Here is a 57,671-nt window from a genome sequence, read left to right on the forward strand (position 1 = left end):
CGTACTTGTTACCGGTCTCTCGATAGAGGAGCCATCATTTAATCGAACTACCAGATAGAAGAACTTTAGTTGCAGCTAAAGTCTGGGTCTCACCTTACCCGATTGGAGTGCTTATTATCCATACAAACATTTAAGAGTGATTCCTAACGCTTGGCGTTTTTGGTGCTAAATTTGAGTGCCGTTTTTACGGTGGTCTGGTTGAGTTTCGTGGTAGTGTTACTCACACCTTAATTGGGCGTTAGGTACCTAGAATTTTCTCCACTAAATAGACAGGTTATCAAGTTAGTTCTATCGTAGTTTTATGAGTTTCTATGGAAATAATGTTATGACGTTAGCGCAAGAACTATTTAATGCAATAATTGGCCAAATACCTGTTTTGAAGTATTTTAAAGGAAGCTTATGGGATTTGATACGCAACGGAAGAGAGAAAAATGAGACACTTACAAGAGTCACAAAAGAGGTTGAGGAATACTGCAATCATCTAAAACACTCTTCAAACTATGACCGTTTAAACCCAGGAGCTGCACGAAGTGCCGTATATGATTTAAAAGCAATAATCACACAAGTTGAAATAACTCCGGCCTTAATCGTTAGTTTGAATTTTAGCCATGATGCTCTTTCGAAATACTATCTTGATATCGGAAAAGACGTATTAGGGTCTGCAAGTGCGATTAGACGGAATTTAATTGAGCAAGGGCTAAGGTTGGTAGCAAAGTCGGTAATAATAGCTGTTGTAGATGAGCCAGAGTATAAGGCTTGTGTTTACAATGAACTACTCACTCGCACCTAACAAACTGTTCAAGAGGGATTCGCAACACATGGCATTTTTACTATGAGTTGGCTTTAGTGATTAAGGTGGTTTGCGGCGACTTCGGTATTGTGTTGCTCACCCCTTAACAGGGCGTTAGGGTCCCAAGTGTGGACTGTCAATAAAATGGAGCAATAAAGTGTATGACAGTTTATGAATTTTTCGCGTCATTACCAGCAATATTAGCGATTCTCGGTTTTGTGGTTTTTCAGTTTATGAAAAACCACAGTAAAGGTGACCCAGCAACAATTAAAATTGTTGAAAAACTTCGTACGGATTCGCCTGAACGATTTGAAGAGCACTCTGCTTTAAATTCTCAGCAACTTCATAGCTTGCTTTCTGAAGATAACTCCCTGAGAGCTAGAGTATCCGAGCAAGACTTTTTGTTGCTTCAACAGACATTGAAACAGCAATATATATCAACTCTCGTTGTTTATTCATTATGCGCAATCCTTTTTGTTGTGGGCGTTGGGTTGTTTACTCATCAAGTAACTAAACCTAAATCATTGTTAATAAACAACGTGCACATATCAAGCGCTCATCCTGATGCTAAAGGCCTGCCTGTCGATCTAGATAACCTCATTGTTCAATGGAGCGCTGCTGGAACCACTGAAGATGTTAAGGTTTATATTGAAAATATAGAGACAAGAGACCGCTCTCGTGAGTTGCGTGTTAGGTCTAATACTGGTTCAGTGGAGTTTATGCGCGCCGACTATTCAAATCTATTAATAAATAGGCAATTTCCTGGATGGAATCGAGTGCGTGCTGTATTCCAGTCGGGTGATAATTATTTTTACTCTAGTGAGTATAAGCTGCACGTAGGGCTGACCATTTTAGCTATAAATTTTGGAGAAAAAGTTAAAATCGGCGCCATGATCGATAACTCTGTTGTTCAACGATACAACTTCGAAGCACGCATTGTAGCTTGGAATAGAAGCAAACCAGATGCTATTTCGCTTGGAGGGTCAATCACAAACGGACAGCAGGACTACCCTATTGATAACTCAGAACAGTATAACTGGGGTAACGCTGAAATTGCATATCTTGGACCTGACGATACAAGATTAATAAGAAAAAAAGTGGTATCTGACTAATAACCCTAACAAACGGTTCAAGTTGATTTGTAACGCTTGGCACTTTTGGTGTTAATTTGAGGTTGTGTGATTACGGTGGTTTAAATTTGGTTCGGTGGAGCGTTTCTCACCACTTAACGCGGCGTTATGCTTGAATTTATTCCCACTTTATATAGGAATGCTATTGAGGTATCTAGTATGAAAAAGTGTAAGATTTTAGCGATGTTTAGCTTTGTTTTTATTAGCAATATTGTCTATGCAAAGGATGTTCAAATCGGCCCTGTAATGTTAGACAGTGTTGCTGTACTGAATGTGAGCTCATTCGGTCACAAAGCGGGGAACCTTGAAATCAAAATAACAAATGGCATTGCTGATCTCAAAGGATTAAATTGTAATACTAACTATTTGACGACTCGTAACGATGGGACTGGATTTAAAGATATGCTAGCCGTTCTGTTAGCGGCACACGCAGCCCAAAGACCGTTAAATCTAGGGATTACAGACAATCCTGCTTATAGTGCATTTCCTGGTCGCTGTAGCCTACTATATGCTTCAATATTGAAATAGCACTCACATAACAAACTGTTCAAGAGGGATTCGCAACGCGTGGCATTTTCATAATGCGTTGGTTTTAGTGTTTAAGGTGGTATGCGGCGGCATTGGTATTGCGTTGCTCATCCCTTAACAGGGCGTTATATGCCAACAATGGAATAGAGTATGATATTACCAATAGATAAAATGCCTGAAGCAGAAGTAACATTAAGGCTTGCTATTACATTGCTTGAAAATCAGCTGGTTATAAGTGATGTTGTAACTGCCATTGATGGCGCTCAGGTAAAAACTGGGAAAAATATCCACTTTGCAATCGAAGAATTCTTGATTGCTTCAGGTTGGTCAAAATTAGACGAAGATGGCCGCTGGCAAGGTACTTACAGCAAACACGATGTAGAGAACAGTCTAGTAATACACTCAAGTTCTGGTGAAGGTGACTTGGTCGCTACACTTACTAATGGCAATAGACTTCGAGTAGAGTCCAAAAAAGGTCCTTTGGTTAAAGTGCCTGGTTCAAAAGAGTACCCGCTCATACGGGAAGCGATTGGACAACTAATGACAATCGAAAAGGCGGAGCAAAGCGACATACTTGCTGTTGCCGTACCAAGTTCACCAAAATTCAATGACCTTGCTTTTCAGTGGAGAGATCGCCCCTTAATGAAACTTTCAGGTATTCATATTGTTACTGTTGGTCGTGATGGAGTTCTTCGAGGGTTAGAATCACAGGGCATATAACAAACTGTTCAAGAGGGATTCGCAACGCGTGGCACTTTCACTATGAGTTGGTTTTAGTGTTTAAGGTGGTCTGCGGCGGCTTTGGTATTGCGTTGTTCACCCTTTAACAGGGCGTTATATTCAAGGAATGGAGGTCAATTGAATTATCCTATTTTATACATATTTTCGGGTCTCCCAGCTTCAGGTAAATCGACTCTTGCTAAGCTGTTAGCGGCTAAAGCGGGTGCTACGTATGTTCGCATTGATACAGTAGAACAAGGGCTTCGAGATCTTTGTAACTTCAAAGTTGAAGGTGAAGGGTATCGTTTAAGCTACCGTATAATCAGAGACAACTTAGAGCTTGGGGTTAGCTGTATCTCAGACTCTTGTAATCCTATCGAGCTTACGCGACGTGAGTGGCAGGAGGTCGCAGAAAGTGTGGGGGCTAAATTCATCAATATTGAAATTAGTTGCTCAGACAGCAGTGAACACGAACAAAGAGTCATCACTCGTAGAAGTGAAGTAACAAACCTAAAATTACCAGACTGGAAACAAGTACAGAACCGCCATTACGAAGCTTGGAAATCCGATGTAATCAAAATAGATACGGCAGGCAAAAGTATTGAAATGGCTTTCGCAGAACTAACTGAAAAGCTAGGTGTGTGAAGTTGCATATAACAAGCCTCCTAAGGCAGATCCCCAACGTATAGCATTTTTCATTCAATAGTTGGGTTTTGTGTTTAGGGTGGGTTCAGTGGCGGCGTTGCTCACACTTAAATGCGGCGTTATATTTCAGGAGGAAACGTGGAGTATCGAAAACTAGAGGAAAGTGACTGGCAGCAGTACAAAGAGTTGAGGTTATTAAGTCTGTTCAGTCTTCAGAATCGTTTGAGAACAACGTTGAAGATGAATCTACGTTAAGTAACAAGCAGTGGATTAGTCGAGTAACTGCTAATCAAAGTGCCTTTATTATAGGCGCCTTTGAGGGTGATGAATTAATTGGAGTTGCGGGTTTTGCTCAAGCGCTGAAAGAGAAAATCAAACATAAATCCTACCTATGGGGTGTTTTTGTAAAACAAGAATATCGCGGTAAATATATTGCCAATGACATGTTAAGTAAGCTTGTTTATATCGCCTTCCAAAATAATGATATCTCACAGATTCAACTCACCGTCGCTTCTGAAAACGAGGCGGCCATCTCGCTGTATGAAAAGTTAGGTTTTCGCAGATATGGTACTGAGGTTGACTCTCTTAGAGTCAGCGGGAATTCGTATGATGAAATATTAATGGCATACGTTACAGCTGAAAGATAGTAAGCATTTAATTTTGAACCACAATGTGTGGCATTTTTACTATACGTTGGTTTTCGGTGGGGAGGTGCTTTGGCATTTCGTTGCTCATTACTTAAATAATTTACTTAGGGGATTTGAATGTGAAAATGGTTTTTGTTGGCTTGAGCTTGTTGTTTATTTCTTTATCCACTTATGCAGTTAACGATCCTGCCTTTGAAGGGCATTATGAGCGTTATGACAATGGTCAATTGGACACTAACACTGCTTATATTGATCTAATTAAGCTGGAATCAAATAAATACAATCTCTCTGGGACATCAGTTTGGATTGGAAACTCCTCACATGGTCTTGTAAACATTGGAGAAATTGACGGTGTGGTAACTTCTGATGGCAATCAAATGAATTATGATGTCGACGGCTGTACGCTTCAAATTTTATTGAACCCGAATTCACTTGTAATTAGCAAGGATAATGGGTGTGGTGGACTAAATGTCTCCTTCAATGGGAGGTACGTGAAGACGCCAGACATTCAATAACCTAATAGCAAAGAATTTGTGACTTTCCAAGCTAGTGAACACTTCAATCGCAGTTGGAGGTGACTCTGTCAACTTATTAATTAGGCGACAAAACTCAGTGATATCTCATGGAGGAGATAATGAAAGATCCAGATATTGAACTTTCCAAGTGGAAATTAGAACGGAGAAAGGGAAGTCTAAGTTTTGTTGCCCGTACCTGTTCCCCTGCTATTTTCGGTGTGATGGTAGGGAGAGCGATTGAACCAATGTTTATGTCGGAAGAGGCTTGGGGTTGGGCTCAGGCTAGCGACATATTCATAAGTGGTTTCTGGGCATCGCTTGGTGCTATTCCACTAAGTTTCGTCATTTGGTGGTGGCGAGAAAGAAAGTACAAACGTCATATCGCTAGGTTTGAGTCTCATACATAGTAGGAATAATTTACGATGGATAACTTCCGCAGAAGGTTAAAAATGGATGTTAATGATTACATAGAGAATACGGAGTTTACGGAGCTTTCTAATAACTTATTGGATATCAGCGAAGTACCTGATGATGTTGCAGGTATATGTAAATTTGTTCAGGGGAACCTTATTCATTCGTATTGGCTTGAACACTATGATGTTGAAGTAGAGCATTCGAACAAATTGTCAGAAATGCAGATTCGTCATGCTAAAGATTTAGTATCTTTGGCAATGTCTAAGTCGGGCGAAGCTTCTCATGTATTTAAACAGCCAAGACATAGAGTTGTAAGCATCTGTAGAGATTTTTCATTATTGGTTTGTTCTATTTTGAGGTTGAAAGGAGTACCTGCAAGGCTACGTAGTGGGTTTGCCACTTATTTATCTCAGAATCAATTCGAAGACCATTGGGTATGTGAATATTGGGACAACAGAAAAGGCTGGGTCGCCATCGATGCTCAACTTGACCAAGTTCATCATCAAATACTGAAGTTTGATTTTGATCCTTGTGACGTCCCGTCTTCGCATTTCATCGTGGCAGGGCAGGCTTGGAAGAAGTGCCGCAACAACCTAGAGCTTGCAGAGGATTTTGGCTTTCGGGATTTCAACGGGCTTCCGTTTATCAAAGGTAGCCTTATTCGAGACTTGTTTGCATTATCAAAATTTGAAATGCATACATGGGACACAGGGTGGGGAATATTACCTAACTTCATAAGCCCTATTTCGGGCGAATCTGAGCTAGTGTTGCTAGATGAACTTGCAGAAGTTAGTTGTTCTTCAGATAGCTCAAAGGCTCGTAAGCTCGTAGAGTCTCGCTCGGAAATAATGCTGCCAGATGATTGGAATTGTTCTAAGTTTCCAACATTACGTGAACTCTATGCAGCATTGTAGATGTTATACCTTACAGGAAGTGCTTTAACCTGAATCCCAATATTTGGTACTTAGTTGGGCGGGTGTGGGAGTACTTCGCTAAATTATTTGTTATCGAGTATTGCTCAATATAGAGAAGCTGAAATGGATTTTACGATTACACGAATTCATACCCAAGTTGGAATATTCAAGTTGAAAGGCGATATTTCGGTTTCGTGTGAAGTTTGTTACTCAAGCGCCGAGTTCATGGGATCCGATGGCTGGGTTGAGATCGATCTTAAATCTGAATATGGGAAGTCTGTCTTGAGCAAAATTGAAAGCGATGTGGTTCGACATTTACGTGGTTAGTATTCCCGGCGGATTCTCGATAAGTTTTTGGACGGGATGGAAGGCGTAAATCAAGGGAGCCTAGTATGCAAGATGGTGGATTGGTTCCATTGTTGGAGCATCAGCCCCTTTAGTTGGGCATAAAAGATAGGGAGAAAGCTCAGGATGAGTGAAAGATTTCACGGTTCGTGTTTGTGCGGGAACGTTCAATTTTCTGTGGTGGGATTCAGCGAGAAAGTGGCGAATTGCCATTGCTCTATGTGTCGTAAATTTCATGGCGCAGCTTTTGGAACACTGGTTGGGGTTAAAGACTTAAATTGGCATTCGGGGAAGGCATCCCTTAAAGAGTTTGTTGCGAAGAATGGAACGATTCGGACATTCTGCTCGAATTGTGGTTCGAGTTTAGGATTCAGAGTAAAAGGGGAGCCCCTTGCCAACATTGAGTTGGCAATATCGACGTTTGATGTCGATATTCCGGTGCATGTCGATGCGCAAATTTATATAGGTTATAAGGCTAACTGGTGTGACTTACAGCCGGATCTCCCTGCTTATGATGAGGGACGAACAAACCAGTAAATTGTCTTGATATTCACTAGGCAACTAGCTAAGCCCATTTTAGTTTTTAAGTGGTTCGTTTCATCATTCGCTCATTAAAGTATGCTGTGCGTCTGTGAGTCAGAATTATAGCGTGCTACCCTAAGCGCGACATTCACAGTACTAAAGAAAATATAATGATGAACCTAAAACTTGCGCTTGCTGCGTCTATTTTATCTTTCTCAAGTAGCGTATTTGCTAACCCTGTAGAGTTTCAAAAAATCCCAGAGATCATGGTTAAATTCGAGCATGCTCAGGAGTTTGCGAAAAAAGCAAAAACGTTGGGCCGTTTACCTACAGAAAACGAAGTGGGGTCAGACTTCCCAACCTATGTCGCTGATGGAAAGGGCGGTTACATTGTCGAAACGCGTAACCTCGTCACAGGTGATGTTGTGATTGCGAGTAAGGAAGAACCAATCGTTGAAGGTATTTTTAACCAGTGGTTAGTACCTAAAACGAAATGGGTTGAAACGTACGGCGAATTACCAGTATCGACAGACTTTGAATCGTTCAAACGTATTAAAACGATCAAAGCGATTAAGATTGATGAAGAAATGCTTAAGCTAATGGGAAGTGAAGACGGCCTGACCGCTACAATCAAAGTGAGTTGGAGCGATGATGGAATGAAAGTCTATAAAGACGGTTACTTAGCTAATTATGAATATGGTATTGCCCCTGAAGAAATGAAGGCAACCTATGAGTTAGTGAAATAACTAGCCGATAAGTGTTATCAAATAGCCCAAAACATAAACGTTTTGGGCTTTTTATTATGGACACATAACCCAGCTTCGTTTGTTATCTGTTTTGTAGTGTGTGAAGTGTTTTAAATCATAGAGGTTGTAAGGAATAAAGGATGAATTTAAGAAAGTCTGAACCTAGCGAGTTAGACGTCATCTACAACATGGGTTTTGATGTATGGAACGGTGGTCTTTCTTTAGAAGAGTACCTCACGGGGTGTCGAAATAGTGATAAGTACCGTGCCGGAACTTGGTATGTATTGATTGAAAATGGCCAAATTGTCTCGTCTTTGATTGTCTATAGTGGGCTGTTTGGCCTCAAAGAGGGCTGCTATGGTATTGGGTCTGTCGCGACTCCGTTAAGTCTTAGAGGCAAAGGTTACGCGTCTCAATTAATTCGTTTAGTCACGGCGGAGTTGTTCGCTCGTTCTGGTATTAAAGCGGTATACTTACACAGCGATATTGGCCATGAGTTTTATAGAAAGCTAGGTTTTGCAACTATTGCTAAAACTGACTGTATGCTGAATTCAAAAGACACCTCTCTACTGGAAGAGCCGATTCCGGAGTACTTCTAGTTTTAGTGTTAGAGTAAACGGTTGAGAGCCAGTGAGGTTGGGCCGCATTACGTTATGCGTCACTTTTATCAAGGCTTGCATGTTTATATTGAGTTGCAGGTTTGGACTAACAACCTGTCGTGACTGAACCGACCGATCTTCCTGTTGCGGTACGGACATAATAGGCGATGCATCCGGATTCAAAGGTGTAGCCTTTTGGTATAATGCCAACTCCCCAAGTATTGACGAGGCTACTGTCTGCTCTGCCGAGATCAAATCCATCTATCACACATAGTTCTTGAGGGCACTGCTGGGTTCTAAGTTCATCTTTACCAGTCGAATCCCTTGTAGCGTAGTGACCTAAGTAGTGAATCGTACCTGATATCAGGTGCTGAATGGAGCTATTCCAGTTTGTACTTGGGTATCCATATTGAATAGCGATGGGTTGGTTGAACATCGTAACCGTTGATGACTGGAGGCTTTCTTTACCTTCGATTGCTGCTTTCGCATAAACTTGATCAGTCACGGTTGCCCAAGTGCCACCGATATTAGTAATGACAGACGTATTTGCGTTGGATTTAAGGTTAAGAAATTTTGGTGCAGCCGTCACTGAAAGGACTCCAACAATTAGAATCACGGCGATCAGCTCAATAAGTGTAAATCCGTTACTTCGTTTCATGGCCACTCCTGTTTTAATATACTGGATGTTATTCTGTATATTAAAACTATTCAAGAGGCTTCTCTAAGTCGGAATAGAGGTGAGGGATGTTGAGAAACGGGATACGTTTTATTAGTTTGAAAGTAAGGGAATAAGTGACTGAAATTTAGAATGATTTCTGTCATCAGAACTTTCGACATCTAAAAAGTGAAAGCTCTCTATCTCGCGTGTTTAGGTCAGTGAATGGATTAGGCGCCTTATTTCGCAGAAGACTTTTCGTTACACATGCGAGGATCAGAAGTGAGTTTTGCCTTTCGCCTGAGTGAGCATTCTGGCGGCGCGAGTCCGGGTTGCAAACTTTTGTAAACGAAGTGGAACAACTGCTTTGTTAATTGAGTGGGAAAGATTGTTTATTTTATAAGTTGGGGCTGGATGTTGCTTCTTGGAGGGGTAAGTGCATCACACTCATTGAATCGTTTTCAAACCGAACCCTATTTAGTGGGGCGTAAAGTTAGCGGTGTTGATTTACGGTTATTGGATCACCAGCTTTAAACTTAGTGGGTACTATGATTATTACTTTAAGAACAAATCACTTTTAGGGAAAATTATGAGAAAAGTGTTGGTTTTACTTACTCTATTATCTCTCAGCGGCTGCTTGGGAATGCCTAAAACAATTGAGCCAGTAAATAACTTCAAACTAAATCAATATTTAGGGAAGTGGTATGAGATAGCTCGTCTTGACCATTCATTTGAGCGTGGCCTATCTCATGTGACAGCGGAATATGCAATGCGTGAAGATGGCGGCGTTTCGGTGCTAAACAAAGGCTATTCTGCTAACAAAGATGAATGGAAAGAAGCTATTGGTAAAGCTTACTTTGTCGATAGCACTAGTGATGGTTATTTAAAGGTTTCATTCTTTGGGCCATTTTATGGTTCGTATGTCGTGTTTGAGTTAGAGCAAAGTCGCTATGATTATGCTTTTGTCTCGGGCCCAAATAATGATTACCTATGGCTACTTTCAAGAACTCCTACCGTTAGCCAAGAAGTAATCGAAAAGTTTGAATCCTTAGCTGAACAAAATGGGTTTGATATAGAGCAGTTAATTTATGTTGAACAGAAATAAACCAAGTAATCAAAATCAGGAATCCTTTGAATGCCAGTTCGTTTTTTACGTTGGCTCGACGCGAACACGATATAAATTCGTTAGTTTTTTATTGGCATAATATGGGCAAACTAAATTGAGGATTTCGAATTGTTAGAATTGAAAACAATCGGGTTATTTTTTATCACTGCAATAGCAGAAATACTAGGTTGTTACTTACCTTACTTGTGGTTGAAGGAAGACAAATCGGTCTGGCTTTTACTTCCGGCCGCGCTTTGCCTTGCGCTGTTTGCTTGGTTGTTATCTTTACATCCAACAGCTGCTGGAAGGGTGTACGCTGCTTATGGCGGCGTTTATATTTTTGTGGCGATTCTTTGGTTATGGGCCGTAGATGGCATTCGCCCAACTTTATGGGATGTGGTGGGTGTATCGGTGGCATTAGTTGGAATGGCGATCATAATGTTTGCTCCAAGAGGTACCTAGTATGGCTGGCTGTGAGTCAGGTGTGAATTTTGGGCACTTTCTTGATCCTACGTAACTCTATTTTTTGCCTGTTATTTAGAATTGCTAGAGCCTTCTTTTTTGCTAGACGCGTAAACCATTTCAGTAGATATCAGCTTACGTTGACGTTCATTTATTTGATAAAAGGGTGCCGATGAGTAATTCGATTTTTAGAAAAGATGGGACAGCTCAAGGGGTGGCAAAGCAGCGCCTTATCGAGTCACTTGCAAGCTCGGATAAGCGAGTGATCTATGATCCTTATGCTGAAAGTTTTGTGATCGGTGCCGATTTGATTAAGTTACTAGGGCATAAGTTCAGCGTATGGCTGACTCAAAAGTTTGCTCCGGGCTTTCACGAGCACTTAATTTCACGCACCCGCTTTATCGACGACCTAGTGAAAAGAACGGCTGATAATGGTGTGGAGCAATACGTTATTCTTGGGGCAGGGTATGACCTAAGAGCACATCGACTTGGCCTTCCGCATTCAATGAAAATTTTCGAGGTGGACCAGCCCGACGTACAAGCCATAAAGCGTGCGAAGCTTCCCGGTAAACTTGCACATACCGAAAATGTAACTTATGTAGGTGTCGATTTTAATCGCCAATCATTAACGGAACAGCTTTTGGCGGCAGGATTCGACAGTCGCAAGCCGACTATTTTTACACTTGAAGGCGTTTCGCAGTACATCAGTAAAGAGGCAACGGCTTCGACGATTAAAGAACTGGCAGTACTAACACACCAAGATAGCTCTATTTTTTGTATGACGTATGTAGATGATGCATTAGAAAAAGAACCTGAAGCTTGTTTTGGGAAAGGTTATCCCAAAGCGGCGAAACGTGCAGAAGCAATCAAACGTTTATCGGCGAAAGTCGGTGAGCCTTGGGTCTCGTTTTACAATTCAGAAGAGATCGAAGCTCTGCTTTCTGAATATGGCTTTACGCTAACAGAAAGCAAATCTTTGGAAGACCTTAACAGCGATTATTTCGAACCTCTTGGACGGGGACTCGCTGAAGAGCAAATCATGAAATTCGAACATTTTGTGGTTGCAAAATCTTAGGTCGACTATTACCTAGTGTCCAAAGAGTGCCCCTATACCAATTACCACTTTTTAGGGGCATGGAAAACTCCCTTTCACTGACCTTTCAATTCATAAGTGCAAAGGCAGTAGATTGCTTATGAACATTAAATCGATGCTGCTCAGTATCGACTTCAACTACAGCAGATAACCGCCTCCGGCTTGAACGCATTGCCCAGTGATCCAACCTGCGCGGTTGTCAGAAAGAAGCATCACTGCATTGGCAATATCTTTGGGGTCACCAAGTCGGCCGAGTGGCGTTTGAGAGATTACCATTCCCAACATAGCTTCATTTGATTTCACTTCTGCTGATATATCGGTATCGGTTAAACCCGGGGCAACAGCATTCACTCTGATCCCCAATGGACCAAGTTCAACAGCAAGTAGCTTAGTGATATGGTCGATCGCGGCTTTCGATGATGCATAGGCTACCACTCCTGGCATGGTACCGCTCGACGTCACTGATGAGATATTGATGACAACGCCTTTAGTTTTGGCAAGATGAGCGGTTGCTTCTCGGATAAGGGCAAGCGGTGCGAACACGTTCGTGCGGTAAATGTTATCAATCATTTCGTCACTGGTTCCCGATAAAGGTCCCATGTTTCCTGTACCTGCATTATTGACCAGTACATCGAGTCGCCCAAACTTGCTAATAACTTCTTCGATGACACGCGCAGGTTCTCCCGGTTGAGTGATATCCCCAGCGATGGCGTAAGCTTGTGAGCCTAATTCTTGCACGGCTTGGTCTAGCACTGATTGCCTTCTACCAGTAATTACGACGGTTGCCCCTTGACCGATAAAAGTTGCGGCTGTGGCTTTTCCAATCCCAGTGCCGCCGCCAGTAATCAGTACTACGTTGTTTTGATATTTTTCCATGTTGTTCTCCTGAATGTGTTTGGTTATCGGCGATGTCTTATAACGATATCGCCTTCTCTTAATTGGTGTGTTTTTTGTGTTTTCAGCCAAGGCTCGTGTGTGAGGCCACAATAAGTACGAGCTTCGGCTTATTGAGGGTGTGTTATGCCAGCAAAGGTTGTGGTTCCGCGATCGTATTACCTTCTAGATTCTCTGAGCTTGTGACATGGGTGATCAACTTAGGAACACTGTTGTTAAGTCGAGTTTTATCTCTACTCATAGCGCTATGGAGGATAAAAGGTGGTAAATAACGCATACCGACCATTATTGCAGTCTGCTGAAACGGTGTAAGAAACTCGTCCATGGTGAAGTTATTGAACGCACCAGTTTGGAAACTTTCAGCAGGGCCACCAGTTGTGATAGCAAGCATTAGCTCTTTGCCAAGCAACTTGGTGCCGCCGGGACCATACGCGAAACCCGAAAGTAGGACTTGGTCCAACCACGCTTTAAGAACGGGCGGTGATGAGTACCAGTAAAACGGGAACTGCAATACGATCCGGTCAGCTTGTTCTAGTTGAGCTTGCTCGACTGTTGGGTTGAATCGCATTTCAGGGCCCCCGATCTCCGTTATGTTTCGGGTTGTGATGCCTTGTACTTTTGATAAAGCTTCAAACCACTTTCGATTAGCAATAGAGGTCGAAAGGTCAGGGTGAGCGGTTAACACAAGTATCTTCATTAGATAGCCTTCAATTCTGGTTACGCTTAGGGCTGGGACTTGTTGCCACAAACGCTAGCGTGATGTCGTTTACTTGTTGCTCATGTTATTTAGGTTAGTTAAAGTAAACAATACGCCCTACATACACATCACTAGTGAATATAATCTAACAATGAAGTTGCCTCTCTCGACATTAGAAGTATTCAATGCCATCGCATGCCAAAGAAGCTTGCGTGGTGCAGCTCAAGAACTTGGAGTTAAACCTTCAACGGTAAGCCACCAACTCAAAAAATTGGAAGAACAGTTGGGAACAGCGTTGTTTATTCGTACGACTCGTTCACTCAACTTGACTGAAGCAGGGCGGGCATTAGCCCGAAGTACCGGGCCAGCTTTTGAGCAGTTAAGTGAAGGTTTATACAGTGCTCAAACGGCCGGTCATGCAGAGCGAGGCTCACTCAAGATAGCGATACCGGAGTTTGCTTATTTTTTACTGGTGAAAGATAAGTTGGCGTCTTTTCAGACAAAATACCCAGAGATCCAAGTAGAGCTGTCTATGACTGATGCATTGTCTGATATTTTGGGTGAGGGGTTTCATGCCGGATTTCGGCTTGGTGGGCTTATTGCGGAAGATATGGTAGCGATTAATTTGAGTAAGCCTTTGCAAACCGCGGTGGTCGCTAGCCCAGACTATTTGGAAAAGCATGGCCAGCCTACTGTGCCTAAGGACTTATTGAACCATAACTGTTTGCGCTATCGCTATCAAAGCTCAGGACAATTAGCGCCTTGGGTTTTCTCTGGCCCAGAAAGTGTTTACCCAGTTGAAGTAAGCGGCAGCATGATCGCTAACTCTTCACCAGCCACCATAGATCTTGCGCTTCAGGGAGTTGGGCTCACATTTACGTTTCGCGATTACTGCACAGAGGCATTGGCCAAAGGCGACTTAGTTGAGGTTTTAACTGAGCATCTGGCGTCATTACCAAGTATGAACATCTATTTTCCAAGAGAATACCGCTCAATGATCCCGCTTAGACTTTTTATTGATCATTTAAAAGAAGTGGATGAGTAATGCTACCGAAGTGGAACAATTCCTTTAGTCACTTTTGCTCGAATCCACATTGAATCTGGTTTGGCTCTTTGGAAGGTCGGAAGTTGTGTCACTTGTTAACGGCTGTGATTTCAATTTGAAGCGTTAGCCACATAGGTTTGTTTATGATAGGAAGCTCCTACTATCGAAACTATCGAAACTATCGATTTAGTGCTTCACCGAGAGGGCGAAAGTAAGCCTGCAGCGCTTGATGAATTGCGTGTCTATGCTCGATATCTGGATATAAAGCGATGTTGCTGGGCTCAGTAGTCCCTGATACTAGATAAGCGTTTTCGATACCTGAACACGACTCTACAACGGATTCAAAAGCTCTTGCCATCATCTCTGTAGGCAAAGAAAAATAGTTGGTCGCTAAGGCTTTATCTGCAATGACACTGCGTGATACGTAATCGTGGTTATCTTGCCCATCGCTGGTCAGCAATGCTGAGTCAAATATCTCTAGCAACCTGTCATTAAGAGGGTGCGAGACATGATGAGCACCACGCATCCAACAATCGCTCGCGAAGATCGTTTTTCTCTGTGGTCCGGATCTGTCGCCGATGTCAAAAGCTTTCTCTGCGATGTAATGGTCGAATGCATGCCAAAACTCATGCGCGAGAGCGCCAGCGCCGGCATTTTTGGCTAGTGCTAATTCTCTTTGGTTTGGAGCGTAATGGGCTTGAACTCCTTTCTGCCCTCCGCAACCAAACGCTAAATTTAAGCTGCCGCGCAAGCCAATTGCTTCTGGTGGTAGCGCCAATATGTAGGCCAAGTCGGCAAATGAGTCGAATATCAAGTTGGCTGCGAGTGCTTTCTCTTCTTGGTTAACCCAGTTACCGATACGAATGTTGCCGATACCAAAAGTATCTCTTATGTCGGCGAATGACACTTGGTCACCATGGCGGTAGTCGGGGCCTTTACGAGTTTTGTATTTGAAGCTTGTTAAGCGCAAGTGGATCCTTAAAGCGTGAAGCCGGAGAATTGGGACTAAATGATGGAAAGCAAATTGGCGTTGATACTATATTAATTATGGCTTAACACCGTGGTTCGGTAATACTGTGGTTCAGTTAATAAATGGCGGCTGCGTTTGGGTTTTCAAGGCCAAGGCATTAAAGAAAGGTTTGTAGTGAGATCATTCATGCGATGTTGTTGCAAATACAGTGTTCACGGTTAATCCAATAACTTGCCTTAATAAGCGGATTTTAAGACTTAAATTTACAGGCTCATTGATAAACGAGCGCCTCAATGCCTTCTCTCATTCACGTTTATTTTTCACAATCTAAATGTGTTTATTGTCACTAAGTTACCGTTATTAGAGGATTTTTCGCTAGTTCAGCCTCAGTTAGTTAGCAAACGACTTTTACCGTGAACTAATCATTAACACTCGTAGGCTTATATTCTGATACCTGATAATTGAAATGTTAACAATCTGTTTCTTATTGTGTTTTTCAGCCATAAATTGAAGTCAGCTATTACGAATGTGATGAGCGGTGGTGGTGCCAGAGTCGTGATACCAATGTATCGGCATCTAAAAACAATCTGACATAGAAGAATTAAGATGGAACTTAAGAAATTATCAGTTGCAGTGGCTAGTATATTACTCAGCGCAAATGCGTATGCGGCTAGCCAGCCGACACCTCAAGTGGTTGACCGAACAGTTCAACATGACCACGAACTAGAACATGGCGTAGAAAACCATACTCCGGAATATTCCCCAACCAAACAAACTCTTCAACAACCTCAACCTGTTATGCGGGCATTGTCGTCAACCATGGCTGATGAAGCGGCAGTCGTGTGTGATGTTGAAGCGTTTGCTACTTCTTCGAGTAGTTCGCTTATCGCTGCAATTACTACACAAGGGGCGAGCTGCGTTAACGAGTTGTTCTCGGCTGAAAGTCGAATTCAGGAGTCGGCGTTTGATTCAAGCAACATGTTCAATGTCGCTAAGCATGTGGTGACGTTAGCGAAGAGTTACGCTGGTGGCGGTGACGATGATCTTGAAGCGCTGTATTTGTATTTACGAGCGGGCTACTACGCGGAATTCTACAATTCTAATGTTAGTTTCACTTCTTGGGTTCAGCCTGCGGTTAAAGAAGCGGTAGATGCCTTCGTCAATAACAGTCATTTCTACGATAACAATGATCTTCATGGCAAGGTCTTAAATGAAGTCATCATCACTATGGATAGTGCTAGACTTCAGCATGCGTATTTTAACGAAATCACTCAATGGCTGACTCGTTGGAATTCGGATTATGCCCAAAGCTGGAATATGCGTGGTGCGGTAAACGGTGTGTTCACTGTGCTGTTTGGCGGGCAATGGAACAATGAATTCGTAGCGACAATCACGAATCACCCAGAGCTAGCAAAAGCGCTTGGGGACTTTGCTCTTAATCAAAGTGCAATCGGTGCCGATGATGAATTCATGGCCGCTAATGCAGGCCGAGAATTGGGGCGTTTGTCTAAGTACCCGAATACTGAGTTTCAGAAGGTAGTGAAAGAAAACCTAACTAAAATATTTGCACAGTACGAGATGTACGGTTTTGGAGATAGTGTTTGGCTAGGGACGGCCGATACGACTGGCTACTACGGAGAATGTTCCGATTATGGCATTTGCAATTTTGAAACTGAGTTAAAGAACCTCGTGCTATCTCAAAGCTACACTTGTAGCTCAACGATTCGAATCTTATCTCAGGGCATGACAGCCGTACAGCATCAAGCTGCTTGTGACAAAATGGGGTATGAAGAAACCTACTTCCACGGGGTGTTAGAAACAGGCAATCAACCTGTCGCAGACGATCACAACACGCAGTTGCAAGTGAATATCTTTGATTCAAGTGCAGACTACGGAAAGTATGCTGGCCCTATCTTTGATATCGATACTAACAATGGCGGTATGTACTTAGAAGGGGATCCGTCAACTCCGGGTAACATTCCTAACTTCATCGCTTATGAAGCGTCTTATGCAAATCCAGATCACTTCGTATGGAACTTAGAGCACGAGTACGTTCATTATCTCGATGGTCGTTTTGATATGTATGGCGGTTTTGGTCATCCGACAGAAAAAGTTGTGTGGTGGAGTGAAGGGGTCGCTGAATATGTGGCGAATGAAAACAATAACCAGCGCGCGATAGATACCATACTCGATGGTTCAACCTACACGTTAGGCGAGATCTTCGAAACGACTTATGACGGCTTTGACGTAGACAGAATTTATCGTTGGGGTTACCTCGCAGTAAGGTTCATGTTTGAACGCCATCAAGACGATGTAAACCTAATGCTTGTTGAAACGCGCAGTGGCAATTGGAGTAATTACAAAGCGATCATCAATGATTGGGCGATCCAGTACCAAGTTGAATTTGAACAGTGGCAGCAAGAGCTAGTCAATGGTGGCGGAAACCTTCATCCGAGTGCAAACATAACCGCAGTGAGTGAGGCAAAAGTTGATGAGAACATTTCATTTAGCAGTGCAGGGAGCAAAGACCAAGACGGTCAGATCGTCAGCTACTTATGGGACTTCGGTGATGGCTCGACAAGTACACAAGCCAACCCGACGCATCAATTCAGCAGTGCGGGCAGTTACTCGGTCAGTTTAACGGTAACGGATGACGGTGGTGCAAGTGATAGTGCGACGATCACTCTCAGTATCAGTGAACATGGTGGAAATGCGAATTTGCCAACAGACTGCGCAGTTCAAAGTAAAGTCAGCGGGGGCCGCTTAACCGCAGGTGTTCCAGCGTGCTTGGCAACGCAGTCAGAAGTGTGGCTGAGCATTCCAGCGGTTAATGAGCACCAATCTATGTACATTACCACGGCAAATGGGACGGGCGACCTTAAGATTGAATACAGCAACTTTGGTTGGCCAAATGCTGAAGGTTCAAACTTACATGGTTGGTCGAATAACGTCGGTAACAGTGAGTGCATTAACGTGAACTATCAAAGCGAATACTGGGGATACGTGAAAGTGTCGGGCGCATTTGAAAATGCCGCGATAGTGGTGGATTTTGATACTGGAAGCTGTCGCTAATAGTGAGAACCTATCAAAATACAATTTGATCTATCTGAGCCCAGCTTGTGCTGGGCTTTCTTGTGTGAGTCTTTCCAAAGTAATGTCGAAATAGTGAGTTGCCGCCAACTATGGGAGCTAGATAACTAAAAAAGATAAATAAACGTGAACTATACTGCCGTTAAATCAATTGTTTACCATAATAGGTACAACACATAGCTATATGTTAATGGAGCTAACGTATATGAAAAACAAAACTCTTCTTTTGCTATTGATTCTTCTTAGCCCTGCGGCTTTCTCAGAAAATGCGGATGATGAAGAGTGGGAGTTCTTAATTGTCTTCCCGATGTTGTGGGCACCGAGCATAGAAGGGAGTGTCTCCTCTGGGCCTGACAAAGTGCGAGTGGATGTGCCTTTTGAAAACATTTGGGATGGATTAGCGTTTGGCATCATGGGCGATTTTTATGCAAGTAAAGGGAAGTGGCTGGTGGGGGTGCGAACTAATTACTTGTATATGAAAGACACTACGGAAACGAGTGGTTTAACCGGCCCACTGACTGGAACGATAATCTCTCCAGGACATGAGTTTACAACCAGTATGCACTTATCGGTGAACGATTTGTTTTTTGGATATGAAGTTTATCCGAACCTAGAAATACTGACGGGTGTTCGCCACACCTTTAGCCGCGTAGAGCTTGATATACGAGCGATTGATAACACTGGCTTTATCAATATCAACGGTTCGTCATTACTCGCTGATGAACATCTATTCGATTGGTTAGTCGGATTGAAGTACAACAAGTTTTTCGATGATCAATGGGGTGTTGCGGTCAGTGCTGACTTTAATGTTGCAGGTGATAACGACGTGAACCGCGGGTTTAATGTCATGGGCATCTACCGCTTTACAGAAGCCCATAACTTGTATTTTGGGTACCGCTACTTAAATATTGGCAACACTATGGACACAGGTGGTGTCGATATTGAAATTGACCTGGTAGAGAAAGGCCCGCAGCTTGGTTACGCCTATTCTTTTTAGTTTAATCGTTGACGTCGTATATTCGTTTGGAACGTCATCGGGGACGTAGTTCATCAACTTTCAGGTGAATTCACAGCCACATCCACCACAGCGCGACCAGATAGGATGTTACGGCCAATAAGTACTGGGTAAGTCATATGGTTACGATCTTTTAGTGAAAACTCTGCAGTAATAGCCTGATCTTGGATTTCCACCTCCAATTGAATCACAGGGCGTTGAGTCGTTTGCTCACTGTGAGCTTGGCGAATTGATGCCCAACGTACGACTTCTTTTTTCATTGTAATGGCTTCACCATTAGTTTGTGGCACGTCGAATGTCACGTAGTCTTTTCCTTTCACCTTATGGACATCAATATTGACTGCATTGATAGAAGAAGTGGTGGCACCGGTATCAATACGGCTAGAAAATGCTTCGCTTACGCCTTCTACTTTGGTTTGTTCGACTTGTCCGAATACAGTGAGCTCAGGTTTTCCTGCGATGGCTGCAGAACAGATAAGGCTTAGCGATAAACCGAGAGAATAAACACATTTCTTAGACAAGTTCATATAATGCTCCGATTGGGTGTGGAGTGATCATATAAGCGACGCTAAGTTCAAACTTACCATTTTGCGCCATTAGGCGAGATTCTGAATGGTTGAGATTCAAGAATCTACATCTGTTTTGATACGTTACAATTTGGCGCAATATGATAAGTATAAGAATGAAAAATGACATATTTTGAAGGGTCAATTACGTGAGGATCCTATGTCAAAATTACTTAGTAAAACGAGGCTAGCGTGCGTTTGTTTTAGCCTTTCATTTACCGCATTCGCCACCGAGCCTTTAGACCCATATCTTTCTGAAAACACAGCGTTAATTCAACCATCAATGTCGCAACTAGATAATGGAAAAAACTCAGAAATGCCGGTGAGTCAGCCACCGAATAATGAATTTGATATGACATTGAACGCTGCGGAAGCAGGGTTAGTTCACGCACAGGTTCAATTAGCGATTATGTATGAGCAAGGGCTCGGGACGGAAATCGATCTAGAAGAGGCAGCGTTTTGGTATCGCTTGGCTGCAAATCAGGGGCATTTAGAAGCTCAGTACAACCTAGCACTTTTATACATTAATGGAGAAGGTGTAGAAGAAGACAGTAGCGCTGCCCTGTATTGGATTGAACGCGCCGCTCACCAAGGCTATATGCCTGCAATTATTCACCTTTCGATTTACTCAGAATTTAACGAAGTGGCTTACAATATTTGGATTCAGAAAGCGGCTGAAGCAGGCGACCTAAGTGCTCGAATGTTACTGGTGGAATACTATCTTTCAACTTCGCTGACTAACGAGAATCTGACCAAAGCTGAGTACTGGTTATGGAGTGCGGCTAAGCAAGGTGTATTGGAAGCGCAAATTAAACTGCATGAGTTTTATTCAAACCCTAAGTATGGTCGAGAGGATGAAGATAAGTCACGATACTGGTTACAGCAAGCAAACCAAGGGCAAGATGAAGAACTCTTAAAACAGTAGGTTTTTAAAACATCATGGAAGGTTGCAAAAGAAAACCGCCTCGTGGGCGGTTTCTTCTAGGATTTTGGTTTCCAGGCAATTTCTTGAAGGAAGTTTATGCCTTTTCTTTGTCACTCAATGCAAAGTAGATCTTAGAAACGATAATCTCGGCTACTAAGATGGCAAACACAACTGCAAAGAAAGCAACGACACCGTTAAATGGACCAGTAAACGATACTTTATCTCCGAACATCACATTGATGGCTTCAAGCATGACAAATTTGCTGCCTACTAATATGACATAAGTACTTAAGCCACGATAAATTTTAGGCGCGGTACCGGGTTTGGATTTGAAGTAGTCAGCAATGCGGTGTTCAGCGTTGATTGAGAGCTTAAGTAATAATTGAAGTAGGATCGCCGCGGCTAATGAAATCGTAAAAGACTCAATATTGACGAAATCCCAATATTCATCAAATAGATTTAATACAGTTAAATCGACTAAAACAGCCAGTGTATAGCCTACAAATAGCCGTTGAGGAGTGTTAAAACCGTATTCTGTTTTTGCTGAGCTCATAAGTATTCCTTAGATATTTTTATTTGAATTATTTACTTGGTTTTATATTGCCAAATTAACTTAATAATTAAAACTATAAATATATCGAATAATAACGAGTGGCGCAAAATGGTAAGTCTATTTTATTAATATAGGACACAATGACATGGTCAAAATTTTATAGAGGGTATAAACATGATTGTGTTATATAGAATTCAAGATATCAATGAGTTATCACATAGGGTCGACCTTGCTACGTTTCTCCAAGAAAGGTTGTTTTACTAGCTTCGATTATGAAGATAGGGCGCTCTCCCTGTCATTTATCTCTCTTTATATACCTGTTCTTACTTTAGAGTAATTAATTATTATGTTGGTATCTGCTGCGCCTGTTTCTATTGAGCTAGGCGAAAATAAACCGAAAATAATAAGCGCGGTAACGTCAATTATCTGTTTATTGTTTTTATTATCCAGTGTCTACATTTACGAGCAATATCAAACTCTAGAGCAACAAGAAATCGAATCGGTCGAGAGTCAGCAGAACCAACATTTGTTTTTCGCGGTTCAAGAGCTGACGAATATTATAAATGATGTCGACACAACAGTGACAAAGCTAGCCAACAGTCGTTATACGGCGGAATCTGGTGAAGCTAGTGACTTTGGTGAGCGCCAACATCTACAAGACATGCTGTATTTTATTGCTCAAAATGAAGAGTTCTATTCACAGTTACGTTTTATTGCGCCTGATGGGAGCGAACTTATTCGGGTGGATAATCTGCTGGGTGAAACTTATGCGGTACCTGAAGGCGGACTGAAAAATGAATATCACCAAGATTACTTTCAGTACGCACGGCACCTTAGCAAAGGACAGGTGGGGACGTGGGGAATAGAGCAAGACGCGAACTTTGGTACTTCAATACAGCCTTTGCAACCGAGTTTACTTGTGATCGCTCCTTCATATTCTGGAAATACACTTCTAGGCTACTTGGTCGTTAGTTTAGATGTGGGGAAGATTCTAGAGAGCATTGAACTTCCGTTTTATTCCAATATGACGACCGCCTTATTAGATCATCAAGGCCGCTTTGTTGGTGAGCAGGCAAAAACAGAATTGCTGGACCTACTATTACTCAATCAAGAAATTGATAACTTGGGAATGCTGAACCCAGCACTGTGGGAAAAGATGAAATTTGAGCCGGGTGGTTATTTGATCGATCATAATGTCTTGTATTCATTTAAGCAGCTTGAGTTGGGTGAAGCGTATTCTGAAATGGGCGAGTTCATTCTGGTTTCATCGAAACTAGAATCCGTTGAATATACGAAGAAAAAAGACGTTCTAATCGTTAAGTCTTTGATGATTCTGATATTGGCGGCGGTCATCATCTATCAGTTGTATCGTTTGTTTTATCGATTGGAAAAAACAGTGTTTCACCAGCAATTAGTCGACGCCGCTGTTAACGGAGTAGCTGGAGTGGCGATTACGGATCAACATTTTAGAATTGTTGAGGTGAATCGTGAGTTTTCTCGCGTCACCGGTTACGCCAAATCTGAGTCGTTTGGAGTAGACTTACGCACATTTGAACTTTCGTTTTCCGGAGCGAAACTACAAGAAATAATTGAAGTTCTTCGGTCGAAAAAACGATGGAAAGGTGAAATAAACGGGAAAAGCAAGCATGGCGCAGCGATTACCTTGCAAGCAAACATTCAGCGACTGCCGAGAAGCATTCATGGATATGGTTTTGTGCATCACGTTATTACATTCACCGATATCAGTAAGCGAAAGCAGCTGGAACTGATGCTTAGAAATCAAAGCGAATCTGATCCTCTTACAGGAGTTTGGAATAGACGCAAGTTTGACCGTGAGCTGAGCAATATCATCAACCTTTCTAAACGCTATAAAGAAAACCAAGCTTGTATTGGGTTAGTGGACATTGATTACTTTAAATCGGTAAACGATCGCTATGGGCATGACAAAGGCGATCAAGTGTTAAGAGAAGTGGCTCAATTTCTTAAGTTGGAATGTCGCTCGACAGACATAGTAGCGCGTATTGGCGGTGAGGAATTTGCGCTGATTATGCCACACTCCAATCTAGAGCAAGGGTATGCGCTAATGGAGCGATTGAGAGCGAAGTTTGCCGCACAATCACAACTCAACCTAACGATCAGTGGTGGTATTACCGAGATAAAGCGAAACGCTGAACTTGCTTATAAGCAAGCTGATATTGCGCTTTATGGAGCGAAACAATATGGGCGAAACCAAATACAGCCGTTCGACGTAGACTCAACTTTAACCAAAGCGGATTAGTTACGTGGAGTTATGCCCACCAACGCAACTAGATATTTTAAACTAACGCGAGCTGGAGTTACGAAACTCCTATAGCAAGCCTAAAATCGACTTACGATAGGTTTTAGGCGTTAGGCCACTGATGCGTTTGAAGGCGCGCGAAAAGTGCGAAATGTTATTGTAACCAAGTTGGTTTGATATATGAGTAAGGGTATGGCCTTCTTCCATTAGTTCACACGAAATGGATAGCATCAGGCTTTCTTTGATTTGTCTAAAGGTCGTACGTTCTTCTTTCAAGCGCCTTTGAAAGGTTCTAGGCGTCATCTTCAGCAGTTTTGCAGCCTGATTGACTGTGAGTGAATGTTCGCGCACATATGGAAGCAACGCCGTGAATACACTGTCACTAAAACTTGAATGCCATTCGACAAGCGGCTCTTTAAGTTCTGTGTCTGACGGGTTTAATTGTATTTTCGTATTCAGAGTGGCTTCATCAATCAGTAACGCGGTTTTACTTTGCGCGATAAAGAGCTGAGTCTTCTTATTGAGTGCGGAACGCATTACGTCATCATCTTCATGCTGAATCTTTAATTGTTCCGGAAACCAATCACTTTTAGTGAGTGCTTGAATCAGTTCGATAATGTATAGCACCGCAAACACTTCTCCCCAGATAAAATACGGCGAGTTTTCATATTCCATCGTTCGGCAAAACCAATATCTTCCGTATTCATTTTCAAACGTAATATTGCTGCCCGGTGAGTCGTGAGCAAAAATGACGTTAATGTTCTCCAGTGCATCTTTGACGGTTGAGGAAGTATCAAAGTTTCTAAGGACTTGCGGAATAATGCGCTGGCGAAAGGCTAGGCGTAATAATTCGCTGAAGTTGTTCACACCGACTTGCGATGAAAGTAAATAAACTAAGCGCTTTACAGGTTCGACAGGTAAATAATCTTTGTCAGTGACAAACAAATCCGGTGGTAACCCTGAGTCGTGCAGCAGTTCCTGCGCATTAATGCCGTGGCTAGAAAATACCTCAAGTAGAATCTTGGTATAGCCTGTCCGAATCATTGGTAATTGCGGTGTCGTTTTGTTTGGCATTCCTGTCCCTTAATTTTCTTCCTGAGCTTCAAGCATAATCGGTTTGGCGTAAAATGGTAAGTATTCACACTAGCACATCATATATATTCATATTTGCAACATTTTTGCGGCGTGTTTCTCAATATATGCATTAAGAGTATGTTAGACGGCACTACCTCTTATATAAATAAAGTACTAAATAATAAGAAATTTTTTATGAGTTTCATTCTAATTTTACCAATTAGCGACTATACATATAGTTAGTGAACGGATTCAGATATAGCAGTAGGTAAATATATGACGGAAAAGACCGAGCCCCTCAAACAAGAAGAATTAAAAACCCCAGAAGAACAACCCGAAAACGAACCCAACAAAGTAAGAAAGATAACCAATTACCTCCTCGGTACCGTTATGGTTTTGTTAGTGTTCAGCATTATTTCAGACCGAATTATTCCTTCAACGGACAATGCCCGAGTGAAAGGTTATGTCGTGCCTATTAAGCCTCAGGTATCGGGGCAAGTATTGGATATCTTGGTTCAACCAAACCAACCGGTTCAAGAGGGCGATGTGCTGGCGAAGCTGAATCCTGCCGATTACGAAATTGCGGTTAAGCAAGCAGAGCAAAACCTAGAGATTGCAGGGCAAAATGTTGGCGCTCAAACTGCAGCGATTGCTTCGTCCCAAGCGCGATTAACCAGTGCGAATGTCGAACTGGAAAACGTAAAACTTCAGTCTGCACGTATTCTAGAAATGGCTGAGCGCGGTGTGGTGTCACAATCTGATGCTGATAAAGCGCGCGCGACTTTGGCCACTGCGCGTGCCAATGTTGTGAATGCACAAGCAGATCTAGAAAAGTCTAAGCGTCAATTGGGCGCGGATGGTGAAGACAATAGCCAAATCAAAGCGGCATTGTTGGCGTTGGAACAAGCGCAGATCAACCTTGAAAGAACGGTGATTCGCGCACCAACTGCTGGCGGTGTGTCTAACTTTAGTCTGTCTGAAGGATTTTTTGCGTCAGCAGGGCAACCGATGATGACATTCGTATCAACTGAAAGCATTTGGATTGAAGCGTATTTTCGTGAAAACAGTTTGGGCAACATCAAAGCAGGCGATGAAGTAGAAGTAGCGTTAGATTTCGCACCAGGCAAGATTATTAAAGGCACCGTGACCAGTGTCGACTGGGGTGTTGACTGGGGGCAAGATAACCAAGCGGGTAAGTTAGCACAGGCAAATAATCAAACGGGCTGGCTACGTCAGACTCAAATGCTGCCGATTTCGATCGAATTCGATCATAGCCAAACGACAGGGTTACTGCGTATTGGTGGCCAAGCGGATGTGATTGTTTATAGCGGTGATAACTTTGTTTTCAATACGCTAGGTAAGTTATGGATTCGTTTCGTGAGCTTTATGTCTTATGTCCGATAGCGTGATCGAGAATACTCGAATTCAAACTAAGATCATCCGTTATACCGTCGCAGTCGGGGTAGCGGTGTTTCTAGCGGCGTGGATAGATTGGCCGTTAGCGTTTGTCGCGCCAGTTTTTGTGGCTAAGTTTTTGGTTGATAAGCCTGAGCTTAACAAAGAAACCATCTACGAACTGACCATTGCGATGGTGGCTACTATGGTACTTGGGTTATTTCTTTCTAACGGTATTACTCAGTACCCGATCCCAATGTTGATCATTATCGGGTTGATGATGTTATGGGGATATTACTTATTTACTGATCCGAAATGGAACCTGTTCGCAACCATCTTAATCATTGCGGTATTAATGTTGCCATTTATGGCGATTTCAAACCCTGGAATATCGGTGTTTTTGGCGACAGGGCTCGCGAGCTCTGGTGTGGTCGCGGTCATCATTTTCGCATTAGTTCATATCTATTTCCCTGAACCTGAGTCGACATTTACTGGTTATCAAGAGCCTCCGATGACTAAGCAACAACGCTGGTACGCTGCGTTTCGAGCAATGATCATTTCATTTCCTGTGGTGTGTTTCTTTTTTGTCTTTCAGATTTCTGAAGCGCTATTAACCATGATGTTTATCGCATTGTTATCACTCATGATAACGGGGGAAAAATCAGTCAAGTTAAGTGCTTTTCTAATCATTAGTAACAGTATTGGTGGTCTTTTAGCGGTTGGAGTGTTCTTTGTGTTGAGTGTTGTGCCTAACATTCTATTTTACACACTGTTTATCTCGCTGGTGGCAATAGTGATGGCGACACAAATCTATACAAAGCCTGAGAAAGCGCCAATTTTTGCCACAGCGTTTGGCACGGTTTTAGTGTTACTTGGCAGCACTCTAATGAGTTCCGGCGACATCGACAGCAATATGTTCATTCGAATCTTCCAGTTATTCCTTATCGGTATTTATATGATTGTGGTCTCTTTCTTCTTAGAAACTCGCAATTGGAAATTTCTCAAGGTACAGGCTTAATGCGCGTGCTATCTAACAAGGAGCTTTTATGAAGCTTGATAACAATTTCTCAAACCAAGCTATCGACGCTTTCATTAAGATCGGTGCTATATCGATTCTTGTGCTTTGGTGTTTCTCAATCCTCCAACCATTTATTTTATTGGTAGTGTGGGGGGGCATTATCGCCACGGCGCTTTATCCGATTGCACAGTGGGCAAATGGTAAGTTTGGTATTGGTGTGGGCAAAGCAAGCGGTATCTTAGCCTTCATTGGCGTAATGCTATTGCTGATACCGCTAATCGCGATTTCAACCGGGCTTTATACCAGTGGTTCTGAGCTTGTCGTTGGATTGCAGGATGGAACCATTTCGTTTCCCAAACCAAATGAGAGCCTGAAAGATCTGCCGTTAGTCGGTGATAAGGTATACGCATTTGGTATTCAGCTTTCTTCGAATTTAGAAAGCGTACTGGTGACTTACGGTGAAGAAGTTAAATCGGTTGTCAGCAAAGCCGCTGGTATCGTTGGATCGTTGGGCGGCGGTTTCATTCAATTTATTATTTCGACGATCATTGCTGGCGTATTCATGGCAAACGCTGATAAATGTGAGCGTGCATTCGTGTTAGTGGCAACTCGTTTAACGGGTGACCATGGTGAAGATTTGACGACGCTTTCTAAAACGACCGTCCGCAGTGTCGTGCAAGGGGTAATAGGCGTTGCGGTTATTCAGTCGGTTCTTGCTGGTTTAGGGATGGTATTCGCTGACGTGCCTGCTATTGGATTATGGATGCTACTGGTGTTACTGGTTGCCATTATTCAACTACCACCTATTTTAGCGCTGTTACCTGTGATCATTTATGTGTTTAGCGTAGATACAACCACGACAGCTGTACTGTTCTTAGTTTGGTGTATTTTGGTAAGCGGTAGTGATGCGATATTGAAGCCTGTCTTACTTAGCCGAGGTTCTGACATTCCTATGCTGGTCATCTTATTGGGTGCATTAGGGGGAATGGCAATGTCGGGTATCGTTGGATTATTCGTAGGGGCAGTGGTTCTGAGTTTGAGTTATCAGCTATTCACTGTTTGGCTAAACGGCGAGGCCGAAGGGAAGTAACGATGAAAAAAGTGTCTAAAGACGACAACTTTTACTTCTTATTTTTTGCTTTGCTCGGTTTGCTGTTCAGTAGCGCGGTGATGCAGCAAATGTTTGCTGGGGGCCAAAAGATGATTTTGGCTCTTATCATCATTTGCTTAGCAGTGTCGATTGTTGGCGTGAACCGCAAACAGACATTTTACCGAAGCTGGTATGGTTTCTTATTGAGCTTGGCTGCCATTTCTGGCGTGTTTTCTTTTTTTGAAGATTATGACTTATCATTAGTGACGCTGGGTGCGCTGCTATTCTTCTTGTTGTCACACACTTATACAGCTTTGAAACAAGTCATGCTGACTAACTACGTGAGCAAAAATCAAATTGTTGGTTCGATTTGTATTTACTTACTGTTTGGCGTGACTTGGGCAATCATTCACTTAATTCAAATCGAACTGTTCCCTCAAGCTTTCAATGGAATCGAAGCGAAACCTTGGATCGAAAATCTATTCGAAGCGATTTACTTCAGTTTTATAACCTTAACAACCGTCGGTTATGGCGATATCTCTCCTACATTACCGATTCCAAGATTCTTTGTATTTATAGAGTCGATTTTGGGCAGTTTCTATCTGGCCATCATGGTCGCGAGTTTAGTGAGTAGCCGTTTAAACCAGTCAACCCAGCACTAGTTGTACCCCTCAAGGAGTGAGAGTGAAAAAGTTAGCGTTATTCGGAATCATCTTGTTTGTACAAGGGTGTACAAGTGTTCAAGCCCCGGTGCCGTCGCATTATGATGAATGGACGGCAGAGCTGATGGAAGCGCGCCGATGGCGTGATAGTGATGAGCTAGAACTGGATTACATCAAACTGGTATCTGAAAACGAACTGCCAGTGCAACCTGCGATGGTAAAAGTGATTGGTACCAGTACAGAGAATGCCGTGAATAGCTTAGCGGCAAAAATATATTTGATTGAACACGCGCAGCACACCATAGATCTTACTTACTATATTTTTGCCCACGACCTTGCTGGAGAAGCGATTCAAGGTGCGCTTTGTAATGCAGTTAAAAGAGGTGTCGACGTAAGAATGATGGTCGACAGTTTAGGATCTTTCAGCATGAACAATTCGAACCTTAAGGGGCTAATGCAGTGTGCCGAAAGTGCGGGATATGTAAAAGATAAACAGGGTGTCGAAACGGACCAACGCGCGCGAGTCCAAGCAGTAGTGTTCAATGCGCTAACGGATGGCGAATCGAGGATAAATAATCGCTCGCATGATAAGTTATTGATAGTAGACGGTGCATACCATGATAAGGCTTGGGTAGTCACAGGTGGGCGTAATGTCTCGCTTGATTACTACGGGCTTACTAAACAAGGGGCTCTCGATAGGAACGCGTTTAAAGACATTGAGATCATCGTTAAACCTACCAACGGAGCAACTCGAAACAGTTCACCAGCGCAGTTGTCTGAGTATTACTATTCGGTATTATTTTCTAAACCGGGCAATAAAAAACTATCGACAATTTTGTCGTATAACCGAGATATGTCTGAGCTGGAATCTGCGTTAGTAACTTTGAAGTCATCAAAGGTGTTTGAAACATCCTACCAAAATATGGAAGCCTACTTAGCAACAGGGTTTTCTCTGACAGAAACTAAATTCGCTCATGAACTAGATAACCTCAACGCAACTGATATCGTAAAAAATTACAGTACTAATAAGCGTGCTAATGCCAATTCAATAAGCGGTATTTTGGCGCGAGCAGCGTATTCAAATACTGATTTCCAAACTATCAGAGTCGTTTCTCCATATCTGTTCTTACAATCCGAACTTCTTAAAGATGAAGGGGTTCTCGATGAAGACTTAAATACAACTCTCGCTTGGCTAGACAAAGATCCAAATCGAACCATAGAAATCATCACCAATTCAGCTTTGACGAGCGATAACTTTTTCACACAAGCTGTCATTGATATGCACACTGTACCCACCATGTTGATGGGTGAGGATATTAAGTCTAAATGGTTAGATAGCGATTTGGATGCTAACGAGTTGAACTCTGAATTCTTAAAGTCTGAAGCGTGGCAGGCAGTGATTAATCACCCAAGAATTCATTTCTACCAACTAGGCAAGAAAGATTCGGTTTTGCTTGGCGGGAACAAGCATTACGGCAAACTACACGCTAAGTTTCTTATTTTCGATGAAAGTGCATTTGTTGGAACAACGAACTTAGATTTTCGTTCATTGCTGTACAACAATGAGGTAGGCTTTTTCTTAAAAGGGCCAACGCTCATTAAAGAATTGAACCAAGAGTTTGATCTTCTTAAGTCTTATTCAACTCGCTGGGGCAGCGCGGATTGGATTCAAATGCGAGCAGAACTGCGAGAACAAGGTGGAATGAAAGGAACAACCACCAACAATCAAAGAGAGTTGTACAACTTACTCGAATCTACGGGTTTGAAATACCAATTCTAACGTTGAAAATTGGGCGAATAGGCTTACTCGTTCACTTTCAAATGATATTGCCATGTACCGATAGTTTTCGGTACGGCAGTCAAATAGGTCAATAAACATATAATAAGGACATCATATGAAAAAGCTCTTTGTAGCCATATGCGTTACCGTTGGCTTAACGGGTTGTAGTCAGTTATTGCAAAGCTCAGACTCGCAGAATTACGATGTTGTGATTCTCAATGGTCGAGTCATGGATCCCGAAACAAACTTTGACGCAGTTAGAAACGTTGGGGTGAGGGATGGACGAATCGTTTCGATAACCGAAAAAGCGATCAGTGGCGTAGAGGTGATAGATGCTACAGGGCATGTTGTCTCGCCTGGATTTATCGATACACAGAACCACGGGCATGGTTTAGCGTGGAATGCCAAAATTGGCCTTCGTGACGGTGTAACGACCCCGCTGGATTTAGAAGCTGGTAATTTGAATGTTGCTGGGTTCTATGCTGAGCGTGAAGGAAAGTGGTTGGTGAACTATGGCGCGGCTGTGTCCCACGAAATGATCCGCATGAAAGTGTTAGACAAAATGGATATTACTGAGCCTGTTGATGCTAAAGATATGTTAGCAACACTGCGTGGGGGCTCTTACGAAGAAAACGACATTCCTGATTGGGCAGAGACTCAATCGAGCTTAGAGCAAATCAACGAAATTATGGCCATCGCTGACGAAGAGTTTCGTCAGGGTGCACTAACCGCTGGCTCGACGATGGGTTACATGGCAAAAGGTGCAAGCACCCTAGAAGTGTTCAATTACCAAAAGGTCGCGGCGAATTATGGTAGAGCGAGCAGCTTCCATGTGCGCTTACTTGGTAATGCGACTCCGCCTTATGAAGGAACGTTAGGCGCGTTTGAACAACTAGTTAACGGTATGGCGCTCGATGCTCCTGTACTTTTTAGCCATAACAACAATGCTGGCTGGTGGGAAATTGAGGAGCATGCTCAATTGTTTCGAGACCAAGGTAAGAACGTTTGGTCCGAATACTACCCATACCATTGTGGCTCTTCGACGATCGGCTCGGATTTCCTTAAACCTGAAGGCATGAAGTTACTTGGCACCGGTTATGACCAGATGAAGGACCCGCGTACAGGTGAACCGTATACGGTTGAAACGTATAAAGCCCAGCTAGCAAAAGATCCAGGCTACACCATCATTTTATGTTTCCCGGTTAAGGAAAAATGGATGGCGATGTTTACGGAAGTACCACACATGGTAGTTGCAGGTGATGGCATGCCTGGTGTCGATATTGATGGTAAGTGGTTAGAAGTCGATGCGCCTTATGAAGACTATGTTGGTCACCCAAGAACGGCGGGGTCACATGCGCGTTCATTTGCTATCGCACGTGATAATAATGTCCCATTAATGCAGACGATTGCCCAGAACAGTTATTGGTCGGCAAAGCATTTAGGCGATGCAGGGCTAAAAGCGATGCAAGAACGTGGGCGCATGCAAGAAGGCATGGTCGCTGATATTACGATCTTCGACCCTAAAAGCATTCAAGATAATGCTGATTATGTGTTAGGGAAGAATGGCTTACCATCTACTGGCATCCCTTACGTGTTGGTAAACGGTGTTATTGTGGTTGATGATTCAGTCGTTCAGCTAGATAAAACTCCGGGTCAACCAATTCGCTATGACGTCGAGGAAAAGGGTCGTTGGGTTCCGCTAGAAAAAACCGCGTATCTAGAAGATTTGCTGTCACTAGACTTCCCTCATATTCATGACTAACCATAGGTTTTAGTTAGCGTGAAAATAAAAAACGACCCAATGGGTCGTTTTTTATTCAGTGCTTAGTCGCTTAGGCTTTTTCTGCCTGAAGGGCTTCTAGCTGTGAAATAGTCGTTTGAGATACCAATTCACCGTCAATGAAGTAGCTAACGTCTTCACCATCACGTACACCAGTTAACACACCAGTGTCACCGTTGTTGTATACGATATCCATTTGAATCGTATTTTCGTCTACTTGCTTCATTTGGCCGCTTTCAATCGTGCGATTGTTGGAAATCGGTGCGATTGGCGCGTCAGTTAGTGATGGGTCTAATTCATCATTGACTTTAAATTGTGTGTCTACTTTTGAATCAAACAGGTGTGGTTTACCGTTGATTGGGTTTTTACCTGTCCAGAACTCTAATGAGTTAAATAGGGCGTAATCGACCGCAGTAGTGATACCGTAAACGGGTGCTAGAAGTAAGTTAACACCAGCTCTTGCGTAACGGTTATCTACCACTTCTACGTTGAATTCCATAACTTTCCCTGTTACTGCATTACTACCAACACAACCTGTTAGAGCTGATGCAAGAATCGCTAGGCCTACAGTTTTGATAAATACTTTTTTCATTTTACTTTCCAAATATAAGTTAAAGTTATGTGTTTGCTTGGGACTTATTATGGTGTGGTTTATGTTTGGATACTTACCATTTTACGCCATGGCGAACATTGGAGACATTTTACGTGGTGAAGCGATTAGAAATGAAAAAAGCCTTCAAAATCATATTGAAGGCTTTTGGCTTTAGTTGAATCGAAGTGGTGTGAACCAGAGGGAAGCTGCGCTACTTCATGACATAGGAGTACACCTTCTTGCTTATCCAGACACCGCCTTTAAAAAGTAACGTGACGAATTTAAGCAGAAACTTCGAAACAGAAGTGATCAATTCTCCAGCGCCTTTAACAACGTAATATAAGTCAGAATGTTTGAAATCGTTGAACGTCATAATATTTCCAAAAGTAGGGGCATCCTGCCTATGTAAAAGTAGGTTTCGTTGTAATGGTACTTGAGGAAGAGTTTCTGTGATTATCATTTTACGCCAGAGCCAATATCTCTGGCGTAAAAGAATTTAGGAGTGGCAGCTAGATAAAGATGCGAGCGCGAATACCAAAGACCCAAGTACTCGATTCTGTAGAAAATGCAGGATCTTTTATGTATTGGATGTCAGGCGTCACTTGGATGAAGTTGTTGAGTGCCATGTTGTAGTAGATCTCAGACGTCACTTGAGTTGAGTTGCCAACACCATAAGCATCAGACAAATTTTCATTCACTTCACTCCAGTTAAGTGCGAAACCTAGATTGTTACCTTCACCCGCTAATCCAAAGTAGCCAATCCCTGCGGATATCGATTTGTCGTAAAGCGCCACATCACCTTCAGAAAAACCGCCACGTAAGAAGGGCATGAGTTGAGGTGAGGCAAAATAGCTAGCTGAAAAGTTGATGCCTTGGCCGCTGTCTGTGTTAGTCAGGTTGTGTTGAGTTCCACCATCTAAATGCCATGCCGTTACGTGAATGTTGTCGGTGTATATTTGCTCTAGTGAGGCCGTCCAACCAAATTCAAACGTAGTAAACAGCTTGTGATCGTTAAACAAGGTGTCAAAGCCGTCTCCAGGCTCATCTGATTTTCCCTTACCGTCAGCAACGCCTGCGACAATGTAGAAGTTGTTATTTAGCATATGCCCAGCAGCAAGACCAAGAATACCGTCGTCTGGTAGGCCAATGGCTCCGCCACCGGTACTAAAGGCCAGATTGGTGAAGCCAGTCCAAGGGCTAGCGAGCGCATAGGTGTCAACATAGTCTGTGGTGTCTAGATAACCGACCATAAACGATGTTTTCCCACCATTGAGCTTTTGCTTCCAATACAAGTTGGTTAATCTGCCGCCTTGGTCACTGTATGCTGGGCCAATCATTCCAGCATAGCCTAACCCGTTACCAATAAATGCAAACTCTTTAGGTGATAAATCACTGTAGGAATGGCGGTGTTCAACTTTCCAAACCAGACCACCAGTATTCCCTGACTCTAATCCGATGAGATTCCATGAGCCATAGAAGCGAGCAACACCAGCAGAGGCTTCTTCGTCGCCACCGGAGGTGGGATCAGTCGCGGTTAAGCCGAGGATTTGATAATCCAAACCAAACGTTAGGTTTTGCTGAGATGCCAAGCTTTCTCGCCAAGTTTGTTTCTGCCTCGCATTATCTGCAATGGTGTTGTCTACGGCATCTGGGCCGCCGAAGTTTGTATCGGCAAAGGCGCCAAAACTAATGGTTGGGAGAAGTAGAGAATATAGAACTTTAGGGAAACGATGCATTTTATCACCACTGTATTTGTTTTTGTTATGTCTGCTTGAGCTATTTGGCTCTAATAAAAATCTACGTTTGCAGCGTTCATTGAATAAAGCGTTGAAACTTCTGCTTCACCGTCGACATAGCTAATGTCTAGGTTGGAACGTTTACTCGTCAGCTTGCCTTCAATCCACATTGGCGTTGAAAGTGACTCCACTTCGATACCTTGTGGATAGTTGACTAATATCATTTGGTTGGCAGGAGGAGGCGGGGTATGTATACAAGCCCCAGCAGTTGGTACGAACAAGAACTTAGTGACCTTAGAACCGTCGAAGTCGACAGGAGTGATATATCCTGGAACGCGGTGAGTTTCGTCCAAAATCTCATTGTTTACTTGGGTCGCTAACACTTTACGTTGAGCGGTGATTTGTTCACGCAAAGAGAGCAAATGTTCAATATCGACATTGGCTTTTTCTAAGCGAGCCTTAGATTCAACATACTCCTTTCTAAGTTCTTCGGAAGGTGATCCATTTGGGTCACTCTTAGCCTGCAAATATTTAGCGACGTATGCTAAGTCATCAACTTGATTTACGTTTAAAGATTTGAAAGGGTCTTCAATCGTAGCGACATTTGGTCTTAGTTCTTCCCAATAGGTATAAGCGATATCACTGGCGAAAGAAGTAAGTGGAATGATAGAAAATATTGCGCTTAAGAAAAGCTTGCGACTTAAAGAAATCATATTCAAACAGCCATAGAAAATGAAAATAACAGATGTTGAAAATAGCGAGAGTAGGGGCTACCTACTCTCGTTTGGTATTACAGGGTGTTTTTGTAAACTTTCCCGTCTTTCATGATGTATTGGAACTTTTCTTTGTATTGATTAAGCACTTCAATATCTTCAAGAGGGTTACCGTCAATTAGAATTAAATCAGCGTAAGAACCAGCTTCGATTTTACCGAGTGAACCGTATTTGTATGGGTTCATACCGCCACTCCAGCTTAATACTTCTGCAGCATTAGATGTGCCCATCTTCATGATTTCGAACGGGGTAAAGCCTGCCTTTTGCATGTAGGTCATGTTCTCTGCTTGAGCCATGTTGTAAGCAGGGCCGAACATATCACCACCAGTTACAACCAATAGTTCATGCTTCTTCGCCCACTTAAACATTTGCAATGCGCCTTCGTATACGCTGGCTGCTTTTGTTTTTTGGTCTGGGCTAAAGAAAGTAATCGATTCAGGATCTGCGAATGCTTTTAGTGACATAACCGCTTGTGCTGACAATGCCACGCCTTCTTTCTTCATGCGTTTAATTGTGTCTTCAGAAACTAGGAAATTGTGTTCTATAGTTCTGACGCCTGCATCTATCGCACGGTTAACGGAGCGATCGTGATAAGCGTGAACCGTAACGTAAGTGCCGTAGTCTTTTGCAACTTCAACTGCGGTTTCTAATTCCTCTACCGACATTTGAGTCATGTGGATCGGATCAAATTCACTTGCAACGCCACCGCCAGCCATCACTTTGATTTGAGTCGCGCCTGCTCTTAGGTTCTGGCGAACCGCGCGTCGAACCTCTGTCTTACCATCTACGATATAACCCACGCCATGTCTTTCTAGATCGTCAACTGCACCTGGTTGGTCATTGAAGCTACCGGTATCGGCGTGGCCACCAGTTTGGCTAATAAAGCCACCAGAAGGGAAGATTCGTGGGCCGTCGATTAGGCCATTGTTTACAGCTTTCGCTACACCCAGAACGTTACAGCCAGTGTCACGCGCTGTTGTAAAACCTTGTTCAAGATATTGCTGCATAGAGACATAAGTACGTGCACCCATCGCCATTTGGTCGTAATCATCTCGGCCTACGAGCATACCTTCTTGAAAGCAAAGGTGAGAGTGCATATCGATAAGACCAGGGATCATCGTTTTACCCTGACCATCAACGACAGTGGCATCGGCCATTTCGATAGGTGACTCAGAAATTTTGGTGATTTTGTTATCGACAACCAAAACATGATGATCTTCATAAAGTTTGTTGTCAGTACCATTGAAGATATCAACGTTGGTAAACAAAGTGGATGCTGCATTAACTGAGAAAGCTAAAGAGCATGACACTGCGAGGGCTGAAATCTTAAGACTCTTGTGTTTCATTTAGACACCTTTAATTATCCATACGCACGGGTGATCCGCATTGCGTAACAATCCATACTATTGTCAGTGTTACGAAGCTAGCGTGAGTCAATATGAAACATATGTAACTCATTGCTAACATTCATTAACTTAGGAGTAATATTGGCATTCATCAAGGAGAGATAATTGCCATTTGGTGACATTAAGAGCCGAAAATGAAGTGAATTTTATGATTTTTTCGAAATGATAGATTTTCGATACTGACTTGGTGTCATATGGGTCAAGCGTTTGAACGCTCGAGTAAAATGAGCAGAGTCAGAATAGCCCATTCTGGCTGCGATTACGGTTATGGGAAGTGAATCACATTTAATTAGCTCGATCATTTGTTCAAGTACCATACTTTCAATGACTTCGCTGTAAATCGCGCTTTCTTTTTCGAGCTTTCTTTGAATCGTTCTGACGTTAATATTGAGGATCTGAGATGCCATTTTTATAGGGAGCTTTCCCATCGAAAGGTATGGTTTAACTGCAAGTTTAAAGGAGGGTAAGAAACCTGTTATTGCCGTTTTTGAAATGTCGGCCGTAGAAGGACGTTTACGAACTTGGCTCACCGGCGCTTTCATTAATGCCGTAGGTATGTGCAGCGCAGTCACATCCCGCCCCGTAAAAAACTGTGCGTTAGACAGCTCAGGGAGTCGAGCGAAATCCTGATGTTCCTCACTGGTGATTCCGATCTCACTAGGCTGCCATTTGTGATTGGTCAGTGTTCTTAATAACTCAGACATGAAGACGACAGAGAACATTTCCCCATACTTAAACCAAATTTCATCTCTTCCGGTTTTGTCTCTTACTAACCACCATTTTCCCCCTGCGTATTGGGTATACACTTTGGCGTTGCTGGAGTGCTTTTTTAAATGTGTTGAAAACTCGTCTAAGGCTTCCTTTAAAGAGTGGCCTTGAGTAAGTTGAGAAACAAATTTAGGTATGTAGACGTTTTTGCATGCACTCCAGATTAATACTCCGAAGTTTTCACTGGATGTTTTACTGCCCAGTACTTGCATCAAGTTTTTGAGTGTGGATTCCGGTACATGAGAGTAATCGCTTTGAGGAGATTGGATATCTCCGGGAATTTTTGACTCTTTAAGGAGTGAGTAGATGTTTTCATCAATCTCTTTAAATAAACTTACGAAAAATTCGACATGTTCTCTTTCTACGACATGAACGATATCGTGTTTTGGGGTGTGAGTGTGCTGTGAAGTAGGCGACATGAGACAGACGATTTAGCCAAAGTTACTTATTTTATAATCGACTATTGGCGCTCAGTCTAGTGGTATGAGAGGAGTGTTAATGGTTTGGCAAGGAGAGGGCCCCAAAGCCTACGTGTAGACTTTGGGGAAAAGCTTAACTACTGGGCGTAGTTGGGTAGTTCAGAACAGGCTACCTTTTCGCAAAAGTGGAGCATGCTAAATTGCGTAATCAGTAAAAACTCTTTGTCGTTCAGTGGAACGTATTCCATCGAGTCTGAAGAAAGTACAGAGCCTTCACTAATTAAAACCTTCTCATAGAAAGATAATTCACGATTAGGAATAATTTGTTCATGTGTATCTTCATCGAGAGAAATACCATGGTTGTCTATATGGTATGTTCCTGATGATGTAAACCCTACCTGTTTAGATGAAATATAAAGTAAGTCATAATTGTCATTCTTCTTAAACTCTAAATTAATTGATGACTGATTGTATATCTCGTTATTTTCCGGAGTAATAACCGTGGCGGCATTCGCTAAGTAGTGGCCTTTTAATTCAGGCTTGTTTACAAATGTGCTTATCCAGCCAAATACAATTCCAGAAATAGCAGAAAGAAGTAATGTTTTATTTAGATTATTCACAAGTTACTCCTTCAAATTCTCTAGGGAAGCTTAGTGATTTTCCTTCACTGTCTATGATTATTTTGCGATCCTTATATTCATATAGAGTCACATTGTATAGTTTATTAAATGACAGCTCATCTGAATCTAAAGTACAAGTTAAGTAATAGCTTTCAACTAATTCTGATTTATTTACGCTTTTATTTATCTGATTGAAAGTAAAATGCGAAGCAACTGCAGAAGCAATAAATATTAATGAAGCAATAATCAGAGTCTTCGAGCTCTTTTTAGTTTCAACTTGTTCACTCGCTTGCTCTATTTCTTGAGTCGCTTCTGCTCTTCCTTCTTTCACGTCACCAGAAAAGCGATAGCCCTTACCGCGCTCTGTCACGATAATAGAACCGTTTTTGTCTTCTAGTGCTTTTCGGCAAATAGAGATGGTTTGCATCAGGCTACCATCTTCCACAAATATTCCTTTGGAAACCCATACGGTGTCGATTAATACCTGACGGGTGATTACCTCATTTGGATGCTCAAAAAAGAACTTTAAGAGTTCAGATTCGTTAGAACCGATTGGGTAGGTGCGTCCTGTCTTAATGTGGTGGATTTCGCTCTCGGCTAAATCAACCTGGATATCATCATTGACAATAAATTCAGCGGACATTGTTGTTCTCATGGTGGTAAGTGTTCTAACTGAAATATAACAAATGTGAGTAGAAATATAAACAAAGAAGGAGATTAGATATTTATGAGCTAAGTAATTAAATCTAAAGGCGGATTATAGCTCATTGAGCTTTGGTGATAAATGTTTTTGAGGTTGTTTGAGGGTGTTTGAGGTGTCTGAGGGGGCGGGTTATTAGATCATTAACGCATGAAGCTGATTTAGTGGGTGTGGGAAAAGTAGTCAAAACTCTTGCACAGTTTCTGTTGGGCAAATGCCTAAAACGATGAGGTGATTTACTCAAGTACGCAGTATCGAAATCGAATGTACTAAACCCTTTATGAAACCTGAAAGGCAAGTCACTTTAAATTCGAGCCTGCGACAGTCTCTCCAATAACAAGACCCTATTGTCGCATCGCTAAATGCTTAGATAATAAAAAAGGATACGCTTTGTTTAATTATAATAAGTCATATTTATATGGACTAATGGCCATCGCATTATTCGGTTGTCAGTCCGATGATGAATCTAGCAATGACCCTGTCTCGGTTTTTGTTCCTTATAACATTCAAGAATTGCCTAAACCTAATGATGGTTATGGCTACGATAATGATGGCACTATTTCTGGTGTGGGTGAACCGACCGCAGCATTAGCGTCAGATTTTGATGCTTATTATCAGGATTATAATAATTCTTACGCCGCTTTAGATGGCTGGGGGCTATGTGCTGAGCCAATCTTAATTCCATTACAAAGTATAGATTCAAATAAACGTTTTCCTTTAGATGAAAATTCGCTTGAAGGTAACGTGGTACTTATGGATTCTGACGGCAATGAAATTCCTACAGAACTAAGCTCTGACGGTTCAAATGTAATTATACAATGTGAGTCAGGGCTAGAGGAAAATACCGAATATTTTATAGTTGTAACAGATGAAGTTAAAACTGAGTTTGGTGAGTCATTAAAAGCAGATTCTAGTTTTACAGAGCTATTAACTTCACCTGTACCTTTTGATGACCATAATAATATTGATTTAGCGGGGCAGGTTTCTAAAGCCATCTCTCTATTTAAAGGTGATGGAAATCCTGTTTACGCAGCGCAATTTAAAACTCAAAGCTCTTATGCACCATTAGATGCGATGAGAGAGAATCATATTAGTGAGGGTACTCAGTTCTCAAGAGAGATTATCTTGGTTGATGATAATGAGAATGGGGCTAAATATGATTTATACACACAAAAGTTAAAAATACCTTTTTACTTGCCTTTTACGAAAGATCGTGAAGTTGACTGTGCAGTGGATAGGTTTGACATGAAAGAGTCATGCCCACCGCTATATGAATGGATCACCACTGAAAGTGGCGGTTTTCCGACGGCTGCCGATCCCCTTCCTAAGGTCATTGAGTCTGAAATTATTACAACAGATATCTACACACCAGCAGACTGGAATAAAGTAGACAAACTCCCAGTGGTCATTTTTATTCACGGTGTTACTGGTGAAAAAGGTAACGCGTCTCTGATGGCTGAAGATTATACCAGGAAAGGCTACGCCGTTGTTGCAATCGATTTACCTTATCACGGTGAGCGAGTGCGTTGTGAGGGCGGTGAGTGGGAGCGCAATAAGTGTAAATACGATGAGATCAGCGCCAGAGCAAATAAAGCTTACTATATTAATATTGATTCCCCGCTCGCGCTACGTTCTAACTTACAACAGTCTGTTTCAGACAACCTTGGCTTGCGTTATGCGTTAAATTTCGAAGATTGGGTCGACAAGCAGAATATCCATTTGGTTGGGCAATCACTGGGTGGAATCATGTCGGTGATGGTGAGCGAATTCAGTTGGGACGATCAAAACTCTAATACTGGTTTCGAATTTGAAACCGTGAACTTCGTTGTTCCTGGGCAAGGACTCACTAACTTGACTTTGGCTTCCAAAACCCTTGGCCCAGAAATGTCAGAAGGCGTAAAAAAGTCTCCCGACGTTCAGCGCGCAATTGCAGAGACAGTACTCCCAGATATTTGTACGCCTGAAGCGAGCAATGAAGAATGTATTTTGGCTTTAGAAGAATTTGTTGACCAATCGCCAGAAAATAAAGGATTAGTTCAACAGTTGGAAGACGATATCTTTGCTCTGCTTGAGACTGGTTTAAAGCAAGGTGTACAAGCCACTATCGACAGCTCCGATCCGGCTAGCTTTGTATCTCGTCAAAGAGAAAATGATCAACCGACATTGGCGATTGCTGCTGTTGGAGATTGTGGCGAGACATGTGATGTTGGTGTTGATTATGCGGCAGATGTAGTTATTCCTAATTCAGATCCAAATAATATCAGAACAGGAACAGATCCTCTTATAAAAGCGCTCGGCTTAAAGACGATAACGGGTAGCACGGGTATTACCCAATCTGTCACGGACTCTAGAAGGGTTATTCGAGCAACTACAGGCGGGCACGGTACCTATCTATTCCCTTACGATGGGCCAGTTGACGAAAATGGCTTGCCAACTCTACCTAGCCGCACGGATGAAGTGAGTGACGGAGTGACTGAACTTGAGTTTGTTACTGAGGCTACAGATATGCAGCAGGTTGCCGTTGCGTCAATGGTCGAAAGTAAAGGTGTGGAAGTTGTAATTACTAATGAAGATCACATCGAAACAGAGGTGCCTGCAAATGAAGAATAAACTTGTATTTGGTACTGCTGCGCTGCTTGTACCTTGCATTACTAATGCCGCTGGTTTCCAGTTAAATGCCCAGTCTGCGACGGGGCTTGGTAGGGCATTTGCTGGTGATGCGGTTATGGCTGATAGCGCAGCAATCGTTGCCAAAAATAGCGCGGCGATGGCGTATATCGAGCAGCCAATGCTGTCTGTAGGCGCCATCTATATCGACAGTGCTGTTGATGTATCTGACATCAGTTACACACCAAACACGGGGCCAACAGAGTCTTTGGCTGATCAGGATTTAAGTGCTGGCACGTTGGTTCCAAACCTACACTACGTTCATCCACTTACTGATTCGAAAGTCACTCTTGGCGCGACTGTTCATTCTAACTTCGGTACTGATGTCGAGTTCGATGATTCTTTTGAAGCTACAGAGTTTGGGGGGAAAACAGCTCTATCCAGTGTAAATGTGGGTGTTGCATTAGCTTATGAATTATCTGACAAGGTCAACCTTGGTGCAGGGCTAGACGTTATCTATGGTGAAGGTGAGATTCAGCGTCAGGACAAACAACTGCTAAATGTTGATGCAGATGGCTTTGGCCTAGGCGCAAATGTTGGCGCTACGTACCAGGTTAACGAGAGTAATCGCTTTGGATTAACGTATCGTTATAGCCCGGATATTGAAGTCGAAGGGGATATCACCAAAGGCGGGATTCCTGCCGATAAAATGAATGTCCCTCTGCCTGATACATTAGAGTTTTCTGGATGGCATCAGCTTAACCAACAATGGGCGGTTCACTATAGCTTGCAATGGGTACAGTGGTCTGAGTTTGATTCGTTGACGTCTCCTTCTCATACTGACTCGATCAAAGACTATCAGTGGAAAGATGCTGGTCATGCGTCTATTGGCGGTACATATAATATGTCGAAAGACTTAGTGTTACGCGCTGGTTATATGTATGACTTGTCACCAGTTGATGAAGTGACGTCTTTGTCTATTCCGGATGTAAATCGTCATTGGTTCACAGTCGGCGGAACGTACCATTTAACCGCTTCTAGCTCTGTCGATCTTGGGCTTGGTTTCATCGTCGGTGAAAATGATCAAGTTGATGAGAGCCTAGAGGTGACTTCGGTAACCAATGTGACGGCAGACGTAACTGCCAATGCATTGCTGTTTGGACTCCAATATCAACATCGTTTCTAACCCTTTCACTTAAAAACTTAAACACAATGGGCTCAATAGTGACATTGAGCCCACACTTGAACTAATAGCTGTTATTAGCCAGGACATAATTAGCTGGAAGCTTTTTAGTTAACAATAGCTGCTTAAGAAAAGCGTTTTGATTCAGATGGTTGAAACGACTTATGGTAATTGAAGATGAAATTTAACAAGCTTAGTAAAACCATTTGTTTGGCGTTGTTTGCCTTACACGCCACTCCTTCATTTGCTGAAGAATCTACCTTGATTCCGGTAACTATTGAAAAAGCACACGCGCAGGCTTTTAGCTCTGCTATTACAGAAGTTGGTAAGATTCGAGCAACAGATTCAGCAGCGCTAACGTTTAGTGCATCTGAAAAAATTCAAACAATTCACTTTAGCGATGGTGACGCAGTAAAGAAAGGCGAGTTAATTGCTCAGCTTGATAATACGACAGCAAAAGCGGATTTAGACAAGGCCCGTAGCTCACTGGCTCTTGCTCAGTCTAAATTAGAACGCGTACAAGAATTATTGAAGAAACAACCAGACTCTATGTCGCAGCAAGATGTAGAAGAATTAAAAGAACAAGCGAACTTAGCAGAAGCTGACTTTCGCCAAAAACAAGCATTGATGAACAACTATCTGTTGATTGCGCCTTTTGATGGTCAGCTAACCAACTTTAGCCATTCAGTTGGAGCGCGAATTGATAGTTCGACAGCTTTAGTCAGCCTGATTAAGTTAGACCCTGTTGAAGTACAGTATTCAATTGGCCAATCAGATCTCGGGAATGCCAAGTTAGGGCAACACGTATCTATCAACGTCGACGCATTTTCAGATGAGTCATTCTCAGGTGTGGTGGACTACATTGCTCCTGCTGTCGATGAGAGCTCAGGTCGAGTTGAAGTTCATGCTCACGTGACTAACCCGGAACATAGACTGGTTCCAGGAATGTTCGCAAAAGTAAACCAAGTTACCAGTGAAGACTCACAACAGATGGTGGTTTCGCAAAATGCTGTTCAGGCAAAAGATGCCCAACGTTTTGTGTGGGTAGTGAATGGCCAAAACATTGAGCAACGCTTTGTAAAGCTAGGGGTTAACACTAATGACGGTTATGTCGTCGTCGAAAAGGGCCTTAAGCTTGGAGAAAGCGTTGTGATTACAGGTCAGCAGAACCTGCGTCGAGAGTCACTAGTTAAAGTCATGAATCCACAAGCGAGACAAAAAGTAGTTATTTCAGAGCCTGTGGAGAGTGAATTAAACAGCAGTCAGGAACCTGTTGTTTGGAACGACTCAACTTTAGAAGTTGAACATGATTTGCTAGAGTCAGAATCAGGCGCTGAAAGCTCAATTAAAGCCGTAACTGAAAAAGTTCAGGCGAACGACAAACCAAGCAAGGAAGCTTCTTCAGAGGAGATCGTGAATGAAGCTTCCTGAGATTTGTATTAAACACCCTGTATTTGCATCGGTTCTGAGCATTGCCATTGTGCTGCTTGGAATGTTGTCATTTCAGAAACTATCGATTCAATATTTCCCAGAACATAAAACGCCTTCTGCCACCGTGACCGCCGCGATTAATGGAGCAAGTGCAGAGTTTATGTCGCGTAATGTGGCAGACAAATTGATTACTGCCGCTACTGGTTTAGACAGCGTGAAAACCATGACGACAGATTGTCAGGAAGGAACTTGTAGTCTCAAAATCATGTTCGAAGATGACATCAACGAAGTGGAATACACAAGTTTGATGAATAACCTTCGAAGCAGCGTTGAAGGGATCAGTGACTTCCCACCGAGTATGACGGATACGCCAACGGTGACGGATGATTCTTCAGACACCAGCATGCCGAGTAATGTAATTACGTTCGTAAATTCTGGTGGTATGTCGAAGCAGCAAATGTACGATTACATTAGCCAACAAGTTGTGCCTCAGTTTAAGCACATCCAAGGGGTTGGTGGCATTTGGGGGCCTTATGGTGGCAGTTCGAAGGCGGTGCGAGTGTGGTTGCAACCTGATCGAATGATGGCACTTAACATGAGTGCTTCTGATGTTGTGGGCACGTTGAGTTCTTACAACGCGACGTTTACCGCGGGTACGATTAAGGGGCAGGTACGTGACTTTTCAATTAACCCTGTAAACCAAGTTACAAGCGTTGATGATGTAAGAGACTTAGTAGTTCGCGTTGATAACGGTAAGATCATCCGCATAGGTGATATTGCTGAAGTCAAAATGGATGAAGAGAGTCTAACGCCAAGTATTTTGCGGGTTGACGAAAAGCTTGCGATGTCTATCCAAGTGTTACCGCTTAAAAGCGAAAACCCAGTAACTGTGGCGAATAAAGTTAAAAAGCAAATTGAGATGATTCAGCCTCAATTACCTGATGGTATTGAGATGAAAATGGTATACAACCAAGCGGATTTCATCAAAGCAGCTATCGATCAAGGCTTTATGACATTAATTGAAGCTATCGTATTAGTGTCGGCGGTCGTTGTACTTTTCCTTGGTTCGATTCGAGTCGCTTCTATTCCTATTATTACCATTCCTGTTTGTGTCATCGGTGTATTTGCGGTGATGTCGCTGCTTGGTTTTAGTATTAATGTACTTACGATCCTCGCTATTATCCTGGCGATAGGCTTGGTAGTCGATGATGCGATTGTTGTAGCCGAGAACTGTTATCGTCATATTGAAGAAGGGGAAACGCCTTTCAATGCAGCCCTTAAAGGCTGTCGAGAAATTGTATTCCCAGTTATTGCGATGACACTGACTCTTGCTGTGGTGTACTTACCAATTGGTTTGATGTCGGGTTTGACTGCAGACCTGTTTAGACAGTTCGCATTCACATTAGCGGCCGCGGTCATTATCTCTGGCTTTGTTGCACTGACGCTTTCGCCAATGATGAGCGCATATCTAATGAAACCGGTATCAACGCCACCAAAATGGTTCCAAAAGGTAGACAGTAAACTGAACAGCTTGTCAGATGTTTACACCAAAGAATTGAACAAGTGGTTTGATCGTAAAGCATTGATGAGCGGTATCGCACTTTTTCTGATCGCCTTGTCTGCCATAGCAGTTTGGAAGATGCCACAGGTATTATTGCCAACAGAAGATACGGGCTTTGTTGAAGTAGCGTCGACACCGCCAACAGGGGTAGGACGTCAATATCACTTAGATAACAATCAACAGCTAAATAGTGTCTTTGCAGGGAATAACTCCGTAGAAGCGAACCTCTCTTATATCGAAGGTACACCGACTAACCACGTATTACTAAAACCTTGGGGTGAAAGAGAGAAGAGCGCGGATGAGCTAGTCAATGAATTCATCGCAACTGCGCAAAGCTCGGTTTCGGCATACGGGATGTCTTTTAAAGTCCGCTCAGCTGACAATTTGAGTATTGCGACCAATATGATTCTGGAACTGACAACCGTTAATCGAGATACAAAAGCGCTGTCAGAAACCGCTCATGAGGTGGTTAAAGTGCTAGAAAGCTATGAAGGCGTGACCAACATTAAGAACTCAATGTTGCGTGACCAACTACGCTACGATTTGTCTATCGATAGAAATGCGATCGTTTTGTCTGGTGTTGATTACGGAAACGTAACCAATGCGCTTTCGACTTTCTTAGGCTCGGTTAAGGCTGCGGACTTGCAAGCCGATGATGGTTATACCTACCCAATCCAGGTTCAGGTGAATCGTAATGACTTAGGAGATTTTAAAGTTCTCGATAAGCTGTACGTTGATTCGCAATCTGGTCAACGATTACCGTTGTCTCAATTCGTGTCTATTAAGCAAGTGACTTCAGAGTCGAACTTTAAAACCTTTATGGGTAAAGACAGCGCTGAAATTACTGCGGACTTGATGCCGGGGTATACGGCAAGTGATGTACGAGCTTATATCGATGAAAACGTACCGAGCTTACTGAAACCTGCTCAGAATTATGAGTTCAATGGTGTGGTGAAAGATCTCGTTGATTCAAGTGCTGGCGCACAAGTGTTGTTTGTCTTGGCTTTGATTTTCATTTTCTTAATCCTAGCCGCTCAGTTCGAAAGTTTCGTTGATCCGATGATTATCTTGTTAACCGTACCATTATGTATTGTGGGCGCGATCTTAACGCTTTCTGTATTTGGTCAGAGCCTAAATATTTACTCAAAAATTGGCTTGTTGACGCTAGTCGGGCTGGTCACCAAGCATGGTATTTTGTTAGTAGAGTTCGCGAATGAAAAACGCAAAGCTGGAGCGAGCGCAAAAGAAGCAGCGATCAGCAGTGCGCGTTCTCGTTTACGTCCAATTTTAATGACGTCTCTTACCATGATTCTTGGTTCATTACCGCTGGCATTGGCGGATGGTCCAGGCTCGCTAGGTCGTGTAAACATCGGTCTGGTGCTTGTCGGCGGCCTGTCAGTCGGAACATTCTTCTCATTGTTCTTAGTGCCAGTAGCGTATGTCGGAATGGCCAACTTGAAAGAGTTTGATATCTTGACTCGCTTGAGAAGTAAAGCGGCGTAGTAGTGATACGAGAAAGTAACAAATAAAAAGGCCCTCAGTTGAGGGCCTTTTAGTTATTTGGGGAGAACGAAGTGGATAGAGAAGGTGTGCTAGTAGAGTTAGATGTGTTTACTTGAAAACTAAAAATCATAGTTGAGATTCATAGAGCTGTAGATTTCACTGTTACTTTGGTCAGAGGCTACCGTGGTGTTGTAGATATACTCGGTGTCAAAGGTGAGTGCTAAATTTCCCATCAATATATTCTTCAAATACCCTTTAACGTTGTAGTTGGTATTATCTTCACCGTACGCAACGTTTATGGTTGAGCCAACCGAAAAGGTGTCCGTAAATTGAATCGAACCATCAATGTTACCACTTGCAATTAACTCGTAGTTTTCTTCATTTGGAAACTCTTCGTCGAAAGATTGGCGGACACTGATTCGATAACCTGGGCCGGCAGACGCTTGAAGAATAATTTTTTCAGTATCGTAGAAATGGCGACCAAAACCCGTCATGGTGATCGATTGTTTTCGGTAGGTACCGAAATGGTCTTGCTCAAATCGAGAAGCGGCCACTACATAGGTTTTTTCGGTTAAATCGTAAGTTATACCGTAGTTAATGGTATATCTGTTGGTTCCATCTTCGCCTTCTTCTGCATCCGTATAATAGGTATCGAACTGGATTCGATGTCCCCAATCTTCTTCTTTGTATCCTACCGACACACCTGTGTTAACAGACAAGGAGGTCGTGGTGTTTTGGGAGTAAATGAACCCTAATTTAGTCAATCGAGTGAAAGGGGACTCTTCTTCGGCTTCTGCGAAAACAGAAACCGATATTGGTAGAGACAAGGCACATACAGCGAATTGTTTAATATTCATAGCGTTTCGAGTTGATCGTTAGAATAGAAAGGTTAAGAAGTCAGCAGATGGTTCCAAAGGTGTGGATATCGGTTTAAACCCGTCTTCACGCTTTTCATCGAAGTGCTCGAAATGAATAAAATTAGACACCAGCGTTGAAGCTGAATCATGTTCAAGATCTAAGCTGTTAAGTAACATTCGTTCGAAATGGGCCGCAAATATGGTTTGGTCTAAATTGCTGGTACTGGACTCTTGTACATTCACCTTCACATGGTTGTCAGGAAGAATGGCAAACACATCTAATGCTACTTTTAGTGCGCTGCTGTAAACATACTCTTTGTAAATCTCATTACGCTTTTCAATCGATAGGGATTCGTGTTTTAGCTCACCTTGAAAGAGCGATTTCTGCTTCTGAGGGACGACATTATCTTTATCGATTTTCACATTCACCTCCAAGCTATAGCCATTTTTGTATTCGCAGCCATTTGGGGTGATAAGTGAAACGCCTCTAATCTTGTGGACGTTGACTTCATCGAGTAATAAACGAAGTGCCTCAAGTTTAGATTCGTTGTCGTTGTTTAATACGTTTTTAGATAATTTGGTATTTTTTAGCCAATGTGAGTAGTCGTTTTCCCAAGTTCTTAGTTGGTTTTGATAGTGTTCGATGTCTTTGTTGGTTGAGGATTCGATGTCACGAATTAAACTCTCTAGTTGGCGGTTTTTGTTGGTGAAATTGCTTAACCACCCTGATTGATGATGGCTGTGGAGTTCAGCAAGCGCCTTAGACTTATTCGCGAATCTAATGACTGGCATTTCGGGCGCACGTTTACTGGCAATAGCAGCCCAATCGATTTTGCTGGTCATTATTGTATGTAGAGATTGGATGATAGTGACATGTTCGTTGAACAGGTTTACTTCATCGGCTGATTTTTGAAGTGCTTGTACGCTCATTGTGTTCGATAACTGCCTAAACTTAAGAAATAGGCTAGTTATTTTATTTCGGAAGGTACAAGTTAACGTTGAAATCAATATGAATGATCATTAGTGAGATAAATTGAGAACTTCTTAAGGTTGCTTAGCTTATATTGATTTTTCTTGGTGCATAAAAACGACGTTGAAAGTCTTTGTCCAACAAAACGATAACAGAAAGCTGACGTTCGTATTTACTGGCTAACGTATGTTGGTAGAAACGTTAGTTGAGGAAGGGGCGAAACTGTTTGTCTCTTTTTCACTGCTGATATCGAACTACCCAAACAGGTGAATAACTTTTATGGATGAAAGCAAAATAGAAAGGATAGTAGAGTCTCAGCGTTACGGCTTTGGGACAGTAAACGGCCAACAATCGATGCCACTTCAGCAGCAGTTGAAAAGCAATGCCTATACTCACCGTGCAATACTCGAATTACCTTCGACATCAGAACAGTTGCTCACGATGGATAAAAATCATCAAGAGCGGAAAAAGGCGGCAAAACAGCCAGATAAAAAGAAACAAATTCAAAAACAGATTCGTGAGTTTTCTCAGCAAAGTTATCGTCAATCTGTTCAAGCTAGGCATCTACAAACTTCAACAACGTCCGTCGATTTTCAAGAGCGGCTCATTCAATTTTGGAGTAACCACTTTGCGGTGTCTGCAGATACGCAAAAAATTCGCCCGATAGTGTCTGGTATTGAGAATGAAGTCATTCGTTCTTCATGGTCGGGAAATTTTTCAGACATGCTCGTCAAAGTCTGCAAGCATCCAACAATGCTAATGTTTCTTGATAATCATATTTCAGTGGGTCCTAACTCCAAGCGTGGTAATAAGTCTAAACGTGGGTTGAATGAAAATCTCGCGAGGGAAATCATGGAGCTTCATACTCTAGGGGTATCAAGCTCTTACACTCAACAAGATGTGATTCAACTAGCCAAGGCGTTAACTGGTTGGTCAGTGCGTTTCCGCGAGCCTATCCCTGGCTTTACGTTTAACCCAAATACACATGAACCAGGGACCTTTACCGTTTTTGGCCGTCAGTATCATGCTGCTGATAAACCTCAGCAGTCTTATCGACAGGCCGAACAGTGTTTACGCGATTTAGCGTTACATAAGGATACCGCTCAACACCTATCTACCAAATTGACGCAACACTTTTGGGGCGAGACACCACAAGAGGTCATTGATGATCTGGCTGACGTCTATTTGCAGTTCAAAGGGGAGTTAATGCCAGTTTATCAAGCGCTAATCAATCATCCTTATGGGCAAGTGATAACGCCGCTACGATATAGAACCCCACAAGAGTGGTATTTCGCCTTAGTTCGAAGTGTGGAGTTGCCTATTCCCGAGAAGCGCTCGCTCAATTTTTTGAGGATTCTGGGGCAGCAACCATTTATGGCGGGATCGCCTGCCGGCTGGCCTGACAGAGACCAAGATTACAACAGCCCATCAGGCCTGACTCAAAGGTGGAACGTGGCCGATCAAATGACTCATTTGGTCGTTAAACATTTAAAAGAGCAGAATGCCGATATAAACCAATGGTTTAACGGTGCTGTTGACAATCTATACGGCTCGGATCTCGATGAGCATACTCAAGTTCTGTTGGCTAAAACTAAGAACATAAAAACCAAGTTACTGCTGATTTGGCTTAGCCCGCAATTTCAATATCGATAGGTGGCAACATGACTAAAGTGACAACAACAACCTCGCCAACTTCGATGAAATTGAGCAGACGAAAGGTACTCAAAGCGCTTGCCGGAGTGAGCGTGAATGCGGCGTTGGGCTTAAGTGCCTTGGCTCCTACTTTATCTTTTGCACAAACGGATTCAAAAAACATACTCATATGGATCACGTTACGCGGTGCGATGGACGGATTGAACGTCGTGGTTCCACATGGAGATTCCGACTATCAAAGTCATCGACCAAGCATCCATTTAAAGCCGAGTCAGACTAATTCGCTTGATTCGTTCTTTGGTTTACACCCTGCGTTAACCCATACCTATGATCTGTACCAAAAGGGTGAGGCGGCTTTCATTCATGCAGCGGCTACACAATATCGTTCGCGTTCTCATTTTGATGGGCAAAAAGTATTAGAAAACGGTACAAGCGATCCTTATGAGAGAACAGGCTGGCTTAATCGAGCAATACAAATTCATGATCGTTTTGAAGCAATTGCAATAGATTCTGGTTCCCCACTTATTCTGCAGGGCGACAAGCAAGTGAGTAGCTGGTACCCAAATAATTTGAAAATGCGCGAACAGCAAGTACAGCTGCTTGAAGAACTTTTTCAAAGTGATGAAAAGCTCTCTGCTAATTTTGAACAAGTGCTGATGATCGAGAATATGACGGGAGAATCAGTTAATGGTCGACAATTTAAAGCGCTGGCGACTCAAGCTGGTCACTTTCTGCAGTCTGAAGCTGGACCAAACATAGCGGTACTGGAATTAGGCGGTTGGGATACGCATTCTGCGCAAGGTTCGGTGCAGGGAAGGCTGGCAAACCAGCTCAAAAAACTCGATATTGGAATAAGTGCATTGAAAACAACACTTGGAGATGCTTGGCAACGTACAACGCTTATAGCCGCTAGTGAGTTTGGCCGAACTGTGGAAGAGAATGGAACGAAAGGAACCGATCATGGAACGGGGAATGCGTTGATGTTGGCTGGTGGAGCAATAAAAGGTGGTAAGGTTATTGCCAATTGGCCTGGTCTTGCAAAAGCAGACTTGTATCAGGAGCGGGACTTAAAACCGACAACCAATACCAATGATGTCATTGCAGAAGTTCTGAACCAACATCTCGGCTTCTCCAGTTCTGATATATCTAAGATATTCCCAGGTTCATCGATTGTAGAACGTGGAGATGCGCTGAAACTCTTTAAGACGAGTTAGTTCTGTTTCTTTAATACATTGAACGATAGCGAGATTGCTATAACAAAAAGCCCGCTCATGGCGGGCTTTGTGGTACTTACTTTCCAGCGAAAGGTGTCAAAGTGTGAATTAAAGGTCTTCACCATAAATATCAAATGAAAAATACTTCGCGGCGATCTTGTCGTAGGTACCATTTTCGCGAATAGAAACAATCGCTTTATTGAATTTGTCAGCTAATGCCTCGTCACGCTGTCTAAGTGCTAGAGCCGTTCCTTCACCAATGTAGGCTTTATCGGTCACGGGCTTACCTTTGAACTCAAAGTTCGCACCTTCATTTTTATCTAAAAAGGCCAAGGACAGTTGATCGGAATTACCAAAGGTAGCGTCAAGTCTTCCATTTTGTAGGTCTAAATAGACTTCATCTTGCCCGGTGTAACGTTTAATCGTTGCCACGCTACCGTATAGGTCGGTGACGTAACGATCATGGATTGTCCCTTGTTGTACACCGATGGTTTTGTCTTCAAGCCCTGTGTTATCAATGCTAAAAGCGGCAGATTTCAAAGCGACAAAACGAGCGGGGGTTTGGTAGTACTTATTGGTAAACAGTACTTTTTGCTTACGCTCATCGGTAATTCTCATTGACGCCATAATGACGTCTGACTTGCGTGCCAACAGGCTAGGTATAAGCGCATCCCAACTTTGCGAAACCCATGTACACTCTAATTTAGCTTCAGCACATAAAGCGTCTGCGATTTCGATGTCGAAACCTACGGGTTTACCTTCACTATTTTTATAGTTGAATGGTGGATAGGTAAAATCGGAAGCTAATCTGACTTCCTTCGCCTGAACTGCTGAACAGAGTAATGTAGTGGCACATGCAATGCCTAACGCGAATTTCTTCATTTTGTCGTTCCTTGTTGAGGTTTTACAGTACCGTTTTTTGAGTACTGAGTCAGCGTTTCTAAGACTTCTTGCATACTTTCTTTTGAACCAATACTGATTCTCACACAATGCTGTAGGGCAGGTTCATGATGCTGATTTCGAGTGACAATTCCGTTCTCTTTCAAAGCTTCAAACAAATCAAAGTCTTGCTTAACTTTCAGTAACACGAAATTCGTCGACGAAGGGTAAACCTGTTCGATGAAGTCAAATTCTTTTAATGAGGTTCTGAACTGCTCGCGAATGGCTATCAGGTTTTGTGTCGCAGTCATTACCTTGTCAATGCCTTCGCTAGAGAGCGCATCCAATACAATTTTTGAAGAGCAATCCGGCATAGGATACGGAGGCACTAGCTTCGCTACGTAACTCATGGCTTCCGTGCTTGCCAGAATAAAACCGCATCTTACTGCAGCTAAGCCAAAGGCTTTGGAAAGCGTGCGAATAACGATCAAGTTCGGATATTGATCAATCAGATCAGCCACACTTGTGCTTAGTTCAAATTCAATGTAAGCCTCGTCCACCACAACCAGTGAGTTGTCTTTCGTTCCTTCTAAAATTTGGATGATGTCGGGTTTGGGAATGACATTACCCGTAGGGTTGTTCGGCGAACAAAGAAAGACGATATTGGTTTGTGGTGATTGCTTAATGATTTGTTCAACATCTAGGTTGAAGTCACTTTTAAGTGGGACATCAACCGTTTCGATGGCGAGTGCATCGGAACAAAACTGGTACATCGCGTAGGTAGGTGAGCAAATAAGAATCTTGTCTTTACCTGGCTGACAGAAGGTGCGAATAATTAAATCTATCGCTTCATCAGCGCCTCTAACCGCCATGGTGCCTACCTCTAGATTTAGGTAGTTCTGATAAGCTTTACAGATATCTTGTGGCAGAAAGTCTGGATAGCGATTGTAACTAAGATCGTTAGCTCCTAAGCCTAAGGACTGTTCCAGTTCATTTGCGTTTAGCCAGATCCTTCCATCGCCGCCAATTCGTCTAGCGGATTGATAAGGTATTAATTTTTTTACCGCCTCTGGGACGAGTTTAGCAATGCAATCAGTCAATTTACTTTCCTTGAATACACTTACTCTTAGCTTTAATGTGACTTGTTAGTCATTTTATCGAGTAAATATGGCGTTTATAATCATAAGTATTGCTTGAATATATTTAGTTAAACAAAAGGGACTTGAAATAAGAATCGAAATAAACGCATACTAGCCATGAATTTATTGCATGGCTGATTTATGAAGAAGCACTTACCATCAACTAAAGCATTACAATCTTTCGTTGCGACAGCTGACCAACTTAACTTCACTCACGCGGCAAATGAGTTGAATTTGACTCAAGGCGCGGTTAGTCGACAAATCCAATCACTTGAAGAGTATGTGGGAGGAGAACTGTTTTACCGACACGCGCGAGGTCTAACGCTCACAGCGAAAGGTGAGATGTTATTGCCGCTAGTCAAAGTTTCAATATCTCAGCTGCAGTCCGCGTTGGCTCAAGTATCAGACTCGCCTTCGAAAATTCGCTTGAATGCACCAAGTTGTATTACTTCTTGGCTATTACCACGACTTATGGCATTTCAAGAAGCATTTCCAGATATCGATGTGGAGCTGACCTCGTCAATAAAACAGGTATTTGAACCTAACTTCGACCCGTTTGATGCGGTCATCATCTATGACAAAACGCCTAAGCACCCATCTTGCATTAGTCATTTACTGTTTGAAGAGCAACTAGCGCCAATCTGCCAGCCACAACTGATCAAACCTAACCATCAAAGCGATCCGCTGACTTTGGTTATCGAACCACAGTACTTGAACCTTTACCCTTGGCTTCATGCCAATGCGGAACAAAGTGACTGGAATCTATGGCTAAGGCACATCGACCAAGTAAACTTGACGAACAAAGCGAATCAAAACTTCGCGACACTTGATCAAGCGATGAATGCGGCGATTCAAGGCTTCGGTATTGCGATAGGGGATGTCACGTTGGCTGAACACGATCTAAAGTTGAAGCGAGTGGTGACTGTGAGTGATGAAACGGTTTTCTCGGGGTGTGGTTATTACCTAATTCAACCCAAAAATAGACAGTCTAGTTCGCTCACTACATTAGTGGATTGGTTAATAAATAATGACTGAAAACTCAAACCTTGCTTCAAAGAAAAAGTGAGATTTTGATATAGAAATAATACCTATAACTCATTGTTTGCATAAACTTTATCTATAATTCGCAAAATGGGAAAAGCGCTTCTACACTCAAAATGAATTTCTAGTTAATTCATAGTGTTGTAGTGAGGAAGGGCTGAATGACCAACAAAGCGACGGTGTTAATTGTTGATGACACACCAGAAAACCTTGATGTACTAACGGGGCTACTCAAAGATACTTACCAAGTTAAAGCGGCTAAGAACGGCACAGTGGCGATCAAACTGGCGCAAATGAACCCAAAGCCTGATTTGATCCTCCTCGACATCATGATGCCTGACTTAGACGGCTATCAAGTCTGTGAGATTTTAAAGTCTCAACCGGATACTGCCCATATTCCGATCATTTTCGTGACTGCTAAAATCTCGCCTGAAGACGAAGTTAAAGGCCTATCGTTAGGCGCGGTCGATTACATTACAAAGCCGATTACTCCTGCCATTGCCTTACAGCGTGTACAAACCCACTTATCTTTGTATAACCAGCAACAAGCTTTGTATTTAAAAGTTAAAGAGCAAACCGCCGAAATAAATCACAGCAAAATTGAAATGGTGAAACGCTTAGGCCGAGCTGCGGAATATAAAGATAACGAAACAGGGATGCATGTATTGCGTATGAGCCATTATTGTCACGTACTGGCATTAGCCGTCGGCATGACAATGGAAGATGCGGATACACTGCGTGAAGCTGCGCCAATGCACGATATTGGAAAAATTGGTATTCCTGATGCTGTGCTTCTAAAACCCGGAAAATTAGATGCTGATGAATGGTCAGTGATGCAAACACACGTCAATATTGGTGTGGATATCCTTGGTGATACCTCAGGTTCCAAATTACTTGAAATGGCTGCCGATGTTGCTCAATCTCACCATGAGAAATGGAATGGTAAAGGCTACCCGAATGGCTTATCAGGCAACGACATTCCGCTAGTTGCTCGCATTGCTGCGGTCGCTGACGTCTTTGACGCATTAACATCAGAGCGTCCGTATAAAAAGGCGTGGACTGTCGAAGACACATTTGCTCTGTTGTTAGAAGAGAAGGGTGAACATTTCGACCCTCAACTCGTCGATCTCTTTATCAACCATTTACCTGAAATCCTAGAGATCAAGGATCGCTTTAAGGACTAAGCGCTATGCGTAACGCTATTATCCAGCCGCTAATCGTGTTCGCGATTAGCTTTATGTTTTCTGTCTCTCTTTATGCCAAAACGTCGATAGATTTCACTCAGTCTGAACAAGATTGGATGGAGAGTAATCAAAAGATATCGGTCTTGGTGAGGGGGGATAAATACCCTTATATGTTCATCAACTCAAAGGGGGAGATCGATGGCATCATTCCGGAGTTTATGGATGAATTGACCGCATTAGCAGGGGTAGGTGTGGATTACGAACTAGTGAAAAACACACACCAAGCCAAAATGATGCTGCAGAACGGCCAAGCAGATATTTATCCACTTAGTTTTCCGTTTAATCCTGAATTTTCAGAACTTCTTTATTCAACGCCATTTTTGCCTTACCAGAGACAACTCATTACTCGCTCGTCAGAAACCAAAGTTGTGAACGTGACTCAACTTAGAGACAAAACCATTGGGGTCGTCAAAGGGGCGGAAATGACGAAATGGTTTAAAAGTCATTACCCAAGAGTGAAAACAATTGAGTTTGCGACAGATAAAGCGGCGATAACGGCAGTATCGAAAGGAAAAGTGTTTGGTGTGATAACCGAGATTGTTGCAGCAATGGATCTGGCTGAAAAGCTTCGTTTTGATAACCTGAAACCAAACAGCTCGATTCAAGGCTGGACACAGCCACAAGCTAGCTTAGCGATCTCTCAACATTCTGCGACGCTAAATAGCATTATGAATAAGGCGCTGGCTGAACTGAGCTATGCGACTCAAAATCAT

The 57,671-nt window shown here is 42.6% G+C and carries 54 protein-coding genes (1 of these 54 running past the window's edge); 36 read left to right on the forward strand and 18 right to left on the reverse strand.

Annotation, left to right across the window (positions count from 1 at the left end):
* Positions 1-325 precede the first annotated feature (325 nt).
* From ELZ11_RS18700 to ELZ11_RS18775, 13 genes are all read left to right on the forward strand, one after another.
* On the forward strand, positions 326-790 hold the full coding sequence (locus ELZ11_RS18700; RefSeq protein WP_137358901.1) for a hypothetical protein: 465 nt from the start codon (positions 326-328) through the stop codon (positions 788-790).
* Positions 791-951: 161 nt separating this feature from the next.
* The gene (locus ELZ11_RS18710; protein WP_137358902.1) at positions 952-1,902 is read left to right on the forward strand and encodes a hypothetical protein; all 951 of its coding nucleotides are present in this window, start codon (positions 952-954) and stop codon (positions 1,900-1,902) included.
* Between the two features lie 126 nt (positions 1,903-2,028).
* On the forward strand, positions 2,029-2,448 hold the full coding sequence (locus tag ELZ11_RS18715) for a hypothetical protein (RefSeq protein ID WP_137358903.1): 420 nt from the start codon (positions 2,029-2,031) through the stop codon (positions 2,446-2,448).
* A gap of 150 nt (positions 2,449-2,598) precedes the next feature.
* On the forward strand, positions 2,599-3,168 hold the full coding sequence (locus tag ELZ11_RS18725) for a hypothetical protein (RefSeq protein WP_137358904.1): 570 nt from the start codon (positions 2,599-2,601) through the stop codon (positions 3,166-3,168).
* A gap of 138 nt (positions 3,169-3,306) precedes the next feature.
* A complete protein-coding gene (locus tag ELZ11_RS18735; protein ID WP_137358905.1) occupies positions 3,307-3,813 on the forward strand; it encodes a P-loop nucleotide/nucleoside kinase family protein in 507 nt (168 codons plus the stop codon).
* Between the two features lie 194 nt (positions 3,814-4,007).
* Positions 4,008-4,460, forward strand: a complete 453-nt coding sequence (locus ELZ11_RS24115) for a GNAT family N-acetyltransferase (protein WP_374939843.1) — start codon at positions 4,008-4,010, stop codon at positions 4,458-4,460.
* Between the two features lie 119 nt (positions 4,461-4,579).
* Positions 4,580-4,975: a hypothetical protein gene (locus tag ELZ11_RS18745; RefSeq protein WP_137358906.1), complete on the forward strand. Its 396-nt coding sequence runs from the start codon at positions 4,580-4,582 to the stop codon at positions 4,973-4,975.
* A gap of 119 nt (positions 4,976-5,094) precedes the next feature.
* The gene (locus tag ELZ11_RS18750; protein WP_137358907.1) at positions 5,095-5,382 is read left to right on the forward strand and encodes a hypothetical protein; all 288 of its coding nucleotides are present in this window, start codon (positions 5,095-5,097) and stop codon (positions 5,380-5,382) included.
* A gap of 15 nt (positions 5,383-5,397) precedes the next feature.
* A complete protein-coding gene (locus tag ELZ11_RS18755) occupies positions 5,398-6,303 on the forward strand; it encodes a transglutaminase-like domain-containing protein (RefSeq protein WP_244291684.1) in 906 nt (301 codons plus the stop codon).
* Positions 6,304-6,426: 123 nt separating this feature from the next.
* Complete coding sequence (locus ELZ11_RS18760; protein WP_137358908.1) at positions 6,427-6,630, forward strand: hypothetical protein; 204 nt, start codon at positions 6,427-6,429, stop codon at positions 6,628-6,630.
* Positions 6,631-6,774: 144 nt separating this feature from the next.
* A complete protein-coding gene (locus tag ELZ11_RS18765) occupies positions 6,775-7,185 on the forward strand; it encodes a GFA family protein (protein ID WP_137358909.1) in 411 nt (136 codons plus the stop codon).
* Between the two features lie 152 nt (positions 7,186-7,337).
* A complete protein-coding gene (locus tag ELZ11_RS18770) occupies positions 7,338-7,916 on the forward strand; it encodes a hypothetical protein (RefSeq protein WP_208746723.1) in 579 nt (192 codons plus the stop codon).
* A 140-nt stretch (positions 7,917-8,056) separates the two neighbouring features.
* Complete coding sequence (locus tag ELZ11_RS18775) at positions 8,057-8,515, forward strand: GNAT family N-acetyltransferase (RefSeq protein WP_137358911.1); 459 nt, start codon at positions 8,057-8,059, stop codon at positions 8,513-8,515.
* Positions 8,516-8,621: 106 nt separating this feature from the next.
* On the opposite strand, the gene ELZ11_RS18780 is transcribed toward ELZ11_RS18775, so the two are convergent.
* Complete coding sequence (locus ELZ11_RS18780; protein WP_137358912.1) at positions 8,622-9,173, reverse strand: type II secretion system protein; 552 nt, start codon at positions 9,171-9,173, stop codon at positions 8,622-8,624.
* Positions 9,174-9,759: 586 nt separating this feature from the next.
* On the opposite strand from ELZ11_RS18780, the gene ELZ11_RS18785 reads away from it, so the two are divergent.
* The 3 genes from ELZ11_RS18785 (at position 9,760) to ELZ11_RS18795 (ending at position 11,812) form a co-directional block, all read left to right on the forward strand.
* On the forward strand, positions 9,760-10,275 hold the full coding sequence (locus tag ELZ11_RS18785) for a lipocalin family protein (protein WP_137358913.1): 516 nt from the start codon (positions 9,760-9,762) through the stop codon (positions 10,273-10,275).
* Between the two features lie 129 nt (positions 10,276-10,404).
* Positions 10,405-10,737 carry a YnfA family protein gene (locus ELZ11_RS18790; protein ID WP_137358914.1) on the forward strand — a complete coding sequence of 111 codons (333 nt, stop codon included), beginning with the start codon at positions 10,405-10,407 and terminating at the stop codon, positions 10,735-10,737.
* A 172-nt stretch (positions 10,738-10,909) separates the two neighbouring features.
* Positions 10,910-11,812, forward strand: coding sequence for a class I SAM-dependent methyltransferase (locus tag ELZ11_RS18795; protein WP_137358915.1), 903 nt, complete (start codon positions 10,910-10,912; stop codon positions 11,810-11,812).
* A gap of 156 nt (positions 11,813-11,968) precedes the next feature.
* Here the strand turns inward: ELZ11_RS18795 and ELZ11_RS18800 are convergent, their stop codons facing one another.
* The gene (locus tag ELZ11_RS18800) at positions 11,969-12,706 is read right to left on the reverse strand and encodes an SDR family NAD(P)-dependent oxidoreductase (protein ID WP_137358916.1); all 738 of its coding nucleotides are present in this window, start codon (positions 12,704-12,706) and stop codon (positions 11,969-11,971) included.
* A 142-nt stretch (positions 12,707-12,848) separates the two neighbouring features.
* Positions 12,849-13,421 (reverse strand): NAD(P)H-dependent oxidoreductase, encoded by a 573-nt coding sequence (locus ELZ11_RS18805; RefSeq protein ID WP_137358917.1) that lies wholly within the window; start codon positions 13,419-13,421, stop codon positions 12,849-12,851.
* A 151-nt stretch (positions 13,422-13,572) separates the two neighbouring features.
* Here ELZ11_RS18805 and ELZ11_RS18810 point away from each other — a divergent pair, with 151 nt between their 5' ends.
* On the forward strand, positions 13,573-14,466 hold the full coding sequence (locus ELZ11_RS18810; protein ID WP_137358918.1) for a LysR family transcriptional regulator: 894 nt from the start codon (positions 13,573-13,575) through the stop codon (positions 14,464-14,466).
* Positions 14,467-14,644: 178 nt separating this feature from the next.
* On the opposite strand, the gene ELZ11_RS18815 is transcribed toward ELZ11_RS18810, so the two are convergent.
* Positions 14,645-15,436 carry a CLCA_X family protein gene (locus tag ELZ11_RS18815; RefSeq protein WP_137358919.1) on the reverse strand — a complete coding sequence of 264 codons (792 nt, stop codon included), beginning with the start codon at positions 15,434-15,436 and terminating at the stop codon, positions 14,645-14,647.
* Between the two features lie 606 nt (positions 15,437-16,042).
* Between ELZ11_RS18815 and ELZ11_RS18820 the strand changes: the two genes are divergently transcribed.
* Together ELZ11_RS18820 and ELZ11_RS18825 are read left to right on the forward strand one after the other, a co-directional pair.
* Entirely contained in the window at positions 16,043-18,508 is a 2,466-nt protein-coding gene (locus tag ELZ11_RS18820; RefSeq protein ID WP_137358920.1) for a collagenase, read from the forward strand.
* Between the two features lie 223 nt (positions 18,509-18,731).
* Positions 18,732-19,523, forward strand: coding sequence for a hypothetical protein (locus ELZ11_RS18825; protein ID WP_137358921.1), 792 nt, complete (start codon positions 18,732-18,734; stop codon positions 19,521-19,523).
* 53 nt (positions 19,524-19,576) lie between these two features.
* Here the strand turns inward: ELZ11_RS18825 and ELZ11_RS18830 are convergent, their stop codons facing one another.
* Positions 19,577-20,068, reverse strand: a complete 492-nt coding sequence (locus tag ELZ11_RS18830) for an ATP-dependent zinc protease family protein (protein WP_137358922.1) — start codon at positions 20,066-20,068, stop codon at positions 19,577-19,579.
* A 199-nt stretch (positions 20,069-20,267) separates the two neighbouring features.
* Between ELZ11_RS18830 and ELZ11_RS18835 the strand changes: the two genes are divergently transcribed.
* The gene (locus ELZ11_RS18835) at positions 20,268-21,032 is read left to right on the forward strand and encodes a tetratricopeptide repeat protein (protein ID WP_137358923.1); all 765 of its coding nucleotides are present in this window, start codon (positions 20,268-20,270) and stop codon (positions 21,030-21,032) included.
* A 94-nt stretch (positions 21,033-21,126) separates the two neighbouring features.
* Here the strand turns inward: ELZ11_RS18835 and ELZ11_RS18840 are convergent, their stop codons facing one another.
* A complete protein-coding gene (locus tag ELZ11_RS18840) occupies positions 21,127-21,585 on the reverse strand; it encodes a hypothetical protein (RefSeq protein ID WP_137358924.1) in 459 nt (152 codons plus the stop codon).
* A 346-nt stretch (positions 21,586-21,931) separates the two neighbouring features.
* Between ELZ11_RS18840 and ELZ11_RS18845 the strand changes: the two genes are divergently transcribed.
* Positions 21,932-23,863 (forward strand): sensor domain-containing diguanylate cyclase, encoded by a 1,932-nt coding sequence (locus tag ELZ11_RS18845; protein WP_137358925.1) that lies wholly within the window; start codon positions 21,932-21,934, stop codon positions 23,861-23,863.
* Between the two features lie 69 nt (positions 23,864-23,932).
* On the opposite strand, the gene ELZ11_RS18850 is transcribed toward ELZ11_RS18845, so the two are convergent.
* A complete protein-coding gene (locus ELZ11_RS18850) occupies positions 23,933-24,937 on the reverse strand; it encodes a helix-turn-helix transcriptional regulator (RefSeq protein ID WP_137358926.1) in 1,005 nt (334 codons plus the stop codon).
* A 276-nt stretch (positions 24,938-25,213) separates the two neighbouring features.
* On the opposite strand from ELZ11_RS18850, the gene ELZ11_RS18855 reads away from it, so the two are divergent.
* The 6 genes from ELZ11_RS18855 (at position 25,214) to ELZ11_RS18880 (ending at position 32,644) form a co-directional block, all read left to right on the forward strand.
* Positions 25,214-26,341, forward strand: coding sequence for an HlyD family secretion protein (locus tag ELZ11_RS18855; protein WP_137358927.1), 1,128 nt, complete (start codon positions 25,214-25,216; stop codon positions 26,339-26,341).
* Positions 26,331-27,350 (forward strand): DUF2955 domain-containing protein, encoded by a 1,020-nt coding sequence (locus ELZ11_RS18860; protein ID WP_137358928.1) that lies wholly within the window; start codon positions 26,331-26,333, stop codon positions 27,348-27,350. The genes ELZ11_RS18855 and ELZ11_RS18860 overlap by 11 nt, the downstream gene beginning before the upstream one ends.
* Before the next feature lie 28 nt (positions 27,351-27,378).
* Entirely contained in the window at positions 27,379-28,440 is a 1,062-nt protein-coding gene (locus ELZ11_RS18865; protein WP_137358929.1) for an AI-2E family transporter, read from the forward strand.
* Between the two features lie 2 nt (positions 28,441-28,442).
* Complete coding sequence (locus tag ELZ11_RS18870) at positions 28,443-29,102, forward strand: potassium channel family protein (protein ID WP_137358930.1); 660 nt, start codon at positions 28,443-28,445, stop codon at positions 29,100-29,102.
* 22 nt (positions 29,103-29,124) lie between these two features.
* Positions 29,125-30,882 (forward strand): phospholipase D-like domain-containing protein, encoded by a 1,758-nt coding sequence (locus ELZ11_RS18875; protein ID WP_208746720.1) that lies wholly within the window; start codon positions 29,125-29,127, stop codon positions 30,880-30,882.
* Positions 30,883-30,997: 115 nt separating this feature from the next.
* Positions 30,998-32,644: an amidohydrolase family protein gene (locus ELZ11_RS18880; protein WP_137358931.1), complete on the forward strand. Its 1,647-nt coding sequence runs from the start codon at positions 30,998-31,000 to the stop codon at positions 32,642-32,644.
* A 70-nt stretch (positions 32,645-32,714) separates the two neighbouring features.
* Here the strand turns inward: ELZ11_RS18880 and ELZ11_RS18885 are convergent, their stop codons facing one another.
* The 7 genes from ELZ11_RS18885 to ELZ11_RS18915 form a co-directional block, all read right to left on the reverse strand.
* Entirely contained in the window at positions 32,715-33,254 is a 540-nt protein-coding gene (locus ELZ11_RS18885; protein ID WP_137358932.1) for a DUF3332 family protein, read from the reverse strand.
* A 509-nt stretch (positions 33,255-33,763) separates the two neighbouring features.
* Positions 33,764-34,990, reverse strand: coding sequence for a carbohydrate porin (locus tag ELZ11_RS18890; protein ID WP_137358933.1), 1,227 nt, complete (start codon positions 34,988-34,990; stop codon positions 33,764-33,766).
* A gap of 50 nt (positions 34,991-35,040) precedes the next feature.
* Positions 35,041-35,703: a DUF3299 domain-containing protein gene (locus ELZ11_RS18895; protein WP_137358934.1), complete on the reverse strand. Its 663-nt coding sequence runs from the start codon at positions 35,701-35,703 to the stop codon at positions 35,041-35,043.
* 77 nt (positions 35,704-35,780) lie between these two features.
* Positions 35,781-37,109 carry a metal-dependent hydrolase family protein gene (locus ELZ11_RS18900; RefSeq protein WP_137358935.1) on the reverse strand — a complete coding sequence of 443 codons (1,329 nt, stop codon included), beginning with the start codon at positions 37,107-37,109 and terminating at the stop codon, positions 35,781-35,783.
* A 206-nt stretch (positions 37,110-37,315) separates the two neighbouring features.
* Entirely contained in the window at positions 37,316-38,356 is a 1,041-nt protein-coding gene (locus tag ELZ11_RS18905) for a helix-turn-helix domain-containing protein (RefSeq protein ID WP_137358936.1), read from the reverse strand.
* A gap of 137 nt (positions 38,357-38,493) precedes the next feature.
* Complete coding sequence (locus tag ELZ11_RS18910; protein ID WP_137358937.1) at positions 38,494-38,976, reverse strand: hypothetical protein; 483 nt, start codon at positions 38,974-38,976, stop codon at positions 38,494-38,496.
* On the reverse strand, positions 38,969-39,619 hold the full coding sequence (locus ELZ11_RS18915; protein ID WP_137358938.1) for a winged helix-turn-helix domain-containing protein: 651 nt from the start codon (positions 39,617-39,619) through the stop codon (positions 38,969-38,971). The genes ELZ11_RS18910 and ELZ11_RS18915 overlap by 8 nt, the downstream gene beginning before the upstream one ends.
* A gap of 447 nt (positions 39,620-40,066) precedes the next feature.
* Between ELZ11_RS18915 and ELZ11_RS18920 the strand changes: the two genes are divergently transcribed.
* The 4 genes from ELZ11_RS18920 to ELZ11_RS18935 all read left to right on the forward strand — a co-directional run bounded on the left by ELZ11_RS18920 (position 40,067) and on the right by ELZ11_RS18935 (position 47,961).
* Positions 40,067-42,286, forward strand: coding sequence for a lipase (locus tag ELZ11_RS18920; RefSeq protein ID WP_244291685.1), 2,220 nt, complete (start codon positions 40,067-40,069; stop codon positions 42,284-42,286).
* Positions 42,276-43,469 (forward strand): outer membrane protein transport protein, encoded by a 1,194-nt coding sequence (locus tag ELZ11_RS18925; protein ID WP_137358939.1) that lies wholly within the window; start codon positions 42,276-42,278, stop codon positions 43,467-43,469. Before ELZ11_RS18920 ends, ELZ11_RS18925 begins: the two co-directional genes overlap by 11 nt.
* 174 nt (positions 43,470-43,643) lie before the next feature.
* The gene (locus ELZ11_RS18930) at positions 43,644-44,897 is read left to right on the forward strand and encodes an efflux RND transporter periplasmic adaptor subunit (RefSeq protein ID WP_137358940.1); all 1,254 of its coding nucleotides are present in this window, start codon (positions 43,644-43,646) and stop codon (positions 44,895-44,897) included.
* Positions 44,884-47,961, forward strand: coding sequence for an efflux RND transporter permease subunit (locus ELZ11_RS18935; RefSeq protein WP_137358941.1), 3,078 nt, complete (start codon positions 44,884-44,886; stop codon positions 47,959-47,961). The genes ELZ11_RS18930 and ELZ11_RS18935 overlap by 14 nt, the downstream gene beginning before the upstream one ends.
* 119 nt (positions 47,962-48,080) lie before the next feature.
* On the opposite strand, the gene ELZ11_RS18940 is transcribed toward ELZ11_RS18935, so the two are convergent.
* Both ELZ11_RS18940 and ELZ11_RS18945 read right to left on the reverse strand, forming a co-directional pair.
* Complete coding sequence (locus ELZ11_RS18940) at positions 48,081-48,818, reverse strand: DUF481 domain-containing protein (protein ID WP_137358942.1); 738 nt, start codon at positions 48,816-48,818, stop codon at positions 48,081-48,083.
* An 18-nt stretch (positions 48,819-48,836) separates the two neighbouring features.
* On the reverse strand, positions 48,837-49,748 hold the full coding sequence (locus ELZ11_RS18945; protein WP_137358943.1) for a hypothetical protein: 912 nt from the start codon (positions 49,746-49,748) through the stop codon (positions 48,837-48,839).
* A gap of 319 nt (positions 49,749-50,067) precedes the next feature.
* On the opposite strand from ELZ11_RS18945, the gene ELZ11_RS18950 reads away from it, so the two are divergent.
* Both ELZ11_RS18950 and ELZ11_RS18955 read left to right on the forward strand, forming a co-directional pair.
* The gene (locus tag ELZ11_RS18950; RefSeq protein ID WP_137358944.1) at positions 50,068-51,441 is read left to right on the forward strand and encodes a DUF1800 domain-containing protein; all 1,374 of its coding nucleotides are present in this window, start codon (positions 50,068-50,070) and stop codon (positions 51,439-51,441) included.
* 8 nt (positions 51,442-51,449) lie between these two features.
* Positions 51,450-52,655 (forward strand): DUF1501 domain-containing protein, encoded by a 1,206-nt coding sequence (locus ELZ11_RS18955; RefSeq protein ID WP_137358945.1) that lies wholly within the window; start codon positions 51,450-51,452, stop codon positions 52,653-52,655.
* A 108-nt stretch (positions 52,656-52,763) separates the two neighbouring features.
* On the opposite strand, the gene ELZ11_RS18960 is transcribed toward ELZ11_RS18955, so the two are convergent.
* Together ELZ11_RS18960 and hisC are read right to left on the reverse strand one after the other, a co-directional pair.
* The gene (locus ELZ11_RS18960; RefSeq protein WP_137358946.1) at positions 52,764-53,537 is read right to left on the reverse strand and encodes an ABC transporter substrate-binding protein; all 774 of its coding nucleotides are present in this window, start codon (positions 53,535-53,537) and stop codon (positions 52,764-52,766) included.
* The gene (hisC, locus tag ELZ11_RS18965) at positions 53,534-54,634 is read right to left on the reverse strand and encodes a histidinol-phosphate transaminase (RefSeq protein WP_137358947.1); all 1,101 of its coding nucleotides are present in this window, start codon (positions 54,632-54,634) and stop codon (positions 53,534-53,536) included. Before hisC ends, ELZ11_RS18960 begins: the two co-directional genes overlap by 4 nt.
* Positions 54,635-54,814: 180 nt before the next feature.
* Here hisC and ELZ11_RS18970 point away from each other — a divergent pair, with 180 nt between their 5' ends.
* The 3 genes from ELZ11_RS18970 to ELZ11_RS18980 all read left to right on the forward strand — a co-directional run.
* On the forward strand, positions 54,815-55,708 hold the full coding sequence (locus ELZ11_RS18970; protein ID WP_137358948.1) for a LysR substrate-binding domain-containing protein: 894 nt from the start codon (positions 54,815-54,817) through the stop codon (positions 55,706-55,708).
* A 167-nt stretch (positions 55,709-55,875) separates the two neighbouring features.
* On the forward strand, positions 55,876-56,898 hold the full coding sequence (locus ELZ11_RS18975; protein ID WP_137358949.1) for a response regulator: 1,023 nt from the start codon (positions 55,876-55,878) through the stop codon (positions 56,896-56,898).
* Positions 56,899-56,903: 5 nt separating this feature from the next.
* Positions 56,904-57,671, forward strand: the beginning of a protein-coding gene (locus ELZ11_RS18980) for an ATP-binding protein (protein WP_137358950.1). It continues 4,173 nt past the right edge of the window; 768 of the gene's 4,941 nt are visible here — the first part of the coding sequence; its start codon is at positions 56,904-56,906; the stop codon falls past the right edge of the window.

The sequence above is a fragment of the Vibrio profundi genome, from assembly GCF_005281835.1.
Taxonomy (GTDB): Bacteria; Pseudomonadota; Gammaproteobacteria; order Enterobacterales; family Vibrionaceae; genus Vibrio; species Vibrio profundi.

Bases quoted from the DNA above. Each gene is read 5' to 3' on its own strand.
- ELZ11_RS18700 (WP_137358901.1), top strand. From the start codon at position 326: ATGACGTTAGCGCAAGAACTATTTAATGCAATAATTGGCCAAATACCT.
- ELZ11_RS18710 (WP_137358902.1), top strand. From the start codon at position 952: ATGACAGTTTATGAATTTTTCGCGTCATTACCAGCAATATTAGCGATT.
- ELZ11_RS18715 (WP_137358903.1), top strand. From the start codon at position 2,029: ATGCTTGAATTTATTCCCACTTTATATAGGAATGCTATTGAGGTATCT.
- ELZ11_RS18725 (WP_137358904.1), top strand. From the start codon at position 2,599: ATGATATTACCAATAGATAAAATGCCTGAAGCAGAAGTAACATTAAGG.
- ELZ11_RS18750 (WP_137358907.1), top strand. From the start codon at position 5,095: ATGAAAGATCCAGATATTGAACTTTCCAAGTGGAAATTAGAACGGAGA.
- ELZ11_RS18755 (WP_244291684.1), top strand. From the start codon at position 5,398: ATGGATAACTTCCGCAGAAGGTTAAAAATGGATGTTAATGATTACATA.
- ELZ11_RS18760 (WP_137358908.1), top strand. From the start codon at position 6,427: ATGGATTTTACGATTACACGAATTCATACCCAAGTTGGAATATTCAAG.
- ELZ11_RS18765 (WP_137358909.1), top strand. From the start codon at position 6,775: ATGAGTGAAAGATTTCACGGTTCGTGTTTGTGCGGGAACGTTCAATTT.
- ELZ11_RS18775 (WP_137358911.1), top strand. From the start codon at position 8,057: ATGAATTTAAGAAAGTCTGAACCTAGCGAGTTAGACGTCATCTACAAC.
- ELZ11_RS18780 (WP_137358912.1), bottom strand. From the start codon at position 9,173: ATGAAACGAAGTAACGGATTTACACTTATTGAGCTGATCGCCGTGATT.
- ELZ11_RS18785 (WP_137358913.1), top strand. From the start codon at position 9,760: ATGAGAAAAGTGTTGGTTTTACTTACTCTATTATCTCTCAGCGGCTGC.
- ELZ11_RS18795 (WP_137358915.1), top strand. From the start codon at position 10,910: ATGAGTAATTCGATTTTTAGAAAAGATGGGACAGCTCAAGGGGTGGCA.
- ELZ11_RS18800 (WP_137358916.1), bottom strand. From the start codon at position 12,706: ATGGAAAAATATCAAAACAACGTAGTACTGATTACTGGCGGCGGCACT.
- ELZ11_RS18805 (WP_137358917.1), bottom strand. From the start codon at position 13,421: ATGAAGATACTTGTGTTAACCGCTCACCCTGACCTTTCGACCTCTATT.
- ELZ11_RS18810 (WP_137358918.1), top strand. From the start codon at position 13,573: ATGAAGTTGCCTCTCTCGACATTAGAAGTATTCAATGCCATCGCATGC.
- ELZ11_RS18820 (WP_137358920.1), top strand. From the start codon at position 16,043: ATGGAACTTAAGAAATTATCAGTTGCAGTGGCTAGTATATTACTCAGC.
- ELZ11_RS18825 (WP_137358921.1), top strand. From the start codon at position 18,732: ATGAAAAACAAAACTCTTCTTTTGCTATTGATTCTTCTTAGCCCTGCG.
- ELZ11_RS18830 (WP_137358922.1), bottom strand. From the start codon at position 20,068: ATGAACTTGTCTAAGAAATGTGTTTATTCTCTCGGTTTATCGCTAAGC.
- ELZ11_RS18835 (WP_137358923.1), top strand. From the start codon at position 20,268: ATGTCAAAATTACTTAGTAAAACGAGGCTAGCGTGCGTTTGTTTTAGC.
- ELZ11_RS18840 (WP_137358924.1), bottom strand. From the start codon at position 21,585: ATGAGCTCAGCAAAAACAGAATACGGTTTTAACACTCCTCAACGGCTA.
- ELZ11_RS18845 (WP_137358925.1), top strand. From the start codon at position 21,932: ATGTTGGTATCTGCTGCGCCTGTTTCTATTGAGCTAGGCGAAAATAAA.
- ELZ11_RS18850 (WP_137358926.1), bottom strand. From the start codon at position 24,937: ATGCCAAACAAAACGACACCGCAATTACCAATGATTCGGACAGGCTAT.
- ELZ11_RS18855 (WP_137358927.1), top strand. From the start codon at position 25,214: ATGACGGAAAAGACCGAGCCCCTCAAACAAGAAGAATTAAAAACCCCA.
- ELZ11_RS18860 (WP_137358928.1), top strand. From the start codon at position 26,331: ATGTCCGATAGCGTGATCGAGAATACTCGAATTCAAACTAAGATCATC.
- ELZ11_RS18865 (WP_137358929.1), top strand. From the start codon at position 27,379: ATGAAGCTTGATAACAATTTCTCAAACCAAGCTATCGACGCTTTCATT.
- ELZ11_RS18870 (WP_137358930.1), top strand. From the start codon at position 28,443: ATGAAAAAAGTGTCTAAAGACGACAACTTTTACTTCTTATTTTTTGCT.
- ELZ11_RS18880 (WP_137358931.1), top strand. From the start codon at position 30,998: ATGAAAAAGCTCTTTGTAGCCATATGCGTTACCGTTGGCTTAACGGGT.
- ELZ11_RS18885 (WP_137358932.1), bottom strand. From the start codon at position 33,254: ATGAAAAAAGTATTTATCAAAACTGTAGGCCTAGCGATTCTTGCATCA.
- ELZ11_RS18890 (WP_137358933.1), bottom strand. From the start codon at position 34,990: ATGCATCGTTTCCCTAAAGTTCTATATTCTCTACTTCTCCCAACCATT.
- ELZ11_RS18895 (WP_137358934.1), bottom strand. From the start codon at position 35,703: ATGATTTCTTTAAGTCGCAAGCTTTTCTTAAGCGCAATATTTTCTATC.
- ELZ11_RS18900 (WP_137358935.1), bottom strand. From the start codon at position 37,109: ATGAAACACAAGAGTCTTAAGATTTCAGCCCTCGCAGTGTCATGCTCT.
- ELZ11_RS18905 (WP_137358936.1), bottom strand. From the start codon at position 38,356: ATGTCGCCTACTTCACAGCACACTCACACCCCAAAACACGATATCGTT.
- ELZ11_RS18915 (WP_137358938.1), bottom strand. From the start codon at position 39,619: ATGTCCGCTGAATTTATTGTCAATGATGATATCCAGGTTGATTTAGCC.
- ELZ11_RS18925 (WP_137358939.1), top strand. From the start codon at position 42,276: ATGAAGAATAAACTTGTATTTGGTACTGCTGCGCTGCTTGTACCTTGC.
- ELZ11_RS18930 (WP_137358940.1), top strand. From the start codon at position 43,644: ATGAAATTTAACAAGCTTAGTAAAACCATTTGTTTGGCGTTGTTTGCC.
- ELZ11_RS18935 (WP_137358941.1), top strand. From the start codon at position 44,884: ATGAAGCTTCCTGAGATTTGTATTAAACACCCTGTATTTGCATCGGTT.
- ELZ11_RS18940 (WP_137358942.1), bottom strand. From the start codon at position 48,818: ATGAATATTAAACAATTCGCTGTATGTGCCTTGTCTCTACCAATATCG.
- ELZ11_RS18945 (WP_137358943.1), bottom strand. From the start codon at position 49,748: ATGAGCGTACAAGCACTTCAAAAATCAGCCGATGAAGTAAACCTGTTC.
- ELZ11_RS18950 (WP_137358944.1), top strand. From the start codon at position 50,068: ATGGATGAAAGCAAAATAGAAAGGATAGTAGAGTCTCAGCGTTACGGC.
- ELZ11_RS18955 (WP_137358945.1), top strand. From the start codon at position 51,450: ATGACTAAAGTGACAACAACAACCTCGCCAACTTCGATGAAATTGAGC.
- ELZ11_RS18960 (WP_137358946.1), bottom strand. From the start codon at position 53,537: ATGAAGAAATTCGCGTTAGGCATTGCATGTGCCACTACATTACTCTGT.
- ELZ11_RS18970 (WP_137358948.1), top strand. From the start codon at position 54,815: ATGAAGAAGCACTTACCATCAACTAAAGCATTACAATCTTTCGTTGCG.
- ELZ11_RS18975 (WP_137358949.1), top strand. From the start codon at position 55,876: ATGACCAACAAAGCGACGGTGTTAATTGTTGATGACACACCAGAAAAC.